Genomic DNA, 57671 nt, shown 5'->3' with positions numbered 1-57671 from the left:
GAGATTGCGATTGCAGCTGAGAAGCAAGCGTTAGCTTATAGCGACAAGATCAAACAGAGTGATGGCGCAAGCTACGACAGCCATTATGGCGTTAAGGTTTATGGTAACAGCCATGGCTTACTAGCCAGCTACGCTTCAAGTCGCCATAGCACGAGCTGCTGTGTGATTGGACAAGGCGCTAACGGTGAGATGGAACGAGACTACAGCTACACCGTTGCACGTCACCGTGATGAGCTATGGACGCCTGAGCGCGTAGGTCAAGAAGCAGCAGAAAAGACCATTAACCGTTTGGATGCGAAAAAGCTACCAACAGGCCAATACCCAATAATGTTCGCTAACGATGTCGCTACTGGCTTGATTGGCCACCTTGTGATGGCGATCAGTGGTGGTAACCTATACCGTAAGTCATCGTTCTTATTGGATCACCTAGGTCAGAAAATTTTACCTGACTGGTTTAACATTTCTGAGCGCCCTCATATCTTACGTGGTTTGGCTTCAAGCCCATTCGATAGCGAAGGTGTGTTCACTCAAGATCGTGAAATCATCACTGATGGTGTGTTAGCAACTTACCTGCTAACCAGTTATGCCGCACGTAAAATGGATATGACACCAACAGGTCATGCGGGTGGTATTCATAACTGGTTTGTTAAATCAACGGGTCAAAACTTTGAGCAGATGCTAAAAGAGCTAGGCACCGGCTTCCTTGTGACTGAAGTAATGGGTCAAGGTGTTAATACCGTGACAGGTGATTATTCACGTGGCGCAGCAGGTTTCTGGGTTGAGAATGGAGAAATCCAATACCCAGTATCTGAAGTGACGATCGCGGGTAACCTAAAAGACATGTTCACTCAGATTGTTGCGGTTGGTAACGATGTTGAAACGCGTTCACAAATTCAAACGGGTTCTATCTTGCTTGAGTCGATGAAAGTCGCGGGTGAGTAATTAAGTTAGCGCCAATATGATGAATTAAAAAAGGGAGCCGATGGCTCCCTTTTTGTTTTCTGTATTTCGCCAAAAATTCGCTAGCTACTCATGATAACTAGATCAGTATGGTTGCTAAGCCTAAGAACACCGATAGGCCAATAACATCGGTTACTGTGGTCAGAGCCATACCGCCCGCAAGTGCTGGATCGATATTCATCTTTTTCAGCATTACTGGGATGGTTACACCGGCGATACCAGCGACAATCAAGTTGGTCATCATTGCAGCTGAGATGATGCCTCCCAGTATCCAGTTACCTTTCCAAGCAACCACTATACCGCCAATGATAACAGCCCATAACACGCCGTTTAGGAAGCCGATGGCCGCCTCTTTGAGTAGTAGTTCGCGTTTGTTACTGTCACCGATATGACCGAGAGCTAAACCACGAATCACAAGCGCAACGGTTTGGTTACCAGCAACCCCGCCCATTGAAGGTACGATAGTCATTAGAACCGCAATTGCTGCCATTTGGTCGAGTGTTGCTTCAAACATATTGGATACAGATGCAGCTGCAAGTGCTGCGAGTACGTTAGCACCCAACCAGACACTACGACGACGAGCAGATTTTACGACTGGAGCGAAGGTATCTTCGTCATCGTCCATACCCGCCATGCTCATCATTGAGTGCTCGGCGTCTTCACGGATAACATCAACCACGTCATCGATAGTGATTCGACCAACAAGATGCTGGTTACTATCAACAACGGGTGCAGAAACCCAATTACGACGTTCGAACAGACTGGCAATATCGGAAGCACTGGTTTCAACCGCGATCGCTTCGTCAGCATCTTCCATCACTTCGGAAACCGGAACATCGGGCTGAGTTGTTACTAGTGTGGTAAGCGATAGGTTACCGATCAGACGTTCTTCTTCATCAATAACATACAGAGCATCGGTTGCGTCGGGCAATTCGCCACGCATACGCATATAGCGCAATACAACGTCGACATCGACGTCGCCACGAATCGTGATTACGTCGGTATTCATGATCGCACCCGCTGAATCTTCTGGGTACGAAAGGGCGGTTTCTACTAATGCACGATCGACGGAGTCCATTTGAGAAAGGACTTCGCGAGAAACATCGTCGGGTAGGCTTCGAAGTACGTACGCGACGTCATCGGTTTCCATACCTTCTGTTGCTTCTGCCAAGGTTTCTGGTGCCATTTTCGACACAAGCGCATCTTTGACGTCTTCGTTTAGTTCATCAAGAATTTCACCGTAGTCTTCTGGATCGGTGAGTTGCCAGAGTACGTCACGACTTTTGCGAGGGGAGGCTTCTAAAAGGTGTGCAATATCTTCAGGTTCCATGTCCTGAAGTTGTCGACGTACGTGAACAAATCGGCCGTTTTCTAGGGCTTCGCTGACTTCTTGGAGGGTTTGGTGAGCTTGGTCGAATTCTAATTGCTCTGCCATATTTTCCTCCTATTTCATTATTCTAACAATGCTTGGAATAGTAACTTAATTCTGGGGCTTATTTAAATCATAAACTTAGCTAGAACTAAGATTTAATACTGGTTGGTTCGAAGTTTGAGTCTTCAGTGTTGTGAGTGACTCGTTTTCGCTACTCACCCTCATCAAACTTGTCTTCAATGAGGTGGCAAACAGCATCAAGTGCTTGTTGTGAATCGGTGCCTGTAGCTTGGATCGTGATGTGTTGCCCTTGCGCTGATTCCAGCATAAGCAAACCCATCACACTGTCTGCAGTTGCGATTTTATCTTCTTCGCTATGGATAGTGATAGTTGCATCAAAACTTTGGGCAAGCTCAACCAATTTTACGGCTGCTCTAGCGTGAAGACCCAAGCGATTTTGGATCAGTACAGTTCGAGTTAATTCCATGGTTAGCCCTGTTGGTGCTTCTCTAGGGAGGCATGTCTGATTTGAACTTGATGACCGAGTTGTTCGAAGTATTCACCAATTTTCTGAGTTAGATAAACTGAGCGGTGTTTGCCGCCAGTGCAACCAATCGCGACCGTTAGGTAACTGCGATTATTCTTCTCTAACATGGGTAACCACTGCTCAACAAAGCCTTGAATTTGTTGCTTGAGCTCAAGAACTTCAGCGTGTTTCTCTAGGAAAGAGTGAATTGGAGCATCAAGTCCCGTCAATGGTCGTAGTGCCGGTTCCCAGTGAGGGTTTGGCAGAAATCGAACATCAAACACATAATCGGCATCACTTGGTAGGCCGAACTTAAAGCCGAAAGACTGAAAAACGATAATGAGTTCTTGTTTTTCTTTGCCCTCAACTTTGAAACGAACCTGTTCACTCAATTCGTAGAGGTTACAGTCACTGCTATCAATCACAATGCTGGCTTGCTCTACAAGAGGAGTCAGAAGTGTTTTTTCTAAATCAATAGCTTGTTCAAGAGAGAGTTTTTCTTGGCCGATCGATAAAGGATGAATTCTGCGTGTTTCGCTGTAGCGCTTGAGTAGCGTCTGTTTACTCGCATCTAGAAATAAGACGTTTAGGTCTATATCTGTGGCGGCTTCTAGCTGGTCTAGCGTTTCTGTAACTAACTGAGGCTCTTTTGGTAGGTTACGAATATCAATGCTAACAGCGACGTTTTGATTGATCTCGCGTACCGATTCGACGAAGTCGTTGAGCAGGTTTACTGGTAGGTTATCAACACAGTAATACCCCAAGTCTTCAAGAACTCGTAGCGCAACACTTTTCCCGGCTCCTGACTGGCCACTAACAACGATTAATCGCATGTTATTACTCGCAAGTTGGCACTTGAATCATGATGTCGTAAAGCTCTTGATCGCTTTGAGCATTACGCAACTGTTTAAGAGTCTGCTTGTCGTTAAGTCGCTCTGCCATACAAGAAAGGGTTTTCAGATGCTCTTTACATTGTTCACTAGGAACAAGTAGAGCAAACAGTAGATCAACTGGGCGGTTATCGATAGCATCAAATTCGATTGGGTCTTGGCATTGTATTAATACAGCAATCGCTTTATCACTGACATTCATGCGTGCATGGGGAATCGCAATACCGTTACCGATACCTGTACTGCCCATTTTTTCACGGCTCAGCATGCACTCAAACAGTTCTGTTGAATCTTGACCGCAGCTTTCTGCTGCGATTTGACTGATCAGCTCAAGGGCTCTTTTTTTGCTTGTGCATTGGACTGCACTTTTAGTGCAGTCCAATGAAAGTACTTCGCTTAATTGCATGTTAGTGACTACTTAGTTTTTCTTTGTGCTTGTTGAGTTGGCGAACAAGTTTATCAACCAATGAATCAATCGCGGCATACATGCTTTCATCTGTTGCTGTCGCATGAATTTCCCCTTGATTTATATGCAGGGTAGCTTCTGCGATTTGATTGATTTTCTCAACTTTTAAAACAACTTGAACACTATTGATATGATCAAAGAAGCGCTCAAGTTTGTCGAATTTGGTGTGAACATAGTCTTGCATTGAATCGGTAAGATCAACGTGATGGCCTTGAATATTGATTTGCATAGACTTTCCTTTTCAGTTGGTTGCCAGGTTACAACTAAATTAATAGTTAACTAATCAATCGTTAATGAATAAAGAGCTAACTACTTTAGTTTATAGCAGGCGTTTACGCTGACTCGATGGGGCAATGCCCAGAGATTCACGGTATTTCGCTATGGTACGTCTAGCTACCTGAATTCCTTGGTCAGCCAGTAAAGCAGCAATCTTACTATCACTTAGAGGCTTTGCGGTATTTTCCGCTGCGACAAGCTTCTTAATGAGTGCGCGAATTGCTGTAGATGAACATTCACCGCCATTGTCAGTGCTGACATGGCTTGAGAAAAAGTACTTGAGTTCGAAGATGCCACGCGGTGTGTGCATGAATTTTTGAGTCGTCACACGAGAGATCGTGGATTCGTGCATATCAACAGCTAAAGCCACATCATTCAGTACCATCGGCTTCATGGCTTCTGCGCCATGTTCGAAGAAACCGCGTTGATGTTCAACAATACACCGAGCGACTTTTAGTAGTGTTTCATTTCGGCTCTCTAGACTTTTAATTAGCCATTTTGCTTCTTGCAAATTTGAGCGGATAAATTGGTTGTCAGCACTACTGCCTTTGCTACTAAGGGCCGCGTATTGTTGATTTACTTTTAGTTTTGGCACGCTATCTGGATTGATGGTGACCAACCATTTCCCAAGCTCTTTGAAGACGGATACGTCAGGAACCACATACTCAGTTTCGTCTGGCGTGATCTTGCTTCCAGGGCGAGGGTCCAGCTGTTGGATTAATTGCAAAACTTCGCGTAGTTCCGCTTCTTTCAACTTGGTCTCTTTGATAACCAGTTTGTAATCGCGATTGCCGAGTTGGTCGATATGGCTAGTAAGTACTAACTTAGCTTCGTTAAGCCAAGGGGTATCTTGTGGGAAGGTCGCCAATTGCAGTAACAAGCAATCTTGCAGATTCACAGAACCGACACCTAGCGGATCAAACTGCTGAATTCGTTTACGAACGGCTTCAATTTCATCAAGCTCGATCTCTTCGTTGTCGAAGTTCTCAAGGATGTCTTCACAAGATACGGTCAGGTAACCGCGGTCATCGATAGCATCAATTAGCGCAAAAGCTATGCTGCGGTCAGTTTCAGTAAATGGTGTTAAATCGAGTTGCCAGAGCAGGTAATCGTATAGACTTTGTGTAGTTTCGCCTTGATAAACGGGCATATCGTCATCAATCGCAATGCCAGTGTTACCTGTGTTTGCGCTGTAAACGTCTTCCCAAGTTGTATCGATTTCTAGTTCGTTGCCGATCTCTGATTTTTCGATCAAATCGGAGCTATCAGGTAAGTCTTGTTCTACTGTTTCAACTGTTTCTTTCTCGTCACTGCTAGGTTTTTCTTCCGATGTTGGCGTATCTTCATTGCCATCTTCGACATCGAGTAGTGGGTTCGATTCAAGTGCTTCTTGAATCTCTTGTTGCAAATCCAAAGTAGACAATTGCAACAAACGAATCGCTTGTTGCAATTGAGGAGTCATTGCTAACTGTTGGCCTAGCTTAAGTTGTAATGAGGGTTTCATTCAGTGTTACTTACCTAGTTATTATTCTAAGAACTCTCGATACTCTCTATCTAATCATAGACGGAATTGTTCGCCTAGATAAACTTGTTTAACTTGTTCGTTATTGAGAACATCTTCAGGAGTTCCCTCAGCTATTAGATGCCCTTGACTTACGATGTAAGCTTTTTCACACACGTCTAATGTTTCACGAACGTTGTGGTCGGTAATCAAAACGCCTAAGCCGCGATCACGTAAGTGAACAATGATTTTTTTGATATCGATAACCGATATAGGGTCAACACCGGCAAAAGGTTCGTCCAGGAGAATGAATTGAGGGTTTGCTGCTAGTGCGCGAGCAATCTCAACACGGCGACGCTCACCACCAGACAATGCCATACCATTACTCGCTCGAATATGTTGGATGTGAAACTCTTCGAGAAGATCTTCCAGCTTATCTTGACGTTGCGCGTTAGTCATCTCATCACGCGTTTGTAAAACAGCCATGATGTTGTCTTCAACTGACAATTTACGAAAAATGGATGCTTCTTGAGGAAGGTAACCGATACCAAGACGAGAGCGACTGTGCATTGGTAAGATACTGATGTCTCGGTCGTCAATGCTGATAGTACCTTCATCTCGCGCAACCAGACCCACTATCATATAGAAAGAGGTGGTTTTACCTGCACCGTTTGGGCCAAGTAGCCCTACGATCTGACCTGACTCTACTTGTAAGCTTACGTCTGTTACAACTTTACGTTTTCCGTAGGTCTTCGCTAGGTTCTTTGCTGTAAGGACTGCCATGATTACTTATTCACTTCCGCTGGTTGTAAAACCGTTGATACACGCTCACTGCTATCACTATCGGCAACCAACTTTTGAGAGGTGATCTGATAGGTAATCTTAGAGCCACGAATGATACTGCCATCTTGAGATAGCATCGCGTTCTTAGTCATGATCAATCTATCGGCAATCAGCTGGTAATGTAAATCGTCAGCTTCACCATAGAGTGTTTTCCCGTCGTCAGTAAGTTGAGAAAAGGTTGCGGGCTTTCCGAAACCTTGTATTTCTTCAATTTCACCGTTGACGGCATTACGTGTAACAATGACCTTATCGGCATTGATATTGATGCTACCTTGTTTAAGGTTCACATCGCCAAGAAAGGTTACTTGATTGCTTTTCATATCTAATTGCTGACTGTCTGAATCAATATAGACAGGCTGCTCGCTATCCGAAGATAGAGCATAGACATTAGACGCCGCAAGGGTCAAAGCCAATAAACTAAGGTGTGAGAGTTTCATATCTACCCTGAACAGAATTAAAGAGGGTCGCATTGTTGGTACCGAAGTTCCCTTTCATTGCTTGCCCCTCATTTTCAAAAAATGTACCGATCATATGGACCGGAGTGTCTGAATAAAAATCTCGGCTAGTCAGTTCAACAACCATTTTATCTGTGGTCATTGTATCGAAGCTAGCATCTGGCAACAGGTTTTTCGCCACAACATTGTCATAAAAAGTGATGACTTGATTTTCATCCATAATTGCGCGATCAGCGGTCACTCGCCATTCTATCGTATGCCCTTCACGGAATACTGAAAGAACAGGGTCTTGAAAGTGCGTATCGCCAACGACCGAGTAATGCTCTAGATAGGTCGATTCAACCTGATAGCTACGAATACCGCTTTCGCCATAACTAATATTATCAAGATTCTTGCCACTAAATGCAGGCAGTTCCAAGTTTGGATCTACTTGTATCGTCGAAGTTTGCTCTTTGTCGTACAAGTAATAGGCCGACCAAGAGGCAATAAAGATGAGTATTAAGTAGATAATACGATTAAAACTCATATGCTTAAACCTTTGTGCACGTCGAGTTCGTTTCTTGCTTGTAAAATAAGGTCGCAGACTTCACGTACTGCACCGTAACCGCCGTTAATGGTTGTTACGTAGTTGGCTCTTTGTGCAAGCAATGGGTGACCGTCTGCCACACATACCTTCAAGCCAACCTTTTCCATTACAGGCCAGTCGATTAAATCGTCTCCGATATAACCTGTGTTTTCAGGATTAACTGAAAGTTTATCGCAAATGTCTTGATAGGCTTTAACTTTATCATCCTGACCTTGATAAATTAGCTTAATACCGAGAGCGGTCATTCGATTCTCAACAATTTGAGATTTACGGCCAGTGATGATTGCGATTTCAACGCCCGCGTTCATCAACGATTTAATGCCGTAACCGTCGCGCGTATGGAAAGTTTTTAGCTCTTCACCATTGTTACCCATGTAGATGCGACCATCTGAGAACACGCCATCGACATCGCAAATAAGCAATTTGATCTCTTTTGCTACGGCAAACACTTCTGAATCTACCGTGCCGTATAGAGTTTCGACTGTTTGTGACATTACATTACTCCTGCTTTCAGTAAGTCATGCATATTTAAAGCGCCTACTAATTTGCCACTATCACACAACATCAAGCCATTGATGCTCTTAGCTTGCATCAAATTTAAGCCCTCAACTGCGAGCATGTTTGGTTCTGCTACCGTTGGGTTCAGTGTCATTACATCGCCGATCTGCGTGCTATGAATATCAATACGTTTATCTAAGATACGGCGTAAATCACCATCGGTAAAAATGCCCTTCATTTGGCCATCTTCACCGACGATTGCCGTCATACCCAAGCCTTTTTGAGATATCTCTAACAGGGCATCTCGAACTAGTGCATCCGGAGCAACAATTGGGAGTGAATCACCGGTGTGCATGATGTCGTCTAGTTTCAACAGCAGTTGACGGCCCAAAGCACCACCAGGATGAGACAGTGCAAAATCTTGAGCGGTAAAACCTCTTGCCTGTAAAAGTGCAACGGCTAATGCATCACCCATAACCAAAGTAGCGGTAGTACTGGTTGTTGGTGCTAAACCTAGGGGACACGCTTCTTCGGGTACTGAAATCTGTAAATGAATATCAGATAAGGTCGCCATGTTTGATGCCGGCTTGCCAGTCATGCTGATAATCTTAATGTTTAAACGCTTTAATACTGGGAATAGGCTGAGGATTTCTCCTGATTCACCTGAGTTGGATATTGCTATCACAATATCGCCAGGTTCGATCATTCCCAAATCACCATGCGCTGCTTCACCTGGGTGTACAAAGAAAGCCGATGTACCAGTGCTTGCCAGTGTAGCTGCTATTTTGTTACCAATGTGGCCTGATTTGCCCATGCCCATCACTACGACTTTGCCTTTGTTGTTCAGGATTAGGTCGCAAGCTTTGCTAAAATCATCATTAAAATATTGGTCTAATTGCGTGAGACCTGCAACTTCAGTTTCCAAAACTTGTTTTGCAACGCTGCAATAATCAAATGGCTGAGACATCAAATACTCCAAGTACGGGAAGTTAAATCAACAATTAAGCTGACATGTTCATTAGTAGGTAACTTTGATACGCCACAAACGTCACGATTAACACGCCGCCTTCGATACGATTCACGCTACGAGATTTTCCTAGTGCCATGATAACAAGGAGTAGTGATACGCCTAGCATCACCCAGAAGTCACGACCCATTGCAAACTCGCTCAAGATGGAAGGGTTTAGGATGCCTGGGATACCCATCACGGCAAGGATGTTGAATACGTTTGAGCCAATGATATTACCCACAGCCATATCATCTTCACCTTTCATAACACCAGCTAGTGATGCTGCAAGTTCAGGTAAACTTGTGCCAACGGCAATAATGGTTAAACCAATCACAAGGTCGCTCATACCAAAGAACTTCGCGATTACAACCGCGTTGTCAACCAACATGTTGGCCGCTAGAGGTAGAATAATCAGGCCAACCACCACCCACATTGCGGCTTTGGGGTTGCTCACGCCTTCAGGAACTTCAGATTCTTGTTCGTCAAGAAAGGCATCACCGTTCTTTTTCTCACTACGGCTGATTTGCAGCATCGCAAATAAGAAAGCGGCAAAAAGAACAAACAACAACACACCTTCATAGAAACCTAAGTGATTATCCCAAAGCAGTGCGCCCGCTAATAGAGTGACACCTATCATTAAAGGTAGTTCACGACGAATCACACCAGAGCTAATCGATAATGGCTTGATAAGGGCTGTAATACCTAAAATCAGCGCGATGTTAGCGATGTTTGAGCCTAATACATTACCTACCGCCGTATCTGTTTTACCATCAAGGGCTGCTGTAGCAGAAACCATCATTTCAGGAGCTGAAGATCCCATTGCTAAGATTGTCATACCGATAACTAGTGGTGAAATACCGAAGTTGCGAGCAAGAGCAGCGGCACCGTAGACCAGCTTATCTGCACTCCACACCAAAAAACCTAGACCGATAATAAGAAACGCAATCGCTTCAAGCATGATGATTCCTAAAAATTAATAAAAAACGGAGAATTAACCGCTAATTTTGACTTGTTGCTAGATAAAAGGGAAGTCACTCGACAAATTAATTGCTAGTTAGTGGTAAAGAAATGTTGATGAGGAATGAATTTCTCAATGCTTTCAAATCCCTGCCTTTGTTTTCTGTTTTTAATAATTAATTGAACAGCGCTTTTAATTCTAAAGTAGACTCATTACTATTGCAGCCATAATTGGCGTTTTTAAAGCAAGGAAACAACAAAAGTATGTTGAACACTGAGCTTGTGAAAGTTAAGAATCTCAGCTTCTCACGCGGTGAACGAATTATCTTTGATGACATCAGTTTAGAAGTTCCTCAAGGAAAAATAACCGCGATCATGGGGCCGTCAGGGATCGGTAAAACAACCTTATTACGTCTGATTGGTGGACAATTACCACCAGATGAAGGTGAAATTTGGTTTGATGGCGACAACATCCCTGCATTGCCACGTCGAAAGCTATATCAAGCACGTAAGAAAATGAGCATGCTTTTCCAATCGGGGGCACTTTTCACGGATCTGAATGTCTTTGATAATGTGGCGTTTCCTTTGCGAGAGCACACTGAACTTAACGAAAAATTCATTCGTACCATTGTATTGCTTAAGCTTGAGGCGGTAGGGTTGCGAGGCGCGGCGCAATTAATGCCGAGTGAGTTGTCTGGTGGTATGGCGAGACGAGCGGCGTTGGCCCGTGCGATCGCATTGGACCCAGAACTTATTATGTATGATGAGCCTTTTGTTGGCCAAGATCCAATCACCATGGGTGTTTTGGTTGAGTTGATTCGTAACCTCAATCAAGCCTTGGGTTTAACCTCTATTATCGTTTCTCATGATGTCCCTGAGGTGATGAGCATTGCTGATTGGGTTTATTTGATGGCTGATGGGAAAATTATTGCTGCAGGTTCTCCTGATGAGTTGTACAACAACAGCGATCCAAGAGTGCAGCAATTTTTGCAAGGTGAATCGGATGGCCCTGTGCCATTTAGGTTTCCTGCAAATAGCTTAGAAAAGGATTTGTTTGAATATGATTGCTAAAACTATTGCGGGTGTCGGTAAGCGCGCACTTGCGATCTGTGAGTCATTTGGTCGAGCAAGCCTAATGCTATTTGGGGCTTTGTTTGGCATCCCGAAACTAAAAAACTTCCCTCTATTAGTTAAACAATTTTATAGCGTTGGCGTTCAGTCATTGGCTATCATTTTAGTTTCAGGCTTGTTTATTGGCATGGTACTCAGTCTGCAGGGCTATGTCGTATTAATCGACTATGGCGCAGAGGGTAACCTTGGGCAAATGGTCGCGCTCTCGTTGTTACGGGAATTGGGCCCTGTGGTGACAGCACTTCTGTTTGCTGGTCGTGCGGGTTCAGCATTAACGGCTGAGATCGGCTTAATGAAAGCTACTGAACAGATCTCTAGCCTTGAGATGATGGCGGTTGATCCTCTTAAACGCATTATTGCGCCACGTCTCTGGGCCGGCCTTATTTCTATGCCACTGCTCGCTATGATTTTTATGGCGGTCGGGATTTGGGGTGCTCAGTTAGTCGGTGTGGATTGGAAAGGTATTGACCACGGCAGTTTCTGGTCTGCGATGCAGTCTTCCGTTGAGCTTGGCCGTGATATTGGTAACAGTATGATCAAATGCATGGTCTTCGCTATCACCGTAACTTGGATCGCACTTTTTAATGGTTATGATGCAGTACCGACATCCGAAGGTATTAGTCAGGCAACCACACGCACAGTAGTACACTCTTCTCTAGCGGTATTAGGGCTAGATTTTGTTCTTACCGCATTGATGTTTGGGAATTAATCATGCAACAAACTCGAAAATTAGAATTATGGGTCGGCACCTTTGTTATTGCCGGAATTTGCGCAATCTTAATCATGATCTTTCAAGTCGCTGACGTAAAAGGTCTCGGTTCAAACCATACTTACAACTTAAAAGCGACCTTTGACAATATTGGCAGCCTAAAGGTTCGCTCACCAGTAAAGGTGGGGGGCGTCGTTGTTGGTCGAGTTCAAAGTATTGAACTTGATACTGAGAGCTACCTTCCTGTGGTTGAACTGTCTATTGATGCGAAGTACTCACAATTTCCTGATACCTCTAGTGCTCAAATCTTAACGTCGGGCTTGATCGGTGAGCAGTACATCAGCTTAGTTCCAGGCTTCATCTTTGAAGATGAAGAGATGTTGGTTGATGGTGATTCTATCGAAGACACCAAGTCGGCATTAGTATTAGAAGATTTGATTGGCCAAGTGCTGTATAGCGTCGGTGGCTCTGATAATAGCGAAGCTAAGGAGTAGGCTCATGTTAAAGACTAATTACTTATTGAAAAGACTGCTTCTGACAGCTGTCGCTTTGCTGATGTCGACTCCAGCTTTTTCGGCAAAACCGATTGACCGAACTCAGCCTTATCAGATGATGACTCAAGTTGCAGAAGAGGCTTTCGCCCGTTTGAAGAACGAGCAAGAGAATATCCAACAAGATCCTGAGTTACTGAAGGTCATCGTGGAAGAAGAGTTGATGCCTTATGTGAATGCTCAATATGCGGCGCTGAAGTTGCTAGGGCCGAACTTGAAAGGTGCTGACAGAGGAGACGTGCGCGTATTTATTGATGCATTTCGTAAATATCTCGTTTCTTCTTATGCTCAAGTGTTAACTCAATATACAGATCAGACGATTAAATTTGGTCCAGAACCAACAATTAAAACAGATAGCCGTATTACCAGTATTAAGGTTGATATCATTGATACGCCTCGACCAAACATTAACCTTGAGTTTAAACTGCGCAAAGATAAGAAGTCAGGTGAGTGGAAGGCATTTGACATGGTTGCCGAAGGTATAAGCCTGCTATCAAGTAAGAAGTCTGAGTGGAACACTAAGATTCGTCAAGAAGGCATCTTACAAGTAGCTGACGAACTCGAGAAACTGGCTTCTCAACCGATTCGTTTTGAGAGTAATAAATAATGAGCCATTCTCAATGGCAAGCGCTAAGCTCTAAAGAATATCAACTTCTTGGTGATATAGATCGAGATAGTGTACCTGCAATCTGGCGTATATTGGAAAAGTGGCAAACGACAGAATCGAGCGTTGAAATTGACCTTAGCCATATAAATCGAGTCGATTCAGCAGGAATGGTGATGCTAATTCACTTATTAGAGCATGCAAAAAATCAAAACTGTCATATAATGCTCAGTTTCGTGCCAGAACAATTACGAACGTTGTTCCAATTGAACAATATCCAGCCAATGATGGCAGAACACATAAAAAATTAGGCAGGAGCTATTTGTGGACAGCACAAAAGTACAAGAATTATTAGCAGAGGCTCTGAACCTTCAGGAAATTATCGTGAAGGGTGAAGGCAGTCATTACGAAGTTGTTGCGGTTGATCCATGTTTTGACGGCATGAATCGAGTTAAGAAGCAGCAACTAATCTACGGCCCACTAATGGAATACATTCAACGCAATGATATCCATGCTCTTTCTATTAAGGCTTTCACGCCTGAAGAGTGGGAACGTGATAAGAAACTGATGTCACTTTAAGGTTTATGATGGAAAAGTTTCGAGTTATTGGATCGGATAAGCCGCTAAGCGGTGAAGTGACGATCTCAGGCGCAAAAAATGCAGCCCTACCAATCCTATTTGCTTCAATTCTAGCTGAAGAGCCGGTTGAAGTGAGTAATGTTCCTCACCTACGTGACATCGATACTACGATGGAATTGCTTAAGCGTTTAGGCGCAAAAGTATCACGCAACGGTAGTGTTCATGTTGATGGCAGCGAAATTAATGAATTTTGTGCACCTTACGATTTAGTAAAAACAATGCGCGCTTCTATCTGGGCTTTAGGTCCTTTAGTCGCTCGTTTTGGTGAAGGCCAAGTGTCACTTCCGGGCGGTTGTGCAATTGGTGCTCGACCTGTTGATTTACATATCCATGGCCTAGAGCAACTAGGTGCGACTATTAAGTTGGAAGATGGTTATGTAAAAGCAAGTGTTGACGGCCGTTTGAAAGGCGCGCACATCGTGATGGATAAAGTAAGTGTGGGTGCCACCATTACTATCATGTGTGCAGCAACGCTAGCGGAAGGTACAACTGTGTTAGATAACTCAGCGCGTGAGCCTGAGATTGTTGATACGGCTGATTTCCTAAACAAACTAGGTGCTAAAATTTCTGGCGCAGGTACAGATACTATTACTATCGAAGGCGTTGAACGTCTTGGTGGTGGCCAACACTCTGTGGTTGCAGACCGTATTGAAACGGGTACCTTCCTTGTTGCTGCTGCGGTTTCTGGCGGTAAAGTGGTTTGTCGCAACACCAACGCTCATCTTCTTGAAGCTGCATTAGCGAAGCTTGAAGAAGCGGGAGCGAAGGTTGAAACGGGCGAAGGTTGGATCAGCCTTGATATGACTGATCGTGAGTTGAAAGCGGTGAAAATCGTAACGGCACCTCACCCAGGCTTCCCAACCGACATGCAAGCACAGTTTACCCTGCTTAACATGATGGCGAAGGGCAGTGGTGTTATCACTGAGACTATCTTTGAAAACCGCTTTATGCACATTCCTGAACTACAGCGAATGGGAGCAAAAGCCGAGATCGAAGGTAACACGGCTATCTGTGGTGACACGGATAAATTGAGTGGCGCTCAAGTAATGGCTACGGATCTTCGTGCATCTGCGAGCCTTGTTATTGCTGGTTGTATCGCTCAAGGTGAAACCATCGTTGACCGTATTTATCACATCGATCGTGGCTACGATAAGATTGAAGATAAACTGTCAGCCTTAGGCGCAAACATTACACGATTTAGTGAGTCGAACTAACTTAGGTTAGTGGATTCATGAATCAGTAAGATGAAAACATAAAAGTCGGAACCTTGGTTTCGGCTTTTTTATAGTTGTATTTACCGCAAGTGAGTCTATTGCCCATTGTTGTGCGAATAGATGAATCAACTTGGTGGTTGTGAGGAACAAAATGATAGCAATATTACGTATTTTCGCAGTGGCGATATTTGCGATTCTTATGTTTGTATTTGGGTGTGGTTACTGTTTACTCAGCCCACGCAACCCGAAACACGTATTTACCTTTGGCCGCTATTTCGGTCGCATGTCGAAAATCTTTGGCATGAAGTTAGAGCTTCGTATCCCAGAAGATGCTTACTCTCGTGGCCAACACGTTTACGTTGCAAACCACCAAAACAGCTGGGATCTATTTACGATTTCATCAGCAGTAACGCCAAAAGTTGTGACGGTTGGTAAGAAAAGCCTAGTGTGGATGCCTCTATTTGGTCAGCTGTACTGGTTGACGGGTAATATTCTAATTGACCGAGCTAACCGCAGCAAAGCGGTAGGTACTATCGATCAAGTGGTTACTAGCCTTAAAGAGAGTGATGTTTCAGTATGGATGTTCCCTGAGGGGACTCGTTCTCGTGGTCGTGGTTTGTTGCCATTCAAAACGGGTGCTTTCCATGCTGCGATTGGCGCTGGCTTACCTATTATCCCTATCGTGTGTAGCTCAACAGGTGGCGTGAAGCTGAACCGTTGGAACAATGGTCATGTGATTGTTGAAATGCTGCCACCAATCAGCACTGAAGATTACGATAAGTCTAATGTTCGTCAACTGGCTAACCTAGCTCGTGAGCAGATGGCTGCGAAGCTTGAAGAGTTAGACAAAGAAGTGGTTGAGCTTAATAAGAAGTAATCATCTAAGCGAAACGATGAACAAGAAAAAAGGTTGCCAATTGGGCAACCTTTTTTGTATCTGATAAACGCTCAGTATTATGCCAACTTGTTTACTAGAAACCGTTTATTCTAGATATTAAAACCTATTTGCGAACCGCAATAGCTTCGATCTCGATACCTACATCTTTTGGCAGACGCGCTACTTCAACACATGAACGTGCAGGGTAGTTTGCAACACCGTGCTCATCAAAGAACTTACCGTAAACTTCGTTTACTGTGCCGAAGTCGTTTAGGTCTTTAACGAATACCGTTAGTTTTACGATGTCTTTTACAGTCAGGCCAGAAGCTTCAACAACCGCTTGAACGTTGTCTAGAGATTGGCGAGCTTGCTCTGCGATATCAGCAGATACTTCACCAGTTGCTGGGTTTACTGGGATTTGACCAGAAGTCAGAACCATATTGCCAAGGTCAACACCTTGTACGTATGGGCCGATTGCAGCTGGAGCAGATTCTGTGTGAAGTACTTTAGTCATTGGTTATTCCGTCAGTTATTGGATAAAAAGCAATTTTTAGTGTGCCTTCAAACTCAGGATAGGTAAAGAGCAAAATACCCCGTACAGGCGAGGTATTGAATAGTTTTTGCGTTCGATCGGCGTTGCCGTATGACGTTATCTTTCTGTCACGATCTCACGAGAGAATACTTTTTCGCAGTACTTACACTTCAATCGAATATCTTCTTTCTTTTCAAAGATCTTAAAGCTGCTTTCTACGGGCTCATTGTGAGTAATACAGTTGGTGTTTGGACACTCAAACACATCATTGATTTGCTCAGGAAGTTCTAGTGGTAGCTTCTTAACCACTTCGTAATCTTCGATTTGGTTTACCGTTGCGTGAGGTGCGTAAAGTGCTAACTTGCTCGCCTGTTCTTCAGTGATAAAAACATTCTCTATCTTGAGTAAGTCTTTGCCACCTAGAGCAGAAGATGGCAGGTTTAGGCCAATCGTTACTCGCTGATTTGAGTTATGCATGTCGAACAGTTTGAGTACCTTGATCCCGATGTTGGCTGGGATATGGTCGATAACCGTTCCGTTCTTGATTGCTTCAACTTTTAATTGAGTCTCTTTAGACATGATATCTCTCCTCTACAGCGTTTCGTTAAGAACAAGGGCTAGCAGTGCTTCACGTGCGTAAACACCGTTCTCTGCTTGCTGGAAGTAGTAAGCGTAAGGTGTTTTATCGACATCGACAGTAATTTCATCAACACGAGGAAGAGGGTGAAGAACCTTTAGGTTATCACGTGCATTTTCCAGCATCGGAGCAGTCAGGATGTACGCTGATTTGATGTGCGCGTATTCCGATTCATCAAAACGTTCTTTTTGAACTCGAGTCATGTACAGAACATCCAACTCTGGAATCACATCTTCCATGTCTGTCAGCAGTTGATACTTGATACCCGCTTCATCAAGTTCTTCGCAAATGTAGTCTGGCATCGCCAGTGCTTCAGGTGCTACGAAGTAGAAACAGATGTTATCGAACTTCGCTAGCGCTTGAGTCAACGAGTGAACCGTACGGCCGTACTTAAGGTCACCAACGAATGCAACGTTGAGGTTGTCTAGGCGAACTTGAGTTTCGGCGATAGAGAACAGGTCTAATAGCGTTTGTGTTGGGTGTTGGTTTGCGCCGTCACCTGCGTTAATAACCGGTACACCGTTAGAAAACTCAGAAGCCAGACGCGCAGCACCTTCTTGAGGATGACGCATTACGTAAGCATCAACGTATGAAGAGATAACCTGTACCGAGTCTGCTAGCGTTTCGCCTTTCTTCGCCAGTGACGTGTTACCACCACTGTCGAAACCAATCACATCACCACCGATGCGTTGAATAGCCGTTTCAAAAGAGAGACGAGTTCGCGTTGAAGGTTCGAAGAAGCAGCTGGCAACAACTTTGTTCTTGATGAGTTCTGGGTTTGGTTCAGCCTTTAGCTGACCTGCCGTTTGAACAATTAATTCTAGCTCTTCACGAGAAAGCTCTGGAATTGAGATGATGTGCTTTTGATAGAGCGTATTCGCCATGATCTTCTTCCCCACAATAATGTATTGGCCATAAAAAAGCCCCCCATAATGGGAGGCTTTAAAAAAGTGCTGAAAAGCAGAATAGACGGCCTGGCAAGCATGCTAGCTTGCGAGCAATATTTGGTGTTTTCACAATTTTATTATGTGTTTTCACAATATCATTATGTTTTATCACAACATTGCTTGGCGTCATTTTCACTACTCTCAGACAAATTGCCGAGAATTATACGCTTTCAATTTGTGAGCGCAAGCGATTACATCAAGCTTTTGTTTACTTTCAGTATTCGCTATTGGCCCAGAGTCGCAACCATTACCGCTTTGATGGTATGCATGCGATTCTCTGCTTCATCAAATACAATTGAGTAATCCGATTCAAAGACTTCGTCAGTGACTTCTAAGCCGTTCATTCCATATTTGTCTGCAACTTGCTGGCCGATCACGGTTTCATTGTTGTGGAAAGCGGGCAGGCAATGCATGAATTTCACTTGAGGGTTACCTGTGAGCTTAATGACATTCATATTCACTTGGTAAGGTGTCATTACAGCAACACGTTCGTCCCAAGCTTCTGGCGCTTCACCCATAGAAACCCAAACATCGGTATAAAGGAAATCACAGCCTTTCACACCTTCGGCAACGTCTTCTGTCAGCGTGATTTTTGCACCTGTACTTTGCGCGATAGCTTGGCACTCTTCGACAAGGTGCTCTTCTGGCCAAAATGCTTTTGGCGCGACAAGGCGAATATCCATGCCCATTTTCGCGGCACCCACTAACAGAGAGTTACCCATGTTATTACGTGCATCACCAAGGTAAGCAAAGCTGATTTGGTGCAGATGTTTACCACGACCATGCTCAAGCATAGTGAGGAAATCAGCCAAGATCTGAGTAGGGTGGAACTCATCGGTTAAGCCATTCCAAACCGGTACACCAGCATAAGCGCCTAGGTCTTCGACAATGCTTTGGCCAAACCCTCGGTATTCAATGCCATCGTACATGCGACCTAATACACGCGCCGTATCTTTCATTGATTCTTTCTGACCAATCTGAGAACCAGAAGGGCCTAAATAAGAGACTTGAGCGCCTTGATCAAAAGCAGCTACCTCAAAAGCACATCGAGTTCGAGTGGATGCTTTTTCAAAGATCAAAGCGATGTTTTTACCGTTAAGCTTTTTCTGCTCTGTACCTGCATACTTAGCTTTTTTAAGGTCGGCAGACAGGTCGAGTAAAAACTGAATCTCTTTAGGAGTAAAGTCGAGAAGTTTTAGAAAGTTACGATTGCGAAGATTAAAGGCCATCTCTCGCTCCTTGCGTATATAGGATCAATGAAGAACTCAGTTAAACATAAAAATGCTATATTTGTGAATATTTATTTTATTAATTTGATAAAAAAGGCCAGTACAATGGTACTGGCCTAGATAAGTTAGTGTGTTCGCTTTATTGAGTTTTGTGGCTTAGATACCGTCTCTTTCGATAGGACAACTCATACAGCGAGCGCCACCTCGGCCACGACCTAGCTCATTGCCCGGAATCGTCAGAACTTCGATACCTGCTTTGTCGTATTTTTCATTGGTGTAAACATTACGCTCATAGCCGATAACCGTACCCGGTTTCACCGTCAGTACGTTGTTAGCGTCATTCCACTGCTCACGTTCAGCTTCGTAGTTATCACCACCGGTTGTGATGATCTTCAGTTGATCGAGATCCAGTGCGCCTTCAATCGCTGTTAGGTAGTTTTCAGCTTTCTCTACTCGCATTTCGCCATTTTCTTTTGGCGTTAAGCGCCAAGTATCTAGGTCTTTACGAACGATCTCTGGATAGACTGAGAATGTGTCGATATCCATGTGTGTCATTACCGTATCAAGGTGCATACAAGAGCGGTGCTTCGGTAAATCAATCGCAATCACTTCTTTAGCTTGACCGGACTTGAATAAACTCGCAGCTAGGTTTTCGACACCTTGTGGCTTGGTACGCTCCGAAATACCGATAAGAACAGCGCCTTTACCGATAACCAGTACATCTCCACCTTCAATATTGGCGTTGTCGTAATGAAGATCTTCATCACCGAAGTACTTAATGAAATCTTGCCCTGCGAATACAGGGTGCCAGCGATATATTGCTCGCAAGTGATTCGTTTCTCGTTGACGAGCAGGCATCATCATCGGGTTAAGAGAGACACCGCCATAAACCCAGCAAGAAGTATCGCGGGTAAATAGATGGTTAGGTAGCGGCTCAATAACGAAATCAAGTGGGCGGTGCATCTTCGGTAGCATTGAAGAAGATTTAATAGGAAGCTCAGAGTAGGCTAAACCACCAAGTAGGATCGTAGCCAAGTGCTCATTGTCCATTTGAGCAAGGTACTCTCTTAAATCACGCGCGAATGTAGGGCCGTAACGGAAATCAGAGATTTGAGTATTAAGCAGCCACTCACGAGCTTGTGCTACAGCGAGTGTCTCAACCAGTAGGTCATGCAGTAATAACACTTCAACGTCTTGGTCACGAAGTGTTGTCGCAAAGGCGTCATGTTCTTCACCTGCTGCTTCTACTGCAAGTACATCATCAAAGAGTAGCTCATGACAGTTAGAAGGGGTGAGGTGGGTGAGTGCCCTTTCAGGCCTATTTAGGAGAACTCGTCTTAATTGACCGACTTCGGAGCCAACGTACAGCTTACTCATTTTGCATCCTTACTATTAATCCAGCGTCTATTTATGACAAGCTTGTTCGTAATATGCAAGTTTTGAAACTTGTGTAAAGGTTATGTTATTTTGATATTTTTGGTTTTAAATGCTGAGTTATTTGGGATTGTTAATATTAAAATCCAACTGAAAGGCTGAGTTTTGGAATAAACTTTTTGCGGATCTATGCTTCAATTTCAATGATTCGATAATCCACTTTGCTTGGTGAACGTGATTTTTCATTCAAAATTTATGCAGTTACTTACTTATAAGTGAGGTTTTATGCATCGAAGAAGTGATCGGCAGTATGCATCTGATATGACTAACCACTCAATTTTGAAGGAGTAAGGCTAAAAGTAACAATAAAAATGAAATGCTAAAACACACGATGGTTAATAATATGTTGAAAATTTGTTTCTGTGATTTTGATTTCACTTTTTAATTGATATTCCTTCTGTTATCTAGCGATAAACTTGCTCTTCTACACCTGATCTAGGTGGCTTTTCTAGACGATCCGTGCCATATTTCGTGGCAATCAAATTTGATCTTTTCATAGTCAACACTCTGGAGCAGACACATGTCTCACGAAGATGAATATCTATCAGTAGCGGAATTAATTGAATTTCAAAAAGGCGAGACTCGCGATATCATTGAAGCACTAATCGAAGATGGTAGCGATCCTGAAGCTCTATACGATATCGAGCATCACCTATTCGCTGAAGATTTCGCAGTACTTGAGAAAGCCGTTGTTGAAGCATTCAAAATGGGCTTTGAAGTGCTTGAAGCTGAAGAGACAGAAGACGAAGATGGCAACAAGTTACTTTGTTGTGATGCAACGATGCAGTGTACTCTGAACGCAGAAGCGATTGATGAGCAAGTTGAAAAGCTTGTAAATCTTGCAGAGAAGTTTGACATTATCTACGACGGTTGGGGCACTTACTACGAAGGTGAGGATGCTATCTACCCTGACGAAGATGATGAAGACGAAGAGTAATCTCTCCCAGTTTTAAAAAATGCCAGCCTTGAGCTGGCATTTTTTTGTCCTCAGAAAAATAAATGTCTTTATATGCATTCATTCATTATAATGCGGTCAAAATTGATCTAGCTCAAGGAATGACATGCGGCTACCTCTCGATGGTCTTTGGCAAGTTTCGCCACTGACGGATCTCTCTATCCCACAAGATGACATTACCTTTCCTGCTCCGTTAAGCTCAAAGCTCCCTAATAGCTTGAGTGAAGAGGAAATCGCAGAGCAAGAATGGCACCTGATGCATGACATCGAAGTGGATGATGCCATGTTGGCGTGCCCATTTGTTGAGTTAGTCGTCGCAGGCGTTGACTACTTTGCAGAAGTGCGACTCAATGGCGTTGCCGTGTTTGACTGTGATGGCAGCGAAGCCGAATATCGCAAGGACATTCGTCCTTATATGCAGCCTGGTCGAAATCGTTTTGAGATCCTTTTCCTTGAAGAAGAGGAATGCCTGTTGCTTGAAGAGGATATGGATGACTCTACCCCTTCACAGGTCGTCACTAAATCAGATTCTCGTATCGGAATCTGGCAAGCTCCATATCTGCAGTTCGTTCGTAACGTCAAGCTTGAGCAAGTCGTCACCGAGCAAATCTGGCATCACGGTGGTGGCTGTGAGTTTAAAGTAGATGTTATCTATCAAACGCTAAAGCCAGGGTTAATATCGGCATCAATCAAGTTTAATGGTATGACTCTCGTGATGCCGATTGATGTGCGAGCAGAGCATACGGGTGTTGTGTTTCAGGTTGAGGCTCCAATGGTATTTAACCTTGAGAAGCCCAACCCTAAGCATTTATATCAGTTAGAAGTGGAACTCGATGGGCAAAAAGAGAGTTCTTTCGTAGCCTTGAATCCAGCCTCTTGCGTGAGTAATTTTTTGCGTAGTTAGCGGTTATTTAATTAGCCCGTTACGTAATGAATCAATTTGTTCACTCGCTTGTCATCTAATGAACTGCCGACGCTCACCCTATTTCCAAAACACATTATAGCGTTTTGGCCATGGCAACCTCACAAGCGTCATGGCCTGTTTCTCCCCAAGCTGAATCAAGGTGTTCAAAGCCCAATTTTTCGTAAAGTTTAACGGCGGCATTAAGGCATTCGGTCGTTTCCAGATACATATGTTGATAACCCAGTTCCTTAGCTTTCTCCATCGACATATTAACCAACTTCTTCGCTAAGCCTTTGCCTCTGGTTTCTGGCAAGAAGTACATCTTTTGCAGTTCACAGACTTCTGGCATACCTGCTAATGGTGCAAATCCACCACCACCGACAACCTTTCCATCAAGTTCAATCACCCAATACTGAGATCTTTCATTGTTATAAACACTGAACATATCTTCTAAGGTGGGATCTGCCACACCATAACCTTTATCTTCAGTTAGCCCGTTTTCATAAGAGACTTGGCGAATCACATTGGCCACTACGATGTTGTCCTGCTGTTGTAGGGGGCGAACCACCACATCTATTGAAGCGTGGCTTTGTTGCAGTGCTTTAAGGTAGTGCTCGATTCCCCCCGAAACTTGTTGAGTTTCCGCTTCCGTTAAACGCTCAAGTACCGAGTCATAAAATTGATTTTGTTGATTGTGAAGTTTGGCAAGAGTGTTTTTCCCTTGCTCTGTTACTGAAGCCACAACACTGCGCTTATCGTTGGGGTGTGGTGAGGTTTGAATTAACGAGTTCTTCGCTAGATTGTTGACTGCTCTACTGGCGTTGGACTTATCAATATTGAGCTTATCCGCTAATTGGTTCACGGTTAATGGCTGCTGTTCTAGTTCAATCAGTGTATGAGCTTGAATCGGAGGTAGGGCAATAACACCACAATCTTTGTCGAGCATTCCAAGCTGTCGAACGAGTTGACGTGATAATTCTCTAAGTTGTGCTGAAGTCATGTTGCCTCTCAATATGGTTGCGATGTACAACTATAATTTAATTGCGAATCGCAACCATGTCAACGGTAAACTGTTTAGGTTAAGCATGTTGGTGCAAACAAAACAGTGGTTGTGCTGCTTGGCTTTCCGCTTTTCGTAACCAAACTTTCTCATGGAAGTAGTAAGCCACGGTGTTCAAAGCAGGTTCTAACGTTGCCATCACACCACCAACAAAGGCATCGCCAGTCAATAAGTAGACAACAGTAAAGGCAACACTAAAGTGGATAGTAGCGAAGCTTGCTGTTTTTAACTTTGTCATCCACTGACGAGCTTTAAGCGCTGGAACTTGAGCCCACGCCTTTTCATGAAAATAGAAGGCGACGGTATTCACAGAAGGCTCAATCATAGCGATTAAGCTACCAATTAAGATGTCGCCAGTTAGTACGTAAGCGACACTAAATGCGATAGTAAAATGTAATGCAGCAAAGGTTAGTGTCTTTTTCATGATAATTACTCAGTCGTTGTGTTGTTTCGATAGAACTATTATTGAGAATTATTATCATTAAATCTAATGGGAAGGAGAGATTAATTTGATAGATGAAACCTATCAATAAATAAGTGACTGACGATAAGACTTGGAGTGAGAGGCATAAAAAAAGGTTGGTCACGAAGACCAACCTTTCTATTTAGAGCGAGAAGTTCGAAGTCTTCTCGTTCACTCACCTTTAAAGCGCAGCGATGGTCGCTTTTTGCTCTTCAAGCTTAACAAGAGTTTCTTGGTAGCCTTCAAGCTTTTCACGCTCTTTCGCGATAACCGCTTCAGGTGCTTTAGCAACGAAACCTTCGTTACCTAGCTTACCTTCGATACGCTTAATCTCACCGTGAGTCTTCGCTACTTCTTTATCTAGACGAGCAAGCTCAGCATCTTTGTCGATAAGACCAGCCATTGGGATCATCAGCTCAGATTTGCCAACTAACTTAGTTGCACAAGCCGGAGTTGCTTCGCCATCTGCTAGAACTTTAATATCGTCTAGCTTAGCTAGAGAAGTAAGAACGATCTTGTTTGCTTCGATACGAGCTGCATCTTTCTCATCAGCGACTTTGATCATTACTTCTAAGCCTTGGCTTGGGGCAATGTCGTATTCCGCACGTAGGTTACGGATAGCAGTGATGAAAGTTTTAACCCACTCGATATCGTCAACGATCTCAGCATTGAAGTTAGCTTCATTAAACTGAGGAAGCGCTTGAGTCATGATGGTCTCGCCTTCAACGCCGTCTACTAGCGGCTTAACGCTTTGCCAGATAGATTCAGTAATGTAAGGAAGAACAGGGTGTGCAAGACGCAGAGTCTTCTCTAGAACCGTGATAAGCGTGTAACGAGTCGCTTGTTGTTGAGCTTCCGTACCTTTCCAAAGAACAGGTTTAGTTAGCTCTAGGTACCAGTCACAGAATTGGTTCCAGATGAATTCGTAAAGCGTGTTTGCTGCCATGTCTAGACGGTAGTTGTCTAGGTGAGCGTTAAACTCTTTCGCTGCAACTTCAAACTGAGATTCAATCCACTTGTCTGCTAGAGAGAATTCCATGTTTGCACGGTCTTCAACAGACAGTGACATGCCACAATCGTGCTCTTCTGTGTTCATCAGTACGTAACGGCTTGCGTTCCATAGCTTGTTACAGAAGTTACGGTAACCTTCAAGACGCTTCATGTCCCAGTTGATGTCACGGCCAGTTGAAGCCATAGCAGCAAGAGTGAAACGCAGTGCATCGGTACCGTATGGTTCGATACCATCTTCGAAAGTTTTACGTGTTGCTTTTTCGATCTTAGCAGCCAGTTTAGGTTGCATCATGTTGCCACAACGCTTTTCTACTAGCTCTTCAAGGCCGATGCCGTCAATCATATCGATTGGGTCAAGTACGTTACCTTTCGACTTAGACATCTTGTCGCCGTTTTCATCACGGATAAGGCCCGTCATGTAAACTGTTTTGAAAGGTACTTGAGCCTTGCCGTCTTCGTCTTTCACGAAGTGCATAGTCATCATGATCATACGAGCAACCCAGAAGAAGATAATATCAAAACCAGATACTAGTACTTCTGATGGGTGGAATGTTTTCATTGCTTCAGTATCTTCAGGCCAGCCTTGTGTGCCGAAAGTCCAAAGTGCAGAAGAGAACCATGTATCAAGAACGTCGTTGTCTTGCTTAAGAACAATTACCGGTGAAAGGTTGTTCTTTTCACGAACTTCTTCTTCAGTGCGACCTACGTAAACTTTACCATCGTTGTCGTACCATGCTGGGATACGGTGGCCCCACCAAAGTTGACGAGAGATACACCAATCTTGTACGTCACGCATCCACGCGAAGTACATGTTTTCGTACTGTTTAGGTACAAATTGGATCTCACCATCTTCAACGGCTTTAACAGCAGGAGCAGCAAGAGGCGCTGTGCGCACGTACCATTGGTCCGTCAGCATTGGTTCGATAACCACACCACCACGGTCACCGTAAGGAACGGTTAGGTCGTGATCTTTGATTTCTTCAAGTAGGCCTAGCTCTTCAAATTCAGCAACCGTTGCACGACGAGCGGCAAAACGCTCCATACCTTGGTATTTAGCTGGAAGATCTGTTGAGTACACATCGCTTTCTTCACCGTTCGTTGTGAAGATTTCTGCCGCGTCACGGATATCACCGTTGAACGTTAGGATGTTGATCATTGGTAGGCTATGGCGCTTGCCCACTTCGTAATCGTTAAAGTCATGAGCTGGTGTGATTTTCACACAACCCGTGCCTTTATCCATGTCAGCGTGCTCATCACCTACGATAGGGATAAGACGATTTACGATAGGAAGCAGGATTTCTTTGCCGATAAGATCTTTGTAGCGAGGATCTTCAGGGTTAACTGCAACGCCTGTATCACCAAGCATGGTTTCAGGACGTGTAGTCGCTACGACAATGTAGTCTTTGCCATCAGCGGTTTTAACACCATTCGCTAGTGGGTAGCGGAAGTGCCACATGAAACCTTTTTTGTCTTTGTTTTCAACTTCAAGATCAGAAATTGCAGTGTGCAGTTTAGGATCCCAGTTTACTAGACGCTTACCACGATAGATTAGGTCTTCTTCGTATAGGCGAACAAACACTTCTTGAGTCGCAGCCGATAGGCCGTCATCCATAGTGAATCGCTCACGATCCCAATCTACAGATGCACCAAGACGACGAAGTTGTTGAGTGATCGTGCCACCTGATTCGCCTTTCCATTCCCAGATCTTGTCGATGAAAGCTTCACGGCCGTAGTCGTGTTTTGTTTTGCCTTCTTCAGCAGCGATCTTACGCTCAACAACCATTTGAGTTGCGATACCAGCGTGATCAGTACCCACTTGCCAAAGCGTGTTTTTGCCTTTCATACGTTGAGCACGGATAAGTGTATCCATGATCGTATCTTGGAACGCGTGACCCATGTGTAGGCTACCAGTGACGTTCGGTGGCGGGATCATGATGCTGTAAGCTTCTTTTGATGTGTCACCGTGTGGCTTAAAGTAGCCTTTCTCTTCCCAAGTCTTATACAGAGCTTGTTCGATTGATGTTGGGTTGTATGTCTTTTCCATAGTGCTCTTATAACGGATACTGTGAATGGTTAATCGTGGTCAAACTTCATAAGTGAAGCTTCTTGAATCTAAATCCAAAGATAGCTTTAACTATGAGGTTTGACTATGGATGTTGAATCTCGATAGTTTGTAGCTGATATCCAGCCTGACGGTAAATTTTATACCTTTCTCGAGCGAGTTGCTTAGCTTTTTCTTCGCAAGGAACGAAGTCTATCACCTGAGCAAAGGCGTTCGCAAAGGTTGTATGATTATCGGCCAGATTTATTACCAATTGGCGGTTCCAATTAGGTTTGACTCCTTGATGGCCTATCTCAATATTCGTTGAATATTTTGGACCTTCGCCAACCAAGTTGTGCGCTATAAATTCAGTAGGCTCTACCTGCCAAAAAACTTCAGCGATACGCTCAGCATGAACTTTATCGTTACAGTTGAGATAAAGTTTAGCGCCTTGTTTTGCAAAATGCAGAGCAAGAAACAACACGTAGTGAGCAAAACCCTCTTCGCCGGCTTGTGGGCTGTCTGAAGACACAATATAAAATGTGGCAGTCTGCATACTGAATACTCGAACTTGGAATCGTGGAAACCAATCATACTTGGTCAACAGGAGCTAGCAAATAACGCTTATTAAAAAAGGGCCCGTAGGCCCTTTCTATTATTTTGAAGATTGCTCTTCAGTCTCATGGCCGCTGCGGTTCAATAAGAATTGGACAAGCATTGAGACAGGACGACCTGTCGAGCCTTTCGCTGCGCCTGACTTCCAAGCTGTGCCGGCACTGTCAATGTGTGCCCAGTGGTACTTTTTAGCAAATTTAGATAAGAAGCATGCTGCTGTGATTGTACCAGCAGGTCGGCCACCGATATTTGCCATATCTGCAAATGGACTCGTTAGTTGCTCATGGTATTCATCGGCCATTGGCATGCGCCATGCTCTGTCACTTGCTTGCTCAGAAGCATTCACTAACTCGTGAGATAGTGGGTTGTGATTAGACAGTACAGCACTGATGTGGTGACCTAACGCCATCACACACGCGCCAGTGAGTGTTGCTACATCGACAACACAGTCTGGTTCAAAGCGTTCAACGTAAGTAAGCGCATCACATAGAACCAAGCGACCTTCAGCATCCGTGTTTAACACTTCAACCGTTTGGCCTGACATGGTCGTTAGGATATCACCTGGGCGGTAAGCATTGCTGCCTGGCATGTTTTCACAACCTGCTAGGATACCAACTACATTAATCGGTAGGTTCAGTTTAGCTAGTGCCTTCATTGTACCGAATACAGAAGCCGCACCACACATGTCGTACTTCATCTCATCCATGCCTTCACCAGGCTTAAGCGAAATACCGCCTGAATCGAAAGTAAGACCTTTACCGACTAGAACAATCGGTTTTGCATCTGGGTCAGCAGCACCTTTATATTCCATGATAGACATCATAGATTCGTTCTTAGAACCACGGCCTACCGCTAAGTATGAAGTCATACCCAGCTTTTCCATCTCTTCTTCGCCAATGATCTTAGTTTTCACTGTCTCGTAATCATCGGCCAAGCGACGAGCTTGAGAAGCAAGGTAAGCAGGATTTGCGATGTTAGGTGGCATGTTGCCTAAATCTTTAGACGCTTTCATACCTGAAGCAATCGCAAGACCGTGAGAGATTGCTTTCTCACCAAGGCTCAATTCACGACGAGTTGGTACGTTGAATACCAGTTTACGTAGTGGACGACGAGTCTCTGGTTTATTACTCTTGAATTGATCAAAAGTGTAAAGGCCATCTTTAGTCGCTTCTACTGCTTGGCGAACTTTCCAGTAAGTATCACGACCTTTAACGTGCAGTTCAGTCAGGAAACATACTGCTTCCATAGAACCCGTTTCGTTTAGTGTGCTGATGGTTTTTTGGATAATTTCTTTATATTGACGCTCGCCAAGCTCACGTTCTTTACCGCAGCCTACAAGCAGAACACGTTCTGAAAGTACACCAGGTACTTGATGCAGTAGTAGCATCTGGCCAGGTTTACCCTCTAGATCACCGCGACGAAGCAGTGAACTAATATAGCCATCGCTAATCTTATCTAACTGCTCGGCTACTGGAGAAAGGCGGCGCGGTTCGAATACACCGACAACGATACATGCGCTGCGCTGTTTCTCTGGGCTGCCACTTTTTACACTGAACTCCATGCGTACTCCTACATCCTGAAGACAAATCGAACTAAATGTTGGATAATGGGTTCTTACTTGTTGGATCCTATAATGGAACTGACCTTAAAGAAGAACGTTAACACTTAGCTAAAAATTTAAAAAATAAAAGGTTCAACGGGAAATTATAGTGATTCAATCAAAAAAACAAGTTTTGTATAGGTAATTTGAGCGTGATTATTGTTAGATATTTGATCCGAGAGACAATCAAGAGCCAATTTGCGATATTTTTTGTTCTCTTTCTCGTGTTTCTCAGCCAAAAGTTCATCAGTGTTTTAGCCGACGCCTCTGATGGTGATATTCCAGCAAGCCTTGTATTATCGATCGTGGGTCTAAATATGCCAGCGATGGGGCTCTTGATGCTTCCACTTAGTATCTATATTGGCATTTTGCTGACTTTTGGCCGCCTTTATGCCGAAAGTGAGATTGTGGTGATGAATGCTACGGGTATTGGCAATAAATTCCTCATCCAATCAGCACTTTATCTGGCGTTGATTACTGCAACTGTCGCTGCTTTTAACTCCTTTTGGCTGTCTCCATGGTCACAAGATAAAGTAGAACAAATGTATGAGGAAGTGGCTGCAGAGAACAGCGTCGATTTACTACCCAAAGGCAAATTTGCAAGGACTCCCGATGGTTCTTCTGTTGTGTTTATCGAGGGTATCGATGGTAATCAATTAGACAATGTGTTCGTTTCTCAAATGCGACCTCGTGACTCAGTGCTTCCTAGTGTGATGTTCTCTAAGTCGGGAGACGTAAAAGAATTGAGCGATGGCCGCCAAGTTATTGTGATGTACGATGGTACTCGTCATGAAGGAGTGCCTTCTCGCCTTGATTATAGAGTGACGCACTTTGAAGAGTATGAAGGCTTAATTGGTCAGCGTGAAGTAGAGAAGAAAGGTCGAGAGTGGGAAGCGATTCCAACTATTGATCTTATTGGAAATCAAGATAATCGTGCCAAGGCTGAATTGCAGTGGCGCATGTCACTGGTGTTGTGTATCCCATTGTTGACTATGCTCGTTGTACCGCTGTCAGCAGTTAATCCACGACAAGGTCGTTTTGCAAAAATAGGTCCGGCAATCCTGATTTATTTGACTTACTTCTTGGCAATCAGTGCAACCAAATCTTCAATTGAAGAAGGGGACATTCCTGCTGCAATAGGCATGTGGCCAATCAATGCATTATTATTGTTTGTCGCGATTGGTGCCAACTTTATGGATAGTGTGCCGGTTAGGCGTTTGAAAGAAAAATTCAAGAATAAGAGGTTGGCTTAAGCCGTGTTTAAGATTCTCGATTTATATATAGGCAGAACCATCATCGCGACCACGTCACTGGTATTGGTGACGTTTGTCGGTCTCTCTGGAATTATCAAGTACGTTGAGCAATTGCGGAAGGTAGGTCGTGGTACATACGATCTATTACAAGCGTTGTATTTCGTTTTATTGAGTATTCCTCGTGATATCGAAATGTTCTTCCCAATGGCGGCATTGCTTGGTGCATTGATTGGGCTTGGTATGCTTGCTGCGAGTTCTGAGCTTGTGGTTATGCAAGCCGCGGGTTTCTCTAAGTTAGATATTGGTTTATCGGTACTTAAGACTGCGATTCCGTTAATGGTGATAGTGACATTACTTGGGCAGTGGGGAGCTCCGCAAGCGCAGAAGATGGCTCGTGACTTAAGAACCATCTCGGTTGCTGGTGGTAGTATTATCTCTACTCAAAGCGGTGTTTGGGCTCGAGATGCCAATGACTTCATTTTCATTGTTAAAATAGACGATGATAAGCTCTATGGTTTGAACATGTGGCGCTATGATGAGAACAAGGCTCTGAAAACGGCCATATATTCAAAAGAAGTCGATTACGTTGGAAACAACGTTTGGACAATGCGCGATGTTGAGGTCACCTCTTTTGAGAATGATATTCAGGTCACTAAAGAGAGTTTACCGACTTTTTCTTGGGAAACATCGTTAGCTCCAGACAAACTCGCGATAGTGACGGTGAAACCGGAGGAGCTGTCGTTAAGTGGGCTGTATGACTATGTTTCTTATCTCAAAGCATCAGAACAAGATGCAGCACGTTATGAGCTAGCATTGTGGCGAAAAATAACTCAACCTATTTCGATAGCGGTCATGATGTTGATGGCATTGTCGTTTATCTTTGGTCCTTTACGTAGCGTGACCATGGGAGCAAGGATTCTCTCTGGTGTGATTGCTGGTTTTACTTTCTATATATCCAGCGAGTTCTTTGGGCCAATCAGCTTGGTTTACCAAATACCACCTGCTTTTGGTGCGATAGCCCCTAGCGTGGTGTTCTTCGGAATTGCCATTATGCTTTTGAGGCGGAAACTATAAATAGAAGAAAGGAAGGCATTGCGCCTTCCTTTTTTGATCTTGCTTTAAGTTCGCTTAATAGCGTTATTGTGCTTTTGGCAACACAACGACTTCGGTCTTTGCCCAGATATCGTGAAAGCCACGTTTCTGAGGATCGAATGGAACACATAAGTTTGCAAGTCCAACCCCCGATGTACCTAAACGTATTAGCGCTTGAGTTATTGTGATCGCAGAGCCATCTTTGTTTTGAACTCGTAGCTTCCAAGCTCTCATCCCCAGGGTTTGACCTGCTCTGGTCCAGAAGAAGACAAAGAAGTAAACCCAAACGACGACTAAGTAAAAAGTATACGCAGGGCTCCAAATCGGATGATTAGTCAAGAAGTCACTGACATCGGCATACCCGCTATGGTTAAAAATACCAAGAGCCATGAGTGCGTGCAGTAGAGCAACAATGATGCCGGCAGCCATCATTTCAATAGCGATTACAATGAGTGCGTCATAGAACAAGGCACCAAATCGGCGCATTACCCCAGCTGGTGGCAGAGTGTTTGTTGATGTCATGGTGTTATTACTTCTTTAAAAATTGAGGCGTCAGAATATAGTTTAAGGCTTGGCCTGAAAAGAGACATGACGCACAGCTTATGACTTAGTGGCGAAATTATCGGCAAACACACATGAATTCAAGTTTTTATACTTGCCACATCAGTTCGCATACGTATAATGCCAAACATCGACAGGGCAATGCCCCAAGATAATGCCGGTATGGTGAAGTTGGTATACACGACGGATTCAAAATCCCTAAATCATTGATTTATAAAGAATTTTTATGAAAAGCCTCGATTTTTATCGGGGCTTTTCTATATTCAGAATATGTGAAAATACAACCTCCATCACACTTCAAAATAACCCTTCTTAATTTCTTTTATTTTTCTTCTACTGACAACTTCCTGTCCAACTTAAACATAGAGCAACAAAACCTGAACCTAAGCTTTACTGGCCACTGCGGTTAAAGCAGTAAACCGAAAAGCGTTACTGCGTTTCCAATTTGGAATATCTTCAAAGCTTGATGGTTAGATGTTCAAGACAGCAAAACCGAAAAGGTACTGTCACGCTACTGTCGTATGCCGAGAAAAGATAGCCGAGGAGTTCCCATGTTAGTCGGAGAGCTACTTAACTTAAAATGTACCAGATGGTGATGCCTTCACAGTGTGCCTTCAGGTGGTCTAGCACGTTTCTGGACAAAACCTTCTTAGCCGATCCTCTGGTACTTAATTTAAAACTTACGTGAATTAACCAAAATAAGAATAATAATCTAAAGCGAATTATTGTGAGGAATCTTAAAAATATTAACAGATTATATTGTGCCACCATTTTTTTCATGTACCTTATTTATCCTGTTGATTTGCAATGATTTATTAAAGGTAAACATGAACAAAGTAATAGTTAAGGGGATTACTGTAACAATTATGGCAGTTATTTTGTCAGCTTGTTCGGCTCGAGTCGATCATTACACGCCATCAGCGGATAATGCTGTTGCACTTCGCAGTATTGATAAAAAAGTTAATATTAGTGATATCACGGCAACAACAGAAGTTACAAGTGTAATGTGCCGCCTAGCTAATCCAGTAATAATGCCAAACTCTGAAGCTATCAATGAGTACATTGAGAATGCATTTATTGATGAGCTAAAGATGGCTGATAAGTTTGATGAAAATTCAAAAATCACGCTATCAGGTAATTTAAATAACACCACATCATCATCTGGTATGACGGATGGTCACTGGAGCTTTGATATGAAAGTTGAAAGCTCTAATGGCGAGTCTTTTAATGTAGTGCACCGACATGAATATTCTGGTAGCTTTTTGGGCGGAGTAGCATGTAGAGAAAATATGCCCGATGAATTTGAACCAGCAGTAGAAGAGCTAATCAACGCAATTGTGACAGACAGTCGTTTTACCTCACTCCTAAACTGAAAGCTTGAAAAGTGAGATTTCAAGTGAAACTCTCGGCCCAAGCATTGAAGGCTGAGTTCAGTGTAACATCTGAACAGGATTACTATTAATATTGAGGCTGAAGCATCAGCCTCTTTTTCAATATCTTAAATCATAATGACGCATTTCTGTGTTACATACCTCCATGTGTTACATACCTCCGTCAGCATACCTTTGGACAGAAATGAGTTTCGGAGAACCAAGTATTAGCAAATCACGAATTAGCATAAGTATGGAAAGTCACTAAGCTCCCTGTCCAGTATTAATGGTGCACATCATTGTTGAATTGTTCGTTATTATGGACACCTAGCAGCCCAGAGAGTGTTGCCACCTAGAGTTAACAGACATTGCTCTTTTGCGGTAAAGCCGGGGACATCAATACCGCAAGCTCGCTCATATTTCCCGGCGGTATCTGAATGGTAAAATAAACGGCAGGATACGGATTCTGATGTTTTATAAACACCTTCAGAAGCGATGCAGTTTGAATCAGCCTCACAGTCCTTAAAGCATTGCTTATCGAGAATTGCAGCATTTCTTGTCATAACACCATCACTAACGATGTAGCCACCCTCTACCTCAAACCAACCTTGCTTAACGGTATTACCATCTGAGTTTACGAAATCTCGAAGGTTTATGCTCAGTTTGCTCGGGCTTCCACTGCAACTTTGAAGTCTATTGCCTGTTCCATCATCAAAAAAGGTATTAATTGTCATATCAGTTAATGTACCAGTGGGGACTGTATGAATAGCTGACGGGCAGCCTTCTGGATATTGACCTAAGTTTGCTAAAGCCACGCACACATGCTGATGATTCAGTTCTACAGTCTGGTTTTGTGCAGAACTAGATGCGGTAGCGCAATCATATGCATCCCACACACCATCTTTATTGATGTCTTCATCGGTATCGTCAACTCGATCACCATCTAGATCCCAGCAATTAATGCCAGCAACTCCGTTTACACCTTGTTGCCCTGTAGCTCCAGTATTTCCGTTATCACCTTCTAAAGGACACCCAGAAAGTAACGTTACCAACGTTAGCGTTATAAATAATTTTGTTTTCATGAAAATTCCTTAGATAGATAGATATGTGTTGGGACTACCAAGACTCTGAAACTACTGTATTACCAGCTTGGTCTCTTTGCTCGATAGTTTGAGTTCGAGTTAACCCTCGGACTGCCGTATGATCGGTATAAACAACACTACCAACAACATTGCCTTCGCTGCCTATAATCTGGTAGTCAGTAATATCCGTTTCTCCCATAAACCCTTTCGTTCGGGATGAAATTCGTTTTAACACTTCACCATTATTCAGTCTTATTCTAGTTTTCATCCTGCACATCTTTAGGGTTCTAATTTATTTAATTAATCCATACACTTAAAGCGCCAAATAAACTTAGGGCAGAAGCCTAGCAATCGTTTTTAGACATACTACCCATGTTAATTCTTTGGTTAGGAACGAAGAAAAAAAACGATAGCCACCCTACGTGACTAGGGCGGTTGTGACACCGACTTTGTTAAGCACCTGTTTAACCATAGCAACCTCCTCTCTAAGTAAATGGTTAAGCTCGTTTAGATTGAAAAATATGCTAGGATTCAAATCCACATTGTGTAATGCCCTAAGTTTATTTTGTAGGCTGCTTTAACCCATAACATTTTAATATCGTGCCAGCACGAGTTCATACATTCAGAATATCTCAAGTATTGTACCTAACCAACAAAAATATGCATATAGTATGATATTATTCTGATTTTCTAGTTGAAAACCGTGCAAACATACAGTGCTTCCTATTCGAGGCTCGTTATCAATCAAGAACTTCCATTTTGTTCTATAATATTCAATCGCTTAGAAATACTTGAATAGCATATTCGTACGTAACTGTGATTGAAGGTCAGTCTGTAGTGGGTTAGAAGTTTTGGCGACATAATTAGAGATTTAGGCATGAGGAAAAGTAAGGCAAGTTGCTGGGTTTGAAACTGACTTCAATCCCTATCTGACTCACTTTGGGGCAAAAACGAGTCACAACCTCAAACTAAAACTAAAGTCTCCCGATCCTGCATAACTTGAAAGCATATATGAAGACCTTGGTTAACCACTGAGGTATTCACATGAGTAACCTATTCAAATTTACCCCAACTAAACTTAACAACATTCCACCCCACGATAGACGGTCTAAATCCACCAACAATGAAGTCTCCGATACCGAAGTTCAAGGCTTAAAATTGCTTATTGGTAAATCTGGTAAGAAGCGCTTCCTACTAAGGTTTATATCGCCAATCTCAAAGAAAAAATCCAGCATTGCACTCGGTCAATGGCCTGATATCGACTTACCCACGGTTCGCAACAAAGCACGTAAGTTAAAGGTACAAATCGCCGATGGTATCGACCCTAAACTTGAAAGAGATAAGCAAGTCGAAACTCAAGTACCGACCTTGTACGACTTCTTTCACGATACCTTTATTGTTTCTAAGAAAAGCAAAGGTAAGAAAACGTGGCGTGATGATATCGCTAGGTTTGAGCACTGGAAACACCTACATACGAAGCCTATCGATAAGATAACAGGTGTTCATTTACACCAAGTTCAAGCAAAGCTATTAGCAACAGAGTATCGCCCCGGTAAGAAGTACGCAGCAGCCACGGTCGATCGTACTATTGCCTTGATGAAAACTATCTTAAAGGAAGCATATCGCCTTTTAGACATCCCCTATATCGGCGATAAGGTCTCGCTTATCAATCCAGATAACATGAGGACTCGCTACTTAACCATGGAAGAAACAGCAGCAGTGATACGTACATCACGAGATTACTATTGTCGTGTTACTGGAAACTTCATAGCGCTTCTGTTTCTTACTGGATGTAGGGACTCTGAACTTCGAACCCGAAAGTGGAAAGATATCAGTTTGATTGATAAAACCATGTTCGTTCCTGATACCAAGAATGGCACAAGTATGACTGTACCACTGACCCCATTCATGGTTGAGCTATTCCGGGAGTTGTTAAACATGAGACAAAAAGGCAATCCATATGTGTTCTTTGGTCGCAAGGATAGAAGCCATATATCTCAGCCTAGAAATGCTTTTACTCGAATCAAAGAGAGGGCAGGGATTAAGAATCCGAAAGAGGTTTGTTTTCATGTTGCCCGTCATAGCTTTGCGACAAATTTAATCGAGAATAATGTCGATGCGCTGACTGTACAGCGTTTAATGAACCACAAAGATTTAAGCAGCACTCAGAGGTATGTTAAGCATTCTAAGGAAAAGCTGCTCAACAGCTCGGGCACTTTGTCTTCGGTATTGAAAGAACAGGCTCCAAGGCTGGCACACCGCATCAGTTAAATAGTTTTAACCTTAAAATCAAACATATATAAAAATTACATATACGCCCCTACTGGCTCTCGCTAGTAGGGGCTTTTTCGTATCTGGAATAAGGGAAAATCATGCAGATAGTAAAAGAGTTTACAGGGCTTCAGAATTTGGAATTGCCTAATACAGATAAGGCTAATCTTATCGAGCATTTAGCTGAAGTAACGGATGGGGATTTAAACGAGCTAGAGAAAAGTTGGGACGAAATAGGCATCACTCTGATTTTGTTCGATGAGAGTGATACCAATCAAGACCTTCATGATATGGATGAACAAGCCAAGTACCTGATTGATTTCGTCACTGTTCACCCTGAGTACGTGCTACTTATCGGCTCTATGGTCATTGCTCTAGGTGTCCTTAACGACCATGGCTCAGGTTGTTTCCTAGCCGGATATACCAGTACTCAACTTCATCCAATTCAGACGCTATTGACTCAGGTTGATGGCGAGTAGTCACTCACGCAGCAATATTTCACATTATCACCGACAGGAGAATATCTATGAACCAACGCAAAGTAGACCCAGACTTCCCTAATGCTGGCACTCAAGATGAGCAGCACCAAGAGATTAATCATTTCGAACAAATCGTATTAACAGGTGCAGCGCCGAAACTAGCAGGGACTGGCAAGGTCTTGTACGAAGTGGCGTTGCATAATGAAGAAAAGCAACTCTATTTCAGGATTGCAGGGCAGGAGGGTGGCGCAGGGCTCCATTCAAAAGAGTGGCTACCCGTTATAGCAATGCTTGAACTGATAGAAGCGCAGAAAGATAAACCATGGAAAAGTCAGCTGTACAAGCAGTTGTTTAATGGAGGTTCAGCAAACAACCATTCGTTCTGTTCTGTAATAATTCGGGACTTAGGTTTAGCATCAAAAACGGATTCATCTCGCTACTTACATGTACTTTCAACAGACTTCGAAGATAAGAAAAGTGCATTACTGGCACTCGCCAAATCTCAAACCACATCTAAGAAAAAATAACTCTGCCAGACAGTAAGACGACAGAAGAAATTTGCTAGGTCGATGAGTTGTAACCTGTTTACTTCATCAGGTGATTAACGCCAACGAACGATGAGTAATACAGTCACCACGGATATCACCACTCGACGGATTTCAAATTTCTTGAGTTATCACTGGAAGAGTTAATGACGAGATCAGAATACTCACCTCGAACCAAGCCATTTCCCAGTTTTCATACCTCGCACTACACAAGAGTGCATCCCTAACAAACTAAAAGAGAATTTATTATGAACTTAACTTTTGACGTTGAGCGATTACTGCTACCTGTCAGTGTCGATCTTCAAGAGACTTTAAACCGAGTGGTCAGCGAATCAGGCAAATGGACACCCATGAGCCAATCGGTCGTGATTAGCTTCCGAGATTCGAGCTATAGCTCTGAGAACGGTGGATACCACCCTATTGAGATTTCCATTAGTAGACTTGGTGACCAATGGGTTTTCGACTACATCACTGACTTTAGTTACTGTGGATTGATGCCTGAACTTGAGAAAGAAATCGACTTTGATTTTGGTCATGGTGTGGCTTTCATTCGATACATGGGTGAAGTTCCCATTACTGAATCCAGTGTCGCTGAGTTTTATTCGATGTGGGAAACCAACTTTCTAGGCTACATCGGAATGGACTGCTTTGATGAGATAAAAGTCACGGTGGATTAGTCCATCACTAACGAATCAAGTTGAAAGCACCATGTATGCACCATAAAATCCGCCTCTCACTTCCTAGTGACACTAAGGCTTCCTATTGTTCCATGTAACTCATGGTGTGATGGGAAGCCTTTTTCATTTGGGTAGCAGGTGTTTTGTTATTAAAGGCTCCCATTGCTATCTGGAAGCAATGGGAGCGAGTGTTTAGGTTTAGCTATGGCGCGTAACGTATAGAGGTCTTGAGAACGACTTCCCCCGGAGATTTTCCATAGTCATACGTTCTAATTACAGCGCCAAGAGCGCACCTTAATTCAATGTTTACAGCTCGGAGTGAAAACTTGGTCATTTTCACTTTTGGTATGAGAAACAAGGTCAAAATGGGTATTTCGCTAAATGACAGAAATAAGCATTGATTGGAATAGGAACTTGTCATTTATAAGCTCAATGACAAGTCCAATCCATTAAAACATTCTCACTAAAACAACCAAGTTATCTGGCTCAAGGTAACCACCACAGCAACATTGGTGATATCGACGATAAACAGATATGGATTGGATTCAGTGATTTGAAGCAGAGTTCTAGCATCAGTTCTCATAGTAATACCCCTATATATTCAACCTGCTCAAAGCGCAGTTATTTATTAGTTAGTCACCGTTCGCTGAAAAACAGCATCGTTTTTGAGTCTTCCCTTAACTTGTATCGGTTCGAAGCTTGGTAAAACACCCCAGTATCCATACCTAACATCGAAAGCTTAAAAACCGGTGCATAGTTGTTTCTTTATGACATGGAGCGACTACAACAGAGAACAGCAACAACATTATGTCTTGGTGGTTGCATTTCGTCTTAACGAACCATCAACAAGCCCTACAACGTACTTCAATTCGCTCAGTGTCTTCTACTTGGTCGAATCTAAATACGCTTGGAGCTCTTGCTTCAACAAATAACGTATCCAATCAGGTGAGAGCACCTCTGCATGAGGTAGCCACGTTTTAAGTTGGCGTATTAACTCTGGAATGTTCTTGGTTTGGTGACTAATGAACACATCCCCCGAATCTAGTTCTTTCAACACTCTGAACTTATCGGCATTACCTTCATTTAAGAATGCTTCTACCCCCTTAACGCTCATCTGTATAAGAACTTCAACGGGATTGGGGCGTTCATCTTCATATCCACAACCAGTCAGCTTCTGCTCAACGCTAGGGTCGGGAGAGTATTTATCCTCGTAACGCACTAACTCACGAATCTTAGCCACTCTGAGTGACTCTAGGCGGTTTCTGTGTGTCCCGACAATGAACCACAATCCGCGTTCATTCAACAGTTTGTAGCTGTGGAACTCATCGTAGGTTTTCCCTTCATGGCTAAAGCTAATCACGTTTCGTCGTTGTATCGATTCGATAAGTTTCTCGAACACTGAAGCACATTCACTAATGTCCTCGACTTGTGGGTTCTTGAAGAGAAAGGGCGGTGTGGTTTTGTTGTTCAATACGCCATTGCTTAGATAGTGCTTACCCGAAAACAAAGTATCGAACCCCATGTTTAACAGCAGGAGAGATAGCTCATTATTGGTCTGTCTGCCCAAGAACTTAGGGTCTAACGAGTAACAAGCACCGTCACGTTGTATCGGTAAGTAGTTTAACCGTTCATTGAAGTCACGATTTAACGCCCTTCTTGCAACTCCAAATTCACGACTTAAATCTTCTAGATGCAATTTCTCACCCGTATTCAAACGGGTAAGGATGATGCCAAGTCGTTTCGCTAGTTTGTCATGCTCTTTCATTCTACGCATTGTAGATAGGTCACTCGCCAGGTGGTGTCGTGGTCGGAAAGAACCTGATTATTTCTAGCTAATTTTCATAAGGTTACTGATATTGCTATAGCTTTCATCGGTTACCTCAAGGTATGTCTTACAAGGCATTCATCAATCATTTCAATATTTCTACACCTGAGCGACACACCCTGTCGTTCACCCTCTTTAAACTAATCATCAATCACGTTAACGCCGTCTTTATCGGTGGCGTCATTACGTATTTAAGGAAAAACAATAATGAAAACATCAATCATCCTGCTTGGTCTAACTTCGCTATTCGCATCTTCAGTATTCGCAGGTGGCACGTTCGGCGGTAATCCGGGCGATATATCTAAAATGAAAGAGCTACTAGAGCCTCAATGGAATGGTAAGCAGGTATTCAGAACACATCGTCTTACGGTGTCATTGTGCAATGGAAAGCGGATGTCTGTGGGAGCATGAACGGTCATGCCACTGATGCGGCGAAATGCACCTCAGACACCCCGAAAGGTAAAGCACAATAAGTTTTGTTGCGGAGCTTGGCTCTCGATATCTCAGTTTCGAAATTGGAACTCTCTAGGCTGAGACATCAATGAGCTCCGCAACACACTAATCAACCAACAAGAAGGAGCCTTTACATGGCGATTAAATCGATAACAACATTAGTCACAACCTGTCCTGCATGTGGTGAGCGTGCATATGATGATGGTAGCTGTCAGGTGTGTGGTCACTCTCACTAAAGCTGCATTCACAAAAACTCTAAAGGGTCATGTTCTTCATCGAGCATGGCCCTTTTTTCATATCTACAGAAAAGGAGTAAGTACGTGGATAAAGACAACTATTCTGAGCCACAAAAAGGATCAGAGACTCTATCTAAAAGTAGGAAGGAGTTAGGATTCAAAGCTGCCCAGCTTGGTGGTGCTATAGGCCTTCGACTTGGCGGGACGTATGGAATGTTAATTGGGACAATCTGCGGATTTTCAGCAGGAATTTTGATTGATGAGGTGCTGGAGGACTAGTTAATCAATAAAGCAGGAACGCATGTTTCTGTTTTTTTTATATCGACAAGAACAAACCATATGGTCAAGTGGTGCAGACTGCGGGGGTAACTAAAAGCCTCTTACGGTATTTCAAGTTTTGTCCGTGACTCTTAACAAAGTAATAACCCTGTTAGGTAGCACTTCGCTGTACAGGAATTACTTTTAATTAATCATTAAGGATAAGGTCATGGAAAACTTCAGTAATATTATCGAACACAACACAAGTGAACTTAAGAACGGCAATATGAGTGCATATTTGTCTGTGCTTGAAGACAGTATTTATCAATACGAAAAAAGATATGGACCGATGAAAGGCAGCGCTTATCTAAGTAACTACGTTCGGTCTTGCTTCCGCAATGATTTAGTCAAGAAAGGTGGTTACGATTCCTTTGGTCGCAAGCAATTCAAGACTTATATCAAACGTTGGTTCCACAAGGTTGGCGAGAGATAAAAACCACAGGTGGTGCATCGAGATCTTGTCTCTACGTATGTCAAAAGCGGACACCGAGCCTAAGTTAATAAATTTAAAGGTTTCGAGTCCGCTTTTTATTTGTGAACAGTGTTGCTGAATTGTTTTTGGACAAAATAAGTTATAAAAAACCTAGTTGAGCAGTTCTAAGTCAACGTAACAGTTTCATAATCAGAGATGATTTCTAAAACATCATCAAGGTAGTCCATAGCCTCTTTAGGACAGGTGTTTTCACGCAAATACGCGGGGATATCTAATGAGAATTCATCTCGTGTAATTGGTCGCTCAAGAATAAAACGTTCTATCATGTCGGCACGCAGTAGCTTCTCGCTCGGAGCCGTTTCCGGATATTTCTTGCCAATGACATGATCTCGATAACGAATTAAAGCATCTTTCAGGCTCTCAACTGCCTTGAAATCAGTATCCGAGCAGGTAGTTGTCGATGATTCTATTTCCTCAAGATTTAGCTCCTCATTAACGAGCGCTTGGACTGGTGTCGAACGCGCTTTCAACTCTTCTATTATGGGTTTCAATTCCGCTTCTGGATGTTTAAACCAATCGGTCGACCAAATTCGTCGTATCGTCCAGCCGAGCCTCTCAAGGACACCTTGGCGCACACGATCCCTGTCTCGTGTAGATTTACTGCTATGATACGTTGCACCATCACACTCAATCCCCATCAAGTATCTACCCGGCATACCTGGGTCTCTTACGGCTATATCAATAAAGAAGCCTGCGACACCTACTTGAGGTACGCATTCAAAACCATGCTTGGAAAGTGCGCTCATTACAGTAATCTCGAAGTCACGATCGGGCTCTCCCTGCTGGGTTCCATCTTGGCCAATAAGTTGGCCAGTTTGCGCAAACTGGAGGTAGGCTTTTAACGATTTTACGCCAAGGCTGCTAGATTCGCTTAGTACAATCTGTTCTGCCGTCATTGAGCTGTATACCTGAATACGTTTTTTTGCACGTGTAAACAATACGTTTAATCGGCGCCAACCACTGGTGCCATTTATCGGACCAAAACGTTGAGGAATACTTGAAGCCCCTTTCTCCTGGGGGCCATACGTAAAGGATATATAGATAACATCGCGTTCATCCCCTTGCACATTTTCAAGGTTTTTGATGAATAATGGATCTTCACTTTCCATATTTTTCATATACGCTGTTCGTAAAAGTGCATCTTTGGAAATAGCACTTTCAAGATCGGCTTCAATCATGTCTCTTTGCTTGGAGTTCATCGCAACTACGCCCAAACTCTCTTCCCGTTTATGGAGTAAGTGGTCTCTAATCGCCTTGACCACCACATGAGATTCTGTCTGGTTAACACTACTAATGAATCGGCCATCCCCGACGTGATTGAATTTAATCCCATACTCTTCCGATTGATCCCATGGCGAAGGAAAGACCACAAGATTTCCGTCATAGAATTTATGATTCGAGAACTCAATGAGGCTTTCATGGCGAGAACGGTAATGCCACCTTAACTGACGCTTATCGAAATAAGCACTAACGGCATCCAGTATGCTTTCTGCCTCGCCAATAACGCCAGTCTCTTCGCTATCACCGTCAATTTCATTGGCTACGGATTTTTCGAAAAACGAGGTTGGTGGAAGTTGTTTGGAGTCGCCAACGACGACAATTTGTTTTCCGCGGGCAAAGCAGCTCAGAGCATCCTGTGGTTTAACCTGAGACGCCTCATCCATCACAACGATGTCAAAATTAAGGGCTCCGGGTGGTATGTATTTCGCCACCGCCATTGGGCTCATCATAAAGCAAGGTTTGTGACCAATCATGGCATCGCCCGCGCGTGTCACCAGATTGCGAATTGAAATATGGCGAGTTTTTTTCTCGATTTCACGTTGTAATAAGGCATTGCTAGTGTAGCTCGTCGCTTTGGCTCCACGCTTACCCTGTGGTATATCTCTCTCTGCCGCTAACGTTGCGACTCGCCTGCGTTGTAACTCTTTTAACTCCTCGTCATATTTCGAGAACTGCTGTTGAATAGCCGTCTGCTCATGACCAGACATTTGCGACAATTCCGGTTTCTCCCGATAAATCTCTCTCGCTAATGCATGGTATGTTGCAAATTTCATTGCGTTTTTTGCGTAATCAATCGAGCGACGATGTTGGCTCAAGAACTCATTAAGAAGGCTAAAACCTCCTAATTCCATGCGTTCTTTTGCGTACAGGTACTTGATCCAACTGTCCAACCACGGACCGTTTTGAGCGGCAGCTTTATTACGTTCAATTACGTCAGCCATGAAAGGGCCGCAGCTTTGCAGCCAGTTGTTCCGTTCACTTCCTATCGATGCTAAAAACACAGTCTCTGTCTTCCATACCGTTTCAAGCTCAGACGCCAATTTAGCTCCCGCGTCTCGTATAAGATCAATATCTGACACATTGTTTTGACGTTTGATCAACCATGTAATGTGTTCATTTTTACAGCCGTCACTCACCTGTTTGGCGTAACTGACGGTATCAGCAACAACACTGAACGATGTGGGCGTTGCTCCCGTATCCAGTGGAGTAAGTTCAAGCTCTGTAGAGAAAACATGATGGCAAATATCCGTCGCCTCAATCACCCTGCGAAGTTCTCTGAGCGATTGACCCTCATGGATTTTCTTATGAAGCTCATTTTGCGAGATTTGCGTATTCACCAGATACTGCTGACAGTTTCTCAGGCACTCAGTTATCTGGCCTTGAACTTGACGTAAAGGGTTGGGTTCAGCAGACCAGTCTGACTCAGAATTCGCCAAACAATCAGCAGCAGTGAAGACAGAAGACAGTTTGTCGCACTCTTTTCGCAACGACGCCAAGTGATTGACCAAGCCCTGTTGATAAAGATTTTGCACACCACGAAACACGTCTGTTGGTACTAAAAACAAGGCTTGTGCTAACGCCACTCTCTTGCCAAAACCAATGCCATATTCGACTCTCACTCGCTGATACCAATGTGCCATTGTCGCCACCAGCTCGACATCGGTATTCAACCCTTGAAAGTAGGCACCTAATAGCTGGTTGTTTCTTGTGTCTTCGCAAAAACCATTAGATCTCGCTAACCAGTCCGCTGCACTCTCCAGTATCGGTGCGATCTTTTTTGCATCGAACTTTGGCGACTTAACAAACGCGGAAACTGATTTTTTCGCTTCTCTCCAGGAGGGGTTTAACCAAGAGAAGAGTCCTGTGTTAGCTAACTCAGCAGCATAGTGTTGTAACATTTCAACCGATGGTAGTTTATCTGTTGAGATCACCTTTTCGAGTGCCTCATGTTCAGTGATTAAGCGGGTATGTTCATCAATGAAATCGGTAGTGAATCCAGCCAATGCCTCGTTATCAAACAAAGGAGATCTGTTAGTAATATATTGCTTTGGCAGTACAGCGGCCAATGAAATGAAAGTTTCCAGCTCTTTCAGACCTGATAATTGGCAACCGAGCAAAGAGAGCGAGGCATCAGGAAGATGCGTAATAAGCTCAGCGCGTGAACCCTGAATTATATTGAATAAGTCGATCATCTCATTCAGTTTCAATAATGCTCGGGCAATGTCATCAAAGCTTGTTTCGGGGGCCACTCCCAATGCACTTAATTGTCGGATGGCTCGGTCGATATCTTCAATGAGATCTGTGTTCTCGATGACCTCACGTGTAAAGGTATCTTTCATATTCAGATAAGAAGATGCCAAGTCTTTATGGCGACATAGATACTCATCCAATTGCTGAATGTGGTTAGAAGTCATAGTACTAAAAGCCTGAAGATCAACGCGCCCTTGAGGCAAGGGTATTGTCTTCCAGTCTTGAATTAATGACTCTGCATCATAAAGTGAACCATTACAACTTAATGGGACATCGTATGATTGGCAAAGCGTGACGACGTGTTCACACCAAGTAGACAGGCGAGAATTCCAGTCCTTCAATTCATCAATAACCTCGTCAGGGTCATTACCCGAAAGCGCTTTATTCGCCACCCCAAACCAAGGGTGAGAGATCCAGTTTCCCTCTTCCGGTAGTTGTTTGCTGACAAGGCTCAGATAGTTGTAAAAGACTTCAAGCTGCTCAACTTTCTCATCCAATTTAGCGTTACTGAATGATTCACTGGTCACGTCCTCTGGCGCTATATCTTTGAACTTCAATGGCGCGACTTCCGCTTCATAGCGAGTGGCTGCCATCAATATCTCATGAACAGTAAGCCCGGTGCTTTTCCACTCCCGGTTAATCAATTGAACATAGTTCTGCAGTCTCTCACGAGCTCTCTCTAGTCGCTCAAGTTCACGAACGTACTGACTATTGTTGTGATAGAACGTCGGTCCGTTTGAAATTCGCTGCTTAAAATCATCCAGTACTAGCCGCTTCTGTGCTTTGTCACTGTGCAAATCTAGACAAAAGTCACCTAGGCCTGCTTTATCCATACGCCGCTTTACCACGTCAAGGGCAGCTTGCTTTTCAGCCACAAAAAGAACGGTTTTTCCACGAGATAATGCTGCCGAAATGATATTGGTGATAGTTTGTGATTTACCGGTCCCTGGTGGACCTTCGACAACCAGGTTCTTACCATTCAGCACATCAATGAGCACGCTCATCTGTGAACTGTCGGCATCCTCGATCATTGGGTAGCTTTCATGAAGGTTCTTAACTTCGTCAAGTATATAGCTATTAGTACTCCCCACAGAACTGGATATATGAAATCCATCTTGGAAGAATCTCTGAATCACGTCATGCTCTAATAGGTTACCTTCACCTTGAGGCCAATTCCGAGGGTCTAAATCGCGATACATCAGAAGTTTCCCCAAACTCAGCGTTGCCAAGGTTGCGAATCGGCGGACTTTCCAACGTCTCACGACGACATCGTTTTGTTTTCTGGCCAACAGCTCGTTGACTTCTTTATAGTACTCTTCTGGGGTCAGCAATCTATCTTCATTGTCGGGATCGACAATCTCTGGCAGAGTTAACCCAAATTCTTGCTGAAGCTTTTCACGTAAAATCAGGTTTTGAATTATGTCTTCGCCGTTGTATTTGATCTTATAGACCGCAACGCCATTACAATAATCTTTAGTGATGGAAATCGGTAACATGTAAAGTGGCGCCAAACGCTTATTCCCCCCCTCGGCCTGATCAACCCACTCCAAAAAACCAAGACATAAAAAGAGAATGTTATTCCCTGTTTCATCAATGGCAGTTTTCGCCTCTCTGGCTAGCTTCTTCACCGCCACATTCAATTGAGCCTCAAAAAGCATTGATTGCAAGTTAGTGTCTGTGTGTCTGCCATCCATCGCTTGTTCTAAATGGTTAGGCAATTCGAATTTGTTATCGATACCAAGGACTCCTGCCCATTCTTTAGCGTCAGGATCCTTTTTCAACTGAATATGCTTACCTTCTTCTTCATTCCATTCCAAATAACCATGCTCAATCAACTCACTTAGCTTAGGTTCTGGAATTGGAGTGAGCAGCATCGACTTCTCTGACAGAATAAGCTTCGCAAGCTCATTCGGAAGTTCATCAACAATTCGCACGAAGGAGCGAGTGTTTTGGTCGAGGTTTAACAAACGAGACCGCCCACCAGAAATATCTAGCAGTTTCTGACGCATACCTTCAAAAGCAGAAACCAAAAAGTTATCTGGGTATATGATTGGTGTTTCGCGATTCATGATGAGCGAGTTATTTTCTGCATAGTGGAGTGTCTATTCGACATTGAAGATACCGTTTTTTTACTTGAAGAAGGGGGTATGTTTGTTTCTGTGGTTGGCAGGATAGTCTGATTTTCTCGGGATACATTGCTTAGCCGTGGCTCCGCCAATAAACTCTTTATATGACTTCTCAGCTCAGTATTTCTACGCTTATGGCGCCTATTCGCTAACTCAGAATCAATTTCTATTAACGTTTTATGGTCACATTTATACTGCTCAACAAAATCTTCCAATTCATCAATTTTGTATTGTTTAAACCTGTTTGACATCCAAAGCACCTAGGAAGGAAGTTATTCAACTCGTCTATTAATCAATTTGACTTATAGGCAAAAGTACCAGACTGTTAGGTTAGGAAAAACTAATCTAATGATATAGAGGTGATTTTTGCTCGGTACTTAACAGAATCCGTATTGTTGCTAAGCCTGTCTTGGTAACAGGTCTTTGGGCAAAGCTAAGTTAGTTATTCACTTGTTCAACCACTCTTCAATGGTGTTCACATTGCCATCTTTATTCCAACATTTAGGTTGTAAAGTATTGATGTCTGTTCGGATGTTTAGTTGAGGGTAGCGCTCCTGAATGACCTGAATCATTACCTGAGACGTCAGGCTCGCAACTTCCTTTAATTCTTCTGTTGGTGCCTCAAACACAAAAGCATCATGTAATGCGACAATCAACTTAGCATTATGGCGCTTATATAACTGATGTAGGCGATTACCCGCGATTTTAAACAAGGCTGCAGCAGTGCCTTGCACTGGCATGTTGACCATCCAATTCTTTTCTTTGCGGTTACGTTCAGTATCTTGGGGACGTAATCGTTGTAGACCCGTTGCTGTACTCACATAGCCACGAATAAAACCATATTGTGGTGCTAAATCCATAGACTTACCAAGGGTAGGAAACATATCAAGAAACTTATCCATTAGCTGCTGGGCTTTAACCTCGTGAACTTTAAGTTTCTTAGATAAGCCGTAGGCTGTGATTCCATAAATGAGCCCTAAAGTACACTCTTTCATCACGTTGTGCTTATCGCTGTGGTGTTCTTTGAATATATCAGGCGTACAGGATTGGAACTCCATTGGTAGTTCATCTAAATAGAACTCTTGAGCTAATGCTGTGTATAAATCTCCTGCATTGTACTTCTTTATTAAGTCTTTATCGTTATACACAGCAGCCGTTATCGCCACCTCAATCTGAGCAAGATCAACCTCACCAATACCATATCCCTCAGGTGCAACAACGATGGGGCGAAGAACTGCAGGTAACCCTAGGAGGTTAGGAGCCATTGTTGCTTGTCGGCCTGTTACGGTATCGAGGTGCTTATGTATAGGGTGAATGCGACCACTCCCTCCGACGAGTCCCGGTTGAAATATGACGTCTTTAGAAATGGATACCATATTGGTGTACTTGGCTAGTAGTCTGATGGTGGGGTGCAAATTGTAGTTAGTACTTAATGCCTCTCGTTGAAAGCTATAATCGCAACCATCCTTGAAGTGGTGCAGCAACCCTAATGAATTAAAGAATGTAACCTTGTTATCGTGGCTGCTTGGATTGATGAGACCATAAGCTGCAAGCTCTGATTGCCATTGTGCCAGTTTTGCTTTCGTACCTTTCAAGATTTTGGAACATTGCTCTCGACAAACAAGTACACCGTTTCTTTCCATACCCGCATTGGTAATAATCCAAGGCATTTCTACGTTTAATAAATGGTTATAAATACCCTGAATAACCACAGCTTGAACTTGCAGGATGTATAGCTTAGCCACTTCCACACATGTCGTTTCAGTCTGTTCTAATGGGGGACTATCTTGGCCGTAGCGAGTTGTTGTGGCGATTAAGCTATAGAAGTCTTTCCGCTCTTGCGTAAAGGATTCTTGAGCATCAATTTTCGATGATAAATCATCAAACTCATGATGTTTATTTAATTGATGAAGTCCTAGGTATCGTGCTTTTTCTGCAATCAAAATATCCCATATTTGATGTGGCTCGTTGAGCCCTAGGCGCCAGAGGCAATGCAGGACACTATTAGCGTTGTAAGCTGTAAATATGACGGGTAAGTCAAACAGTGCTTGTAAGTGGCTAATTTCAACGTTCGACTCTAAGTTGATTATGAAAGTATGCAGTTCCATGGAAACAGTGTCGCCTGTACACAGTGTTAAGCATAGTTGAGTAGGTTTAATCGTTGAAATATCGTATTTATCGTAACCATTCGGCAAAGTGACAGGTGCTTTAGGGTAGGTATACTTACAATCAATACTAATGTGGCTGATAGGCAGTTGTAGTGCTAAGTCTATGAGGGCGTTTAGTCCATTAGACGTATCAATATGCGAGGTTTGTCCATCGGTAAAGTGAGTACCTCTAGGCAAAATAGGTATTGATTCTCTTTTAGGTTTATTTGTTTGAAGGTGTCGTTCCGTTCCTGGTAGCAAATTCATTGGGGTTTCCTTGATAATTGGGGCAGTCTAACTAATTGGGGCAAGCAACGTCTTTGGATTGATAACGACGGACTGTCCGCACACTGATACCGAGAAGCTTGGCTATTTCTGTTTGTTTGAGGTCTTTGGCACTGAGAGCTATAACATTATCAGCCGTCGTATTACTGCTGCGCTTACGCTTTGTGACTAGTCCAAAGTGCTTACGTAATTCTGCTAAATTAGAGAATTCTTTATCGTAGGTCGTAGCAAGAGCATCATTACTCTGGAATGTAATAATTTCACGGTTTTGGGTAAATGGACGAACACGACCTACAGCTTGAACAACCGTCCCCATTTCTAAGGTTTGCAGCATAGGGTTAGCCACTTCTGCTACATCGGTAAAGCGAAATTGTTCATCGGCTACGATGCCATAGCGTCGGCGTGGTTTTTTTGAATAGGTTATGGCGACATCGATCCGTTCACTATTAGAACGCAAGTCCTGAACTGAATTACTCAGCGTATCTTGCTTTACATAGTAGCTATTAAGGCAGTAACAACAATCAAACCCTTCGTATTGATTGATACCAATAACCCCATAGTGAATAACGGGTACTAAAGTCACGTTAGGGCTTTCTGTGTAATGCTCACCGTGTATGATGCGGACATTATTGATCCCTTGTTCCACTAACAGTTGGTTCATTGTTTTGACGCAGTAATCAACATGAGCTTTCTTCGATACTAGTAGTACTCGCTTACCTTCCTGAATTCGTTTAGTCGTGAGTTGTGTAAAGACATCAAGGATTTGAGGTGCGTTTTTAATGAAATTAGAACTAGCCCCAATGGCCGATGCAATGTTCAACCACGTAGAGCTTTCGCCTTTAAACTCATAAGTTTCGTATGGTGAGTAAAAGTCTATACCTAAACGCATCTTCAAAATGGATAGGTGAGTGGTACCACTGTACAACAGAACATCACTATCAGAGGTGAAAGGAGGGGCTGGAAAATGGATGTCACCATTAGGTAACTTTTCTCGGGATTCAGCCATGGAATAGCCGAAAGCTTGCAAGTCATAAATAATGTTATGAAATGACTCACCAAAAATAGCATCACCTACGGTTAATATCTGCGTCATCTCATTGGCATCAATGCGCGGGAAGTGCCATGCGCTAGTATCTTGTAAATCTTCACTTGGTGCGCTGAGTAAGCAATTCAAGTAGTGCCCAAGAGTGGCTTTGCATTTTTGGGATATAGCAGATTGATCTGTTGCTTCTATCAACTGTTGTATGGAGGTAGGTGAAAGTGTACGGCTGTAATTCGCCAGGCTGACATTGGCCTCATCAAAGATAACTAGCACTCTTTCGGCTTTCGCTTGTTGTTTTACATGAGTAATGAAGTATGGGTTATGCTCAAGGTGAGCTTGAGTAGCAAAAGCAACCTGCTTGTTTTGTAAATCTTTACCATATTGACTAGGCCAAAAGCATTCAGCGCGCTTGGGGCACAATTCACAACAGTGACGTTTTCCTAAATGACCTAGGTTACGGGCCTCATAGGCTTGCCATGCTTTGCTTCGTTCTTCGCCGCACAGGTTGGCTGGGCGAGGGCGGATATTGATAACTTCGATATCTTTTGGGGGCTTTTGGATGAATTTACGTTCATCTATGATTTTTCGTGTAGGAGCCATGACAAGTACAAGGTCGTACTTCTCTTGGCGAATAGCGGTTTCAATAACTAGATCCATGTTATAGGACTTACCCACGCCTACTTGCCAACGGATGACTACATGCTGGTGGTTATAACAATGCTGAAGAATGACTCCAGCATCGTTCTCTTTTCTGAAATCGGCGAGGCGTTTAGCCCCGCTAATTAATGTCTTACTTGTTTGCATTAGGCCACACGACCGCGTTTAAGTATGAGGCGTGTTGCGATTTGAGGGATAGTTTCTAGTTCTTCATTTGTTCTGATTTGGTAAATGTCAGAGAGAGCGAACTCACTCTTGTCGTACGCTTCTTTAAATTCCATAACCTTGTCTTTATCAATCACAATGCCCGCCGGAATATCACTAGACGTTACTTCATAGTGGTAACCTTTCTTGACAATATTAACCAATAGGCCTCCTTTATTAAGCAACGGCTTTAATTGCGGTGCTAATGAGGTTGGTTTTAGTGTTGGGGGGATCGCGAGTATTTCCATGCGCTCTTCGATAAAATTGTAGGCAGGTGTAAGTATGTGATGGTCTAACTTGATTTGAGCTTCACACAGTGTGCAGTTTTCGCCATTGCACTGTATGTATCCTTTTTCTTCTGGTGTATCAATGTAGTGAAAATAGGACTTCTCAAAAACATTCATTACAAATGATAAAGCGGAACCATTGTCATCTAAACGAGAACGGTATAGGGCCTCAGGTTTAGTAAATATAGGTTGGTTGGCTGTGTTACCACCGAAAATGTCATCAAAGGTACCGCTTTGGTTACGACCGTGATTGCTTATTGTTTTTTGTTCAGTTGTCATGCTTTTATTCTCTACGTTGCTTTTAAAGGGGGGTTTTGTGTTTGAGTGATTAAGGCGTATCAATCTGCTTTAGCGCATCAATCAGGTGACCCCACGTATCTGATTGGGAAAAATCATTGGTTAATGCATGTTCAGCATCAAAGTAAAATGACTGACCGTCAGCAAAATCAACGCAGTCGAAGCATTCGCTGGCCAATGAAAAAGTGGAGGCACAAAAGAATTCGATGGCATGCGGGTGGTAAAAAGGTAGATCTTTACTTGCGTAGCCCACTGCCTCATAAACTGAATTAGGTATGCTTTGAGTGGTGCTTAAGTCATGTGTGCAGGTAAATATCTTTCTTGCGTGACCTAATTGATGAACGGTATCAATGGTTAACACGTCGCCTTCACGGCTAATGGTGTTAGAGGCTAAATGTAATTTTTCATTGAAATAGAATTCAATGTGTTCATCGCCTTTGTTTTCATATTCTGCTACGCGTTGTACCGTCATGACGGCAATAGGTGTTCCCCCTCCATCACTGTAAGAGACATCCTCATTTTCCGTAAACAAACGGCCATAATGCAGTGGTAATTCTTTACGGTTGTAAGCTAAGCAAGTCGCCAAATAGCCTATGCGTTTGCCGTGCAAGAGGTACTCTTGGTTAGAGGTGCCTTCATCCGTAACCATAGTTTCTAGATTGTCATTCATATTAATCTCCATTTTGAAATTATAACTGCGAGGTAAATTTTTCAGGCTTCAAGGTTACGACTTGTGACTCAGTGATGTCAATAAATAATTGAAAAAAAATTCCTGTAGCGTTAAAATTTCAATTGTGAGTTAGAGGGGAAAGTATGAAGTCAAAGGTCGTGGGAAAAGTAAGTATCTTTACGCTGATATCAGAAGCGGTAAAAGATTTAAGAATGTATGGCACTGATTTTGTGTTGGGTTTAGGCTTAACGAAAAGAGTTAAAACTAAAACCAAACAAGCAGAATATGCCGATTTACTGGGCGTTAAAGGAGCGTTTTATTCTCGTCTGGAAAGTGGTAGTTCAGCATTTAACATCGCGCAACTCCATACCTTGTGTGAAGCCAAGGGGCTTTCATTAGGAGAGCTTTTTATCTATGTAGACCACAAGAAGAAAGAACTAATAAGTGCGCGGTATCAAGTCGTGACAGAAGCATTACCAATTGAACAAGATGTAGTGCGTAAAGACAACTGGATTGAGGAAAAGGCGACGGCTCTCAATAACAAGTGGACCCGTGAACAAAAGAGCTTAAAGCAATATAAAGACCTAACTGATCAACAAATCGCAGCTAAAAGGCAAGAGCATGAGTTACATGCTAAGCTTTTGTTTGCTGACAAGTTTGGCCATGTAGAAGATGTTGAGCTACAGGCGGGGCATTGGGACGAAGCGTTCGGCGAAGATAGAGCGAAAGAGTAGACGCAAGCTTGCGTGTAAAGTGGACGCGAAGCCTAATTAGATTACCTTATAGGTTTGGTGTCCATTTTAGCGATAATTTTGTTAACACACCTATGAGATAAGACGTATTGAACCGTCTTTGAGCCTCTGTAACTGTGTTATGAACAACCTAAGCCAATCAGGGGATTAGGCAGTAATAATTTGGTGCTGGGTGCCGGAAGCTATTTATTATTCTCACTATCTGTCATTTGTGTTTTAATGCACTTAAATGCTTATTGGCCGAGAGTGAGATGGCACGACGTAAAGATGGAATCATATGGCACTTAATGGACGCTCCATGGTGGCTTAGTGTTTTGCTCGCAGGTGTTATATATCTAGGGCTTTCGTATCTGTTGCCTAGCTTAGCCGCTGGTAGTGATAATTTTATCTTCAATGCTGTAGCGCCTAACCTCCCCTTAATGGCTCCCTATTTCGCCTTTCTATTTTTATTTCCTGCACCTATAGCGTTCTTTAAACAGTACAAACGAAGGCAAAACTATCTAGCGACTACCTCCCAAATTAAAACGCACAAGAACACTTCACCGTTGAATGACTTAAGTTGGATAGAGTTTGAAAGCTACATCGGTGAATACTTTAAATTTCAAGGTTATGAGGTCAAACAGTCTTTCTCTCAGAAGCCTGATGGCGGCGTTGATATTTGGCTGACGAAAGAGGGGGAGTTAAGTCTTGTACAATGTAAGCACTGGAAGACTCGTAAGGTTGGCGTACAAGTTCTAAGAGAAATGTACGGTGTCATGATCGCAAACAATGCCAGTAAGATGATTATTGTTACATCAGGCGACTTTACTTCAGAAGCAATTGCCTTTGCTGTTGATAAGCGCTTGTGGTTGTTTAATGGCAGTGAGCTGGTCCACATGGTCGAAGATGGACGCAGCTTTCTGAATAAACCAGCAATACCTGAACCTAAAAGAGTGTCGGCAGTTGAACATAGAGTTTGTCCTAGTTGCCAATCTGGGCTTGTGATGCGTGTTGCTAAAAGGGGAGTTAATTCGGGTAAGAGTTTCTATGGCTGTTCGACTTATCCGAAGTGTCGGTACACCTGTGATTGATAAGTATAGGATTGGGGTTGTTCTTAATCAAAGATAACGAGCATTGCTAAAAGGTGATATCACTCAAGGTTGTTTTTACGTAAAGGCAGAGTGCGGAATATGATATATATGCATTTTGTTTTATTATCTTGTGGCGGTTTGAGTTAAAGCTAGGTAAGCAGAAAACGAGCTGGCCTGTTATTAAAAAATGTTATGAATCATAATCAGAGGTGAGGATTTGAAACCTAAAGTATTTGTTGCATCATCTGTTGAAGGACTTGATGTAGCCTATTCAATGCAAGTAAATTTGCAGCATGATGCAGACCTTACTGTTTGGAGTCAGGGCGTTTTTTCTCTTTCAGTTACGCCATTAGATTCAATTACGGAAGCGCTAAATTCATCTGATTTTGGTATTTTTGTTTTTAGCCCTGACGATGAAACTAAAATGCGTGGAAGTGTAAGTGAAACAGTAAGAGACAACGTAATTTTTGAACTAGGTCTTTTTATAGGGAAACTCGGGAAAAGGCGTTGTTTTATTGTTATGCCAGATAACATTGATTTTCATATTCCGACTGATCTAGTAGGTGTCACCCCAGCAAAATACTCTGGTACGAGAGCTAGGTCCGAAATTGCGGCTTCTTTAGGACCTGCATGCCATGAAATCAGACAGGCTATGAATTTACAGGGTATACATAATGAACAAAAATCGCAAAGTCACAAAATTCCTGCAAATGACCACGATAATTACGATGAAAACGACAAAATTGCTCTTCTAGAAGCTTGGTTAACATCTGAAGCTGAAGAGGAGAAAGCAATTAAGTATATCGATATTGATAATCATCTAAAACTTGAGCTTGGTTCAACTAAAAGGCTACTTCCTACTATTTTTCAGCGTAATCCTGCGTTTAAAATTGATATTACTGGTAGTAATGTATTCAAATTTCATTACGAACAGGTTTATTTTTAAGTGATTTATAACAAGCTATTAGACAAGGAAAAAACAATTGGCTTTGCTCCTTCGTCGCTATGGAACTTTACCTTTGGTGAAAAATGGAAATCTTTAGAAAGGACGTTGGTGATATGCGTATTTTTTTAGTTTTACTATTTTTAAGCACTTTAGTTGGATGTGGAACAACTCCTATAGCTTATCAGTCTAATACTGTTCCTGTTGAAAAAGCCCCAATGCTAATTGATAAGATGGTAATGACTCAACACCGGGCTTGGAAACCGGACTACTTTGTCATTACCGAGCACTATTTTGGTTGGGACTTTGGTACTTACTCACATGGGAGTGGGGTTAGTAGTGCTAGTTATTATCCATACAATAATGTTTCTAGTGGCGTTATTTTTTCCAGCTCTTCTACAAAAACACGTCGAGAGTCAGAACGAGTATATTATGATGAAATAGCCGATGTTAAATTACTAGATTGGACTCGAAAATTTAAGCAATGGTATGTTGTCACCCTTTACCGAGAAGATGGAAGTAAAATAATACATATCCTTCGTACTCGAAAGCTGGAAGATGCTCAACTGATGATTGATGCTATCGATACATTTCTTAACAATAGAGCAACAGGAATAGACCAGGTAAGTTTGTAATACGCATGTTATTTGACAGTGAACCGCCACGCCCGAAGGCAACGGGATTTTGAAGAGGTAGTGTGTTGAAGTGATTGGAGGGGTGTTTATGGTCTATATATGGTGCATCAATATCGTCGCCAGCTCTGCGGTAGCATCTCCATCATTTCAATAGCGATTACGATAAGGGCGTCATAGAACAAGGCACCAAGTCGGCGCATTACTCCTGCTGGTGGCATTGTGTTTGTTGATGTCATGGTGTTATTACTTCTTCAAAAATTTAGGCGTCAGAATATAGTCTAAGGCTTGGCGTGAAAAGAGACATGACGCACAGCTTATGACTTAGTGGCGAAATTATCGGCAAACACACATGAATTCAAGTTTTTATACTTGCCACATCAGTTCGCATACGTATAATGCCAAACATCGAAAGGGCAATGCCCCAAGATAATGCCGGTATGGTGAAATTGGTATACACGACGGATTCAAAATCCGTTGCCTTCGGGCGTGGCGGTTCAAGTCCGCCTACCGGTACCATATTTAAATGATAAAGCCTCGACGAAAGTCGGGGCTTTGTTGTATCTAGGCTAATCAAAAGCTTAGCTCAGTTTTCCTTTCTTGTTATCAGCTCTATTTCCCTTCTAATAGACTCTCTTTATCAGCCTTGAGTTTTCTTCCATGGTGCATATATGGTTCATCACATGCTGATTCTGTGCTCAAAGGAATCCTAGCAAATCCAACAAATGCAAACTTCTGTAATCTCGCAAGCCAGTATCACCAAGGGCTGTGAGCTTGAAGAACCATGGTGCGACCATGGTGACTTTACGGTGCTATGAATTTTTAATGTGGTTCTGGTTTGAGTAGAAGATCGTTTTGATAGGGTTGATCTGCACCAGAAG

General features: G+C 43.0%; 55 protein-coding genes, 1 tRNA gene and 2 pseudogenes (1 of these 58 running past the window's edge). 26 read left to right on the top strand and 32 right to left on the bottom strand.

Annotated elements, in window-relative coordinates:
* On the top strand, positions 1-942 hold the 3' portion of the coding sequence (gene pmbA / locus AB4589_RS03455; protein WP_371709904.1) for a metalloprotease PmbA. Its footprint begins 402 nt before the window's first position; the window shows 942 of its 1344 coding nt (coding positions 403-1344); its start codon lies beyond the left edge, outside the window; its stop codon occupies positions 940-942.
* Positions 943-1039: 97 nt separating this feature from the next.
* On the opposite strand, the gene mgtE is transcribed toward pmbA, so the two are convergent.
* The 12 genes from mgtE to AB4589_RS03395 all read right to left on the bottom strand — a co-directional run bounded on the left by mgtE (position 1040) and on the right by AB4589_RS03395 (position 10340).
* Positions 1040-2395, bottom strand: coding sequence for a magnesium transporter (gene mgtE, locus AB4589_RS03450; RefSeq protein WP_012604872.1), 1356 nt, complete (start codon positions 2393-2395; stop codon positions 1040-1042).
* A 148-nt stretch (positions 2396-2543) separates the two neighbouring features.
* Positions 2544-2819, bottom strand: a complete 276-nt coding sequence (locus AB4589_RS03445) for an HPr family phosphocarrier protein (RefSeq protein ID WP_009847745.1) — start codon at positions 2817-2819, stop codon at positions 2544-2546.
* Between the two features lie 2 nt (positions 2820-2821).
* Positions 2822-3691, bottom strand: coding sequence for an RNase adapter RapZ (rapZ, locus tag AB4589_RS03440; protein ID WP_017097544.1), 870 nt, complete (start codon positions 3689-3691; stop codon positions 2822-2824).
* A 4-nt stretch (positions 3692-3695) separates the two neighbouring features.
* Positions 3696-4154: a PTS IIA-like nitrogen regulatory protein PtsN gene (ptsN, locus tag AB4589_RS03435; protein WP_009847743.1), complete on the bottom strand. Its 459-nt coding sequence runs from the start codon at positions 4152-4154 to the stop codon at positions 3696-3698.
* A 1-nt stretch (position 4155) separates the two neighbouring features.
* Positions 4156-4443, bottom strand: coding sequence for a ribosome hibernation promoting factor (gene hpf / locus AB4589_RS03430; protein ID WP_009847742.1), 288 nt, complete (start codon positions 4441-4443; stop codon positions 4156-4158).
* A 90-nt stretch (positions 4444-4533) separates the two neighbouring features.
* Positions 4534-5994: an RNA polymerase factor sigma-54 gene (locus AB4589_RS03425; RefSeq protein WP_009847741.1), complete on the bottom strand. Its 1461-nt coding sequence runs from the start codon at positions 5992-5994 to the stop codon at positions 4534-4536.
* A gap of 54 nt (positions 5995-6048) precedes the next feature.
* Positions 6049-6774 carry an LPS export ABC transporter ATP-binding protein gene (gene lptB, locus AB4589_RS03420; protein WP_009847740.1) on the bottom strand — a complete coding sequence of 242 codons (726 nt, stop codon included), beginning with the start codon at positions 6772-6774 and terminating at the stop codon, positions 6049-6051.
* Positions 6775-6776: 2 nt separating this feature from the next.
* Positions 6777-7271, bottom strand: coding sequence for a lipopolysaccharide transport periplasmic protein LptA (gene lptA, locus AB4589_RS03415; protein WP_009847739.1), 495 nt, complete (start codon positions 7269-7271; stop codon positions 6777-6779).
* Positions 7252-7815 carry an LPS export ABC transporter periplasmic protein LptC gene (lptC, locus tag AB4589_RS03410; protein ID WP_371695533.1) on the bottom strand — a complete coding sequence of 188 codons (564 nt, stop codon included), beginning with the start codon at positions 7813-7815 and terminating at the stop codon, positions 7252-7254. Before lptC ends, lptA begins: the two co-directional genes overlap by 20 nt.
* Positions 7812-8369, bottom strand: coding sequence for a 3-deoxy-manno-octulosonate-8-phosphatase KdsC (kdsC, locus tag AB4589_RS03405; RefSeq protein ID WP_371695534.1), 558 nt, complete (start codon positions 8367-8369; stop codon positions 7812-7814). Before kdsC ends, lptC begins: the two co-directional genes overlap by 4 nt.
* A complete protein-coding gene (gene kdsD, locus AB4589_RS03400; RefSeq protein ID WP_012604867.1) occupies positions 8369-9340 on the bottom strand; it encodes an arabinose-5-phosphate isomerase KdsD in 972 nt (323 codons plus the stop codon). Before kdsD ends, kdsC begins: the two co-directional genes overlap by 1 nt.
* 34 nt (positions 9341-9374) lie before the next feature.
* Complete coding sequence (locus AB4589_RS03395) at positions 9375-10340, bottom strand: calcium/sodium antiporter (protein WP_009847735.1); 966 nt, start codon at positions 10338-10340, stop codon at positions 9375-9377.
* A gap of 263 nt (positions 10341-10603) precedes the next feature.
* Here AB4589_RS03395 and mlaF point away from each other — a divergent pair, with 263 nt between their 5' ends.
* The 8 genes from mlaF to AB4589_RS03355 all read left to right on the top strand — a co-directional run bounded on the left by mlaF (position 10604) and on the right by AB4589_RS03355 (position 16064).
* Positions 10604-11410 (top strand): phospholipid ABC transporter ATP-binding protein MlaF, encoded by an 807-nt coding sequence (mlaF, locus tag AB4589_RS03390; protein WP_371709903.1) that lies wholly within the window; start codon positions 10604-10606, stop codon positions 11408-11410.
* Entirely contained in the window at positions 11400-12179 is a 780-nt protein-coding gene (mlaE, locus tag AB4589_RS03385; RefSeq protein ID WP_009847733.1) for a lipid asymmetry maintenance ABC transporter permease subunit MlaE, read from the top strand. The genes mlaF and mlaE overlap by 11 nt, the downstream gene beginning before the upstream one ends.
* A gap of 2 nt (positions 12180-12181) precedes the next feature.
* Entirely contained in the window at positions 12182-12673 is a 492-nt protein-coding gene (gene mlaD / locus AB4589_RS03380) for an outer membrane lipid asymmetry maintenance protein MlaD (protein ID WP_017100037.1), read from the top strand.
* A gap of 4 nt (positions 12674-12677) precedes the next feature.
* On the top strand, positions 12678-13337 hold the full coding sequence (locus AB4589_RS03375) for a phospholipid-binding protein MlaC (protein WP_050546670.1): 660 nt from the start codon (positions 12678-12680) through the stop codon (positions 13335-13337).
* A complete protein-coding gene (locus AB4589_RS03370) occupies positions 13337-13645 on the top strand; it encodes a lipid asymmetry maintenance protein MlaB (RefSeq protein ID WP_372099349.1) in 309 nt (102 codons plus the stop codon). Before AB4589_RS03375 ends, AB4589_RS03370 begins: the two co-directional genes overlap by 1 nt.
* 13 nt (positions 13646-13658) lie before the next feature.
* Positions 13659-13913 (top strand): BolA family iron metabolism protein IbaG, encoded by a 255-nt coding sequence (ibaG, locus tag AB4589_RS03365; RefSeq protein WP_004738686.1) that lies wholly within the window; start codon positions 13659-13661, stop codon positions 13911-13913.
* An 8-nt stretch (positions 13914-13921) separates the two neighbouring features.
* Entirely contained in the window at positions 13922-15187 is a 1266-nt protein-coding gene (gene murA / locus AB4589_RS03360; protein WP_372099347.1) for a UDP-N-acetylglucosamine 1-carboxyvinyltransferase, read from the top strand.
* A 151-nt stretch (positions 15188-15338) separates the two neighbouring features.
* Complete coding sequence (locus AB4589_RS03355; RefSeq protein WP_048659263.1) at positions 15339-16064, top strand: 1-acylglycerol-3-phosphate O-acyltransferase; 726 nt, start codon at positions 15339-15341, stop codon at positions 16062-16064.
* A 124-nt stretch (positions 16065-16188) separates the two neighbouring features.
* Here AB4589_RS03355 and AB4589_RS03350 read toward each other — a convergent pair whose 3' ends face one another.
* The 5 genes from AB4589_RS03350 to arcA all read right to left on the bottom strand — a co-directional run bounded on the left by AB4589_RS03350 (position 16189) and on the right by arcA (position 20786).
* Entirely contained in the window at positions 16189-16578 is a 390-nt protein-coding gene (locus AB4589_RS03350; RefSeq protein WP_004735319.1) for a RidA family protein, read from the bottom strand.
* A 135-nt stretch (positions 16579-16713) separates the two neighbouring features.
* The gene (pyrI, locus tag AB4589_RS03345) at positions 16714-17175 is read right to left on the bottom strand and encodes an aspartate carbamoyltransferase regulatory subunit (protein ID WP_004735320.1); all 462 of its coding nucleotides are present in this window, start codon (positions 17173-17175) and stop codon (positions 16714-16716) included.
* Between the two features lie 12 nt (positions 17176-17187).
* The gene (pyrB, locus tag AB4589_RS03340) at positions 17188-18117 is read right to left on the bottom strand and encodes an aspartate carbamoyltransferase (protein ID WP_372099345.1); all 930 of its coding nucleotides are present in this window, start codon (positions 18115-18117) and stop codon (positions 17188-17190) included.
* A gap of 287 nt (positions 18118-18404) precedes the next feature.
* Positions 18405-19409: an ornithine carbamoyltransferase gene (locus tag AB4589_RS03335; protein WP_017097535.1), complete on the bottom strand. Its 1005-nt coding sequence runs from the start codon at positions 19407-19409 to the stop codon at positions 18405-18407.
* A gap of 156 nt (positions 19410-19565) precedes the next feature.
* Positions 19566-20786: an arginine deiminase gene (gene arcA, locus AB4589_RS03330; RefSeq protein ID WP_102257866.1), complete on the bottom strand. Its 1221-nt coding sequence runs from the start codon at positions 20784-20786 to the stop codon at positions 19566-19568.
* Positions 20787-21363: 577 nt separating this feature from the next.
* Here arcA and rraB point away from each other — a divergent pair.
* Complete coding sequence (gene rraB, locus AB4589_RS03325) at positions 21364-21780, top strand: ribonuclease E inhibitor RraB (protein ID WP_004735324.1); 417 nt, start codon at positions 21364-21366, stop codon at positions 21778-21780.
* A 124-nt stretch (positions 21781-21904) separates the two neighbouring features.
* Entirely contained in the window at positions 21905-22702 is a 798-nt protein-coding gene (locus AB4589_RS03320) for a glycosyl hydrolase 2 galactose-binding domain-containing protein (RefSeq protein ID WP_372099343.1), read from the top strand.
* 94 nt (positions 22703-22796) lie between these two features.
* Here the strand turns inward: AB4589_RS03320 and AB4589_RS03315 are convergent, their stop codons facing one another.
* From AB4589_RS03315 to pepA, 5 genes are all read right to left on the bottom strand, one after another.
* Positions 22797-23702, bottom strand: a complete 906-nt coding sequence (locus AB4589_RS03315) for a GNAT family N-acetyltransferase (protein ID WP_372099341.1) — start codon at positions 23700-23702, stop codon at positions 22797-22799.
* 79 nt (positions 23703-23781) lie between these two features.
* The gene (locus AB4589_RS03310; protein WP_371709898.1) at positions 23782-24186 is read right to left on the bottom strand and encodes a DUF2061 domain-containing protein; all 405 of its coding nucleotides are present in this window, start codon (positions 24184-24186) and stop codon (positions 23782-23784) included.
* 220 nt (positions 24187-24406) lie between these two features.
* Positions 24407-27280 (bottom strand): valine--tRNA ligase, encoded by a 2874-nt coding sequence (locus AB4589_RS03305; protein ID WP_012604855.1) that lies wholly within the window; start codon positions 27278-27280, stop codon positions 24407-24409.
* Positions 27281-27383: 103 nt separating this feature from the next.
* Complete coding sequence (locus AB4589_RS03300) at positions 27384-27833, bottom strand: DNA polymerase III subunit chi (RefSeq protein ID WP_372099338.1); 450 nt, start codon at positions 27831-27833, stop codon at positions 27384-27386.
* Positions 27834-27932: 99 nt separating this feature from the next.
* Positions 27933-29453 (bottom strand): leucyl aminopeptidase, encoded by a 1521-nt coding sequence (pepA, locus tag AB4589_RS03295; RefSeq protein WP_372099336.1) that lies wholly within the window; start codon positions 29451-29453, stop codon positions 27933-27935.
* A 191-nt stretch (positions 29454-29644) separates the two neighbouring features.
* Between pepA and lptF the strand changes: the two genes are divergently transcribed.
* Together lptF and lptG are read left to right on the top strand one after the other, a co-directional pair.
* On the top strand, positions 29645-30745 hold the full coding sequence (gene lptF, locus AB4589_RS03290) for an LPS export ABC transporter permease LptF (RefSeq protein ID WP_009847716.1): 1101 nt from the start codon (positions 29645-29647) through the stop codon (positions 30743-30745).
* Between the two features lie 3 nt (positions 30746-30748).
* On the top strand, positions 30749-31819 hold the full coding sequence (lptG, locus tag AB4589_RS03285) for an LPS export ABC transporter permease LptG (protein ID WP_017097528.1): 1071 nt from the start codon (positions 30749-30751) through the stop codon (positions 31817-31819).
* 63 nt (positions 31820-31882) lie between these two features.
* Here lptG and AB4589_RS03280 read toward each other — a convergent pair whose 3' ends face one another.
* Positions 31883-32359: an RDD family protein gene (locus tag AB4589_RS03280; RefSeq protein ID WP_372099335.1), complete on the bottom strand. Its 477-nt coding sequence runs from the start codon at positions 32357-32359 to the stop codon at positions 31883-31885.
* 866 nt (positions 32360-33225) lie between these two features.
* On the opposite strand from AB4589_RS03280, the gene AB4589_RS03275 reads away from it, so the two are divergent.
* Positions 33226-33771 (top strand): hypothetical protein, encoded by a 546-nt coding sequence (locus AB4589_RS03275; protein ID WP_371712715.1) that lies wholly within the window; start codon positions 33226-33228, stop codon positions 33769-33771.
* Between the two features lie 314 nt (positions 33772-34085).
* Here AB4589_RS03275 and AB4589_RS03270 read toward each other — a convergent pair whose 3' ends face one another.
* Together AB4589_RS03270 and AB4589_RS03265 are read right to left on the bottom strand one after the other, a co-directional pair.
* On the bottom strand, positions 34086-34850 hold the full coding sequence (locus AB4589_RS03270) for a hypothetical protein (protein ID WP_102503837.1): 765 nt from the start codon (positions 34848-34850) through the stop codon (positions 34086-34088).
* A gap of 34 nt (positions 34851-34884) precedes the next feature.
* Positions 34885-35118 carry a hypothetical protein gene (locus AB4589_RS03265; protein WP_305399727.1) on the bottom strand — a complete coding sequence of 78 codons (234 nt, stop codon included), beginning with the start codon at positions 35116-35118 and terminating at the stop codon, positions 34885-34887.
* Between the two features lie 776 nt (positions 35119-35894).
* On the opposite strand from AB4589_RS03265, the gene AB4589_RS03260 reads away from it, so the two are divergent.
* From AB4589_RS03260 to AB4589_RS03245, 4 genes are all read left to right on the top strand, one after another.
* Entirely contained in the window at positions 35895-37121 is a 1227-nt protein-coding gene (locus AB4589_RS03260) for a tyrosine-type recombinase/integrase (RefSeq protein ID WP_372099332.1), read from the top strand.
* Between the two features lie 101 nt (positions 37122-37222).
* A complete protein-coding gene (locus AB4589_RS03255; RefSeq protein ID WP_372099330.1) occupies positions 37223-37600 on the top strand; it encodes a hypothetical protein in 378 nt (125 codons plus the stop codon).
* 47 nt (positions 37601-37647) lie between these two features.
* Positions 37648-38127 carry a hypothetical protein gene (locus AB4589_RS03250; RefSeq protein ID WP_372099328.1) on the top strand — a complete coding sequence of 160 codons (480 nt, stop codon included), beginning with the start codon at positions 37648-37650 and terminating at the stop codon, positions 38125-38127.
* Positions 38128-38393: 266 nt separating this feature from the next.
* Entirely contained in the window at positions 38394-38822 is a 429-nt protein-coding gene (locus tag AB4589_RS03245; RefSeq protein WP_372099326.1) for a DUF2787 family protein, read from the top strand.
* Positions 38823-39705: 883 nt separating this feature from the next.
* Here AB4589_RS03245 and AB4589_RS03240 read toward each other — a convergent pair.
* On the bottom strand, positions 39706-40587 hold the full coding sequence (locus AB4589_RS03240; protein WP_372099361.1) for a helix-turn-helix transcriptional regulator: 882 nt from the start codon (positions 40585-40587) through the stop codon (positions 39706-39708).
* A 267-nt stretch (positions 40588-40854) separates the two neighbouring features.
* Here AB4589_RS03240 and AB4589_RS03235 point away from each other — a divergent pair.
* The 3 genes and pseudogenes from AB4589_RS03235 to AB4589_RS03225 all read left to right on the top strand — a co-directional run bounded on the left by AB4589_RS03235 (position 40855) and on the right by AB4589_RS03225 (position 42087).
* Positions 40855-41120 (top strand): annotated as a pseudogene (locus tag AB4589_RS03235) (hypothetical protein).
* 300 nt (positions 41121-41420) lie between these two features.
* Entirely contained in the window at positions 41421-41615 is a 195-nt protein-coding gene (locus tag AB4589_RS03230; RefSeq protein ID WP_010434983.1) for a hypothetical protein, read from the top strand.
* Positions 41616-41823: 208 nt separating this feature from the next.
* Complete coding sequence (locus AB4589_RS03225; RefSeq protein WP_076646354.1) at positions 41824-42087, top strand: hypothetical protein; 264 nt, start codon at positions 41824-41826, stop codon at positions 42085-42087.
* A gap of 164 nt (positions 42088-42251) precedes the next feature.
* Here AB4589_RS03225 and hhe read toward each other — a convergent pair whose 3' ends face one another.
* The 5 genes from hhe to AB4589_RS03200 form a co-directional block, all read right to left on the bottom strand.
* Positions 42252-47747, bottom strand: coding sequence for a DUF4011 domain-containing anti-phage protein Hhe (gene hhe, locus AB4589_RS03220; protein WP_372099323.1), 5496 nt, complete (start codon positions 47745-47747; stop codon positions 42252-42254).
* 503 nt (positions 47748-48250) lie between these two features.
* Positions 48251-50218 carry a DNA polymerase gene (locus tag AB4589_RS03215; RefSeq protein WP_372099321.1) on the bottom strand — a complete coding sequence of 656 codons (1968 nt, stop codon included), beginning with the start codon at positions 50216-50218 and terminating at the stop codon, positions 48251-48253.
* Positions 50219-50249: 31 nt separating this feature from the next.
* Positions 50250-52082 carry a helix-turn-helix domain-containing protein gene (locus AB4589_RS03210; protein ID WP_372099319.1) on the bottom strand — a complete coding sequence of 611 codons (1833 nt, stop codon included), beginning with the start codon at positions 52080-52082 and terminating at the stop codon, positions 50250-50252.
* Positions 52082-52705 (bottom strand): hypothetical protein, encoded by a 624-nt coding sequence (locus tag AB4589_RS03205; protein WP_372099318.1) that lies wholly within the window; start codon positions 52703-52705, stop codon positions 52082-52084. Before AB4589_RS03205 ends, AB4589_RS03210 begins: the two co-directional genes overlap by 1 nt.
* 49 nt (positions 52706-52754) lie before the next feature.
* Positions 52755-53393 (bottom strand): hypothetical protein, encoded by a 639-nt coding sequence (locus AB4589_RS03200; protein ID WP_372099316.1) that lies wholly within the window; start codon positions 53391-53393, stop codon positions 52755-52757.
* Positions 53394-53536: 143 nt separating this feature from the next.
* Between AB4589_RS03200 and AB4589_RS03195 the strand changes: the two genes are divergently transcribed.
* From AB4589_RS03195 to AB4589_RS03180, 4 genes are all read left to right on the top strand, one after another.
* Entirely contained in the window at positions 53537-54127 is a 591-nt protein-coding gene (locus tag AB4589_RS03195; protein ID WP_372099314.1) for a helix-turn-helix domain-containing protein, read from the top strand.
* 269 nt (positions 54128-54396) lie between these two features.
* The gene (locus tag AB4589_RS03190) at positions 54397-55215 is read left to right on the top strand and encodes a restriction endonuclease (protein ID WP_372099312.1); all 819 of its coding nucleotides are present in this window, start codon (positions 54397-54399) and stop codon (positions 55213-55215) included.
* A gap of 217 nt (positions 55216-55432) precedes the next feature.
* The gene (locus tag AB4589_RS03185; RefSeq protein ID WP_372099310.1) at positions 55433-56161 is read left to right on the top strand and encodes a TIR domain-containing protein; all 729 of its coding nucleotides are present in this window, start codon (positions 55433-55435) and stop codon (positions 56159-56161) included.
* A 113-nt stretch (positions 56162-56274) separates the two neighbouring features.
* A complete protein-coding gene (locus AB4589_RS03180) occupies positions 56275-56793 on the top strand; it encodes a hypothetical protein (protein WP_372099308.1) in 519 nt (172 codons plus the stop codon).
* A 140-nt stretch (positions 56794-56933) separates the two neighbouring features.
* Here AB4589_RS03180 and AB4589_RS03175 read toward each other — a convergent pair.
* A pseudogene (locus AB4589_RS03175) lies at positions 56934-57029 on the bottom strand (RDD family protein); the annotation flags it as partial.
* 195 nt (positions 57030-57224) lie between these two features.
* Here AB4589_RS03175 and AB4589_RS03170 point away from each other — a divergent pair.
* A tRNA-Leu gene (locus tag AB4589_RS03170) sits at positions 57225-57309 on the top strand.
* Positions 57310-57671 lie beyond the last annotated feature (362 nt).

The sequence above is a fragment of the Vibrio sp. 10N.222.49.A3 genome, from assembly GCF_041475145.1.
Lineage (GTDB): Bacteria > Pseudomonadota > Gammaproteobacteria > Enterobacterales > Vibrionaceae > Vibrio > Vibrio tasmaniensis_A.
The sequence above is the reverse complement of the archived record's forward strand: the minus strand, read 5'-3'. Positions and strand labels throughout refer to the sequence as shown.

What these genes read in the sequence shown, in the direction of transcription:
- AB4589_RS03240 (WP_372099361.1), bottom strand. Translation starts at nt 40,587, where the DNA reads ATGAAAGAGCATGACAAACTAGCGAAACGACTTGGCATCATCCTTACC.
- AB4589_RS03320 (WP_372099343.1), top strand. Translation starts at nt 21,905, where the DNA reads ATGCGGCTACCTCTCGATGGTCTTTGGCAAGTTTCGCCACTGACGGAT.
- kdsD (WP_012604867.1), bottom strand. Translation starts at nt 9,340, where the DNA reads ATGTCTCAGCCATTTGATTATTGCAGCGTTGCAAAACAAGTTTTGGAA.
- hhe (WP_372099323.1), bottom strand. Translation starts at nt 47,747, where the DNA reads ATGAATCGCGAAACACCAATCATATACCCAGATAACTTTTTGGTTTCT.
- AB4589_RS03275 (WP_371712715.1), top strand. Translation starts at nt 33,226, where the DNA reads ATGAACAAAGTAATAGTTAAGGGGATTACTGTAACAATTATGGCAGTT.
- rraB (WP_004735324.1), top strand. Translation starts at nt 21,364, where the DNA reads ATGTCTCACGAAGATGAATATCTATCAGTAGCGGAATTAATTGAATTT.
- AB4589_RS03310 (WP_371709898.1), bottom strand. Translation starts at nt 24,186, where the DNA reads ATGAAAAAGACACTAACCTTTGCTGCATTACATTTTACTATCGCATTT.
- pyrB (WP_372099345.1), bottom strand. Translation starts at nt 18,117, where the DNA reads ATGGCGAATACGCTCTATCAAAAGCACATCATCTCAATTCCAGAGCTT.
- rapZ (WP_017097544.1), bottom strand. Translation starts at nt 3,691, where the DNA reads ATGCGATTAATCGTTGTTAGTGGCCAGTCAGGAGCCGGGAAAAGTGTT.
- AB4589_RS03260 (WP_372099332.1), top strand. Translation starts at nt 35,895, where the DNA reads ATGAGTAACCTATTCAAATTTACCCCAACTAAACTTAACAACATTCCA.
- mlaD (WP_017100037.1), top strand. Translation starts at nt 12,182, where the DNA reads ATGCAACAAACTCGAAAATTAGAATTATGGGTCGGCACCTTTGTTATT.
- ptsN (WP_009847743.1), bottom strand. Translation starts at nt 4,154, where the DNA reads ATGCAATTAAGCGAAGTACTTTCATTGGACTGCACTAAAAGTGCAGTC.
- AB4589_RS03375 (WP_050546670.1), top strand. Translation starts at nt 12,678, where the DNA reads ATGTTAAAGACTAATTACTTATTGAAAAGACTGCTTCTGACAGCTGTC.
- AB4589_RS03190 (WP_372099312.1), top strand. Translation starts at nt 54,397, where the DNA reads ATGGCACGACGTAAAGATGGAATCATATGGCACTTAATGGACGCTCCA.
- kdsC (WP_371695534.1), bottom strand. Translation starts at nt 8,369, where the DNA reads ATGTCACAAACAGTCGAAACTCTATACGGCACGGTAGATTCAGAAGTG.
- mlaE (WP_009847733.1), top strand. Translation starts at nt 11,400, where the DNA reads ATGATTGCTAAAACTATTGCGGGTGTCGGTAAGCGCGCACTTGCGATC.
- AB4589_RS03205 (WP_372099318.1), bottom strand. Translation starts at nt 52,705, where the DNA reads ATGACAACTGAACAAAAAACAATAAGCAATCACGGTCGTAACCAAAGC.
- AB4589_RS03335 (WP_017097535.1), bottom strand. Translation starts at nt 19,409, where the DNA reads ATGGCCTTTAATCTTCGCAATCGTAACTTTCTAAAACTTCTCGACTTT.
- murA (WP_372099347.1), top strand. Translation starts at nt 13,922, where the DNA reads ATGGAAAAGTTTCGAGTTATTGGATCGGATAAGCCGCTAAGCGGTGAA.
- lptC (WP_371695533.1), bottom strand. Translation starts at nt 7,815, where the DNA reads ATGAGTTTTAATCGTATTATCTACTTAATACTCATCTTTATTGCCTCT.
- AB4589_RS03255 (WP_372099330.1), top strand. Translation starts at nt 37,223, where the DNA reads ATGCAGATAGTAAAAGAGTTTACAGGGCTTCAGAATTTGGAATTGCCT.
- lptB (WP_009847740.1), bottom strand. Translation starts at nt 6,774, where the DNA reads ATGGCAGTCCTTACAGCAAAGAACCTAGCGAAGACCTACGGAAAACGT.
- AB4589_RS03425 (WP_009847741.1), bottom strand. Translation starts at nt 5,994, where the DNA reads ATGAAACCCTCATTACAACTTAAGCTAGGCCAACAGTTAGCAATGACT.
- AB4589_RS03200 (WP_372099316.1), bottom strand. Translation starts at nt 53,393, where the DNA reads ATGAATGACAATCTAGAAACTATGGTTACGGATGAAGGCACCTCTAAC.
- AB4589_RS03370 (WP_372099349.1), top strand. Translation starts at nt 13,337, where the DNA reads ATGAGCCATTCTCAATGGCAAGCGCTAAGCTCTAAAGAATATCAACTT.
- AB4589_RS03395 (WP_009847735.1), bottom strand. Translation starts at nt 10,340, where the DNA reads ATGCTTGAAGCGATTGCGTTTCTTATTATCGGTCTAGGTTTTTTGGTG.
- AB4589_RS03180 (WP_372099308.1), top strand. Translation starts at nt 56,275, where the DNA reads ATGCGTATTTTTTTAGTTTTACTATTTTTAAGCACTTTAGTTGGATGT.
- AB4589_RS03210 (WP_372099319.1), bottom strand. Translation starts at nt 52,082, where the DNA reads ATGCAAACAAGTAAGACATTAATTAGCGGGGCTAAACGCCTCGCCGAT.
- lptA (WP_009847739.1), bottom strand. Translation starts at nt 7,271, where the DNA reads ATGAAACTCTCACACCTTAGTTTATTGGCTTTGACCCTTGCGGCGTCT.
- AB4589_RS03445 (WP_009847745.1), bottom strand. Translation starts at nt 2,819, where the DNA reads ATGGAATTAACTCGAACTGTACTGATCCAAAATCGCTTGGGTCTTCAC.
- AB4589_RS03265 (WP_305399727.1), bottom strand. Translation starts at nt 35,118, where the DNA reads ATGAAAACTAGAATAAGACTGAATAATGGTGAAGTGTTAAAACGAATT.
- AB4589_RS03300 (WP_372099338.1), bottom strand. Translation starts at nt 27,833, where the DNA reads ATGCAGACTGCCACATTTTATATTGTGTCTTCAGACAGCCCACAAGCC.
- arcA (WP_102257866.1), bottom strand. Translation starts at nt 20,786, where the DNA reads ATGAGTAAGCTGTACGTTGGCTCCGAAGTCGGTCAATTAAGACGAGTT.
- AB4589_RS03250 (WP_372099328.1), top strand. Translation starts at nt 37,648, where the DNA reads ATGAACCAACGCAAAGTAGACCCAGACTTCCCTAATGCTGGCACTCAA.
- AB4589_RS03245 (WP_372099326.1), top strand. Translation starts at nt 38,394, where the DNA reads ATGAACTTAACTTTTGACGTTGAGCGATTACTGCTACCTGTCAGTGTC.
- AB4589_RS03195 (WP_372099314.1), top strand. Translation starts at nt 53,537, where the DNA reads ATGAAGTCAAAGGTCGTGGGAAAAGTAAGTATCTTTACGCTGATATCA.
- AB4589_RS03305 (WP_012604855.1), bottom strand. Translation starts at nt 27,280, where the DNA reads ATGGAAAAGACATACAACCCAACATCAATCGAACAAGCTCTGTATAAG.
- pepA (WP_372099336.1), bottom strand. Translation starts at nt 29,453, where the DNA reads ATGGAGTTCAGTGTAAAAAGTGGCAGCCCAGAGAAACAGCGCAGCGCA.
- AB4589_RS03355 (WP_048659263.1), top strand. Translation starts at nt 15,339, where the DNA reads ATGATAGCAATATTACGTATTTTCGCAGTGGCGATATTTGCGATTCTT.
- AB4589_RS03270 (WP_102503837.1), bottom strand. Translation starts at nt 34,850, where the DNA reads ATGAAAACAAAATTATTTATAACGCTAACGTTGGTAACGTTACTTTCT.
- hpf (WP_009847742.1), bottom strand. Translation starts at nt 4,443, where the DNA reads ATGCAAATCAATATTCAAGGCCATCACGTTGATCTTACCGATTCAATG.
- mlaF (WP_371709903.1), top strand. Translation starts at nt 10,604, where the DNA reads ATGTTGAACACTGAGCTTGTGAAAGTTAAGAATCTCAGCTTCTCACGC.
- AB4589_RS03350 (WP_004735319.1), bottom strand. Translation starts at nt 16,578, where the DNA reads ATGACTAAAGTACTTCACACAGAATCTGCTCCAGCTGCAATCGGCCCA.
- AB4589_RS03225 (WP_076646354.1), top strand. Translation starts at nt 41,824, where the DNA reads ATGGAAAACTTCAGTAATATTATCGAACACAACACAAGTGAACTTAAG.
- pyrI (WP_004735320.1), bottom strand. Translation starts at nt 17,175, where the DNA reads ATGTCTAAAGAGACTCAATTAAAAGTTGAAGCAATCAAGAACGGAACG.
- AB4589_RS03280 (WP_372099335.1), bottom strand. Translation starts at nt 32,359, where the DNA reads ATGACATCAACAAACACTCTGCCACCAGCTGGGGTAATGCGCCGATTT.
- AB4589_RS03215 (WP_372099321.1), bottom strand. Translation starts at nt 50,218, where the DNA reads ATGAATTTGCTACCAGGAACGGAACGACACCTTCAAACAAATAAACCT.
- mgtE (WP_012604872.1), bottom strand. Translation starts at nt 2,395, where the DNA reads ATGGCAGAGCAATTAGAATTCGACCAAGCTCACCAAACCCTCCAAGAA.
- AB4589_RS03315 (WP_372099341.1), bottom strand. Translation starts at nt 23,702, where the DNA reads ATGACTTCAGCACAACTTAGAGAATTATCACGTCAACTCGTTCGACAG.